Genomic DNA, 57,671 nt, shown 5'->3' on the forward strand with positions numbered 1-57,671 from the left:
TTGTTTTGGCCGGAAATTTCCGCCCCCCCCCCGCCCGGGGTGGGGGTGGTTCCCCCGGCTTTGGTTTATCCCACCCCACCCCCACTTGGGGGGGTCCCCCCGCTCCCACATGGGACCTGCGTCGATCAGATATCCCACACCACATTGATCGCGAAGTTGCGACCCGGCATGGTCAGGCGATCCAGGTTGGCCGGCGCGGTGGCGCCCGCTTCACCGATGCCGTCGTAGCCGCGCACGTCATCCCACTGCCAGTACTTCTTGTCGGTCAGGTTGTACAGGCCGGCATTGACCGTCACATCGTCGGTTACCTTGTAGAAACCGGTCAGGTCGAGCACGCCGTAGCCCGGTGTCTTGAACTGCTTGCTGGTGCCGTCCGGCGCGTAGAAGGTGGTGTCGTCGACGCGGTTCTTGCGCTTGACCAGGGTCCAGCTCAGCAGGCCGCCGTAGTTGTCCTGGTCGTAGCCCAGGCCGAGTACCGCGGTGAGCGGGTTGACGCTGTTGATCGGCGCCCCGGTGTCCTCGTTCTTGCCCCAGGCATAGGCCAGCGAGCCCTGGCTGTACAGCCCGGCCGGCGCGCCGAAGTGATCCAGGTTCAGGCGACCCTTGAACTCGGCACCCTTGATGGTGGCGTGCTTGATGTTGTTGGCCTCGAAGTTCTGGCCGATGTTGGTGCCTTGCACGGCGTCTTCGTTGATGAAGTCGCGGTACTTGTTATAGAACACCGCCACATCGAAGTTGCCGGCGTCGAAGTTGCCGCGCAGGCCGGTCTCGTAGCTCTTGCTGGTCTCCGGTTCCAGGTTCGGGTTGCCGGTGACGCTGTAGCCCACGCCCGGGTTTTCGAAGCGGCCGTACAGGGCCTTGGCGGTCGGGGTGCGGAAGCCTTCGGCGTACTGGCCGTACCAGGTGTAGTTGTCGTTGAAGGCATAGGTCACGCCGAACTTGGGCGAGACGCGGTGCCATTTCTTCTCGTCGAGGTTGATCGGGTCGGCGGTACCGCCGATCGCGCGCAGGAACTCGTCGGTCGCATGGGGTTCCAGGCGGGTCTGGTCGTAGCGCAGGCCCGGCAGGAAGGTCCACTGGTTCCAGCGGATCTCGTCCTGGGCGAAGACGCTGTAGGTCTTCACGGTCGGATCGGGGAAGTCACTGACTTCGCGCAGCGTGCCGGAGGCGTTGGGCTGGCCGGTGACGCAGCCGAAGCCGGTGGTCAGGCAGGTGGCGGTGCCGCTGCGCGAGCCGGTCACTTCGTTGCGCTTGAAGGTGGCGCCGTAGGTCAGCAGGTGCTCGGTGTCGCCGATGCTGAAGGCTTTGTCGGCCTGGGCGTCGAGGATCCACTGGCGGTCCTTGTAGGTGGTCTTGCGGGTGCGCTCGACGGTGTAGATCGGCCGGTAGATTTCCGCGACACGCTGGTCGGTCTTGCCGATCTGGTAGTTCAGGCTCCACTTCACGTGGTCGGCCAGGGCGCTGTCGAGAGCGAACTCGTGGTTGATGCCGAAGCGCTCGCGGGTGACCACGTCGCTGCCGGTACGGGCCTGGTACATGTTCAGCGGGCTAGGGGTGAACGGACCGCCCACGGAGCTTTTCTCGTTGAAGTCGCGATCGTCCTTGTAGTGCTCGTAGGTCAGCGCCAGGCGCGCGTCGTCGGCGTAGTTCCAGCCGAGCTTGGCGAGAACGTTGTCGGTTTGCGCATCCGTCGGGTTGGCCTCGGTACGGCTCAGTCCGGTACCGCCGTGCTCGCCGTAGGATTCGGTTTCATGGCCGTCGCGACGGCTCAGGTGCAGCAGGCCGTCGAACTCACCCTGGCGGCCGGCGACGGTGGCGGACTTCAGCCAGCTGTCGTCGGCCGAGCTGTAGCCGGTCTTCAGGCGCGCGCCGACGTCCTGGCCGGGCTTGATGATGTCGTCCGGGTCGAGGGTGAAGTAGCTCACCGCGCCGCCGATGGCGTTGCTGCCGTACAGCACCGAGGCCGGGCCGCGGAGGATTTCCACGCGCTTGACGATCTCCGGGTCGACGTAGTTGCGCTGGGTCTGCGCGTACGGGCCGAAGAAGTAGCTGTCGGGGATGGCGACGCCGTCGACCTGGGTCAGCACCCGCTCGCCGTCGATGCCGCGGATGTTGTAGCCGGTCAGGCCGCTGCGCAGGCCGGTGCCGCTGACCGACACGCCCGGCTCGTAACGCACCAGGTCCTTGATGTTCTTCACGTTCTGCCGGTCGAGCTGTTCGCGGGTCTGCACGCTGACGGTGCTCGGCACCTGGCTGACGTCCTGGGCGCTGCGGGTGGCGCTGACGGTCACCTGCTGCAGGGCGATGGCCTGGGTCTGGCTGCGCTCGATGGCGACGTTGTTGCTGCCCAGCTTGCGGTAGGTCAGCCCGGTGCCCAGCAGCAGGCGTTGCAGGGCCTGTTCCGGTGGCAGCGCGCCGCGCACGCCCGGCGACACCACGCCGTCGGCCAGCTCGGCGGACAGGCCGACCTGCCAGCCGGTCACTGCGGTGAAAGCGTTGAGGGCGGAGACCAGCGGTTGCTGGCTGATGGCGAACCGGTAGTCACCCATGCGCTGCGCCGGAGCCTGCGCAGGCTCGGCGGCCAGGGCAGGCAGGCTGACGGCGCCGCTGGCGAGCATGGCCAGGGTCAACAGGGAGAGCGTGCAACGTTGCAGGCCCGGTTTGCGTGCGGAGATGGTGGATCCGGTAGACATCGAAAGGCGCTCCCTGTCGCGCGTTGTTATAGGTTACGTCTGACTCAAAAATAAGAATCAGTTGCATTGGCTATAACGAGACGTATGGCGTCAGGGGATCGCGTAAAAAAACTTTCGACTCAGTTGAGAATCACCACCGCCGGGAACTCCTGGACCCGCGCCGAGGTGATGTGGGCGAGGGAACGCACCGCTTCCAGCGGCTGGTCGAGGCGGTAGTTGCCGGTCACCGCGACCTGGTCCAGCTTGTCGTTGGTGTTGATGATCCAGCCCGGGTAGTAGCGACGCAGCTCGGCAAGCACTTCGCTCATCGGGCAGTTTTCGAAGATCAGCCGACCCTCGACCCAGGCCAGGCCCTTCTGCAGGTCGGCGGGTTCGCGCTGGGGCACGCCGTTGCGGCCGACGCGGAGGCTGTCGCCGCTGCGCAGGCGAATGCGCTGGTCGCTGCTGGCGAGCACGTCGATGTCGCCGCGCTGCACGCGGACCTGGGCTTCGCCGTCGAGGTAGCGCACGGCGAAATCGCTGTCACGCACACTGGCGCGCAGCGGACCGGCCTGCAGTTCGAGGGGCTGCGTGCGCCCGCCGGGGACTTCGAAATAGGCCTCGCCCTGGTACAGGCGGGCGGCCCGCTGGCGGGTGTCGATATCGCTGGAGAACGCCGAATTGGTGTTGAGCAGGACCCGGGACCCGTCGTCCAGTTGCAGCCGCTGGCGTTCGCCGACCACGGTGAGGTGATCGGCCTGGAGGCGCACCGGCAGGTTGCCCAAGGTGAAGATCCCCACCAGCACCACGGCGGCGGCGCTCAGCGGTTTCCAGTGCGGGCGCAGGCGCTGCAGGCGCGAGGGTTTGCGTTGCTCGTGGAGGTCGCCAGCGGCTTGGCGCATGAGGTTGCCATTCCACAGCGCTTCGGCGTCGACGTAGGCCTGGGCATTGGCCGGGTCGGCCTCCAGCCACGCCTCGAAGGCGCGGGTGTCGTCCTCGCTGGGGCATTGCAGGCGGATCAGCCAGTCCAGCGCCGCGTCCATGGCCTGGTCGCGGGCAGACGGGTCCGGCGCGGGGCGATGAGGGGCGGGGTCGGTCACGGAAGGTCCTTGCGGTGCTGCGGCAGTCTTGTAATGGGGCGTCATGATCGGGGCAAACGGAGGATCAGGCAAGCCGCCATCAGATACCGTTGAGCCGATCGGCCACACCCATGCAGATCGCCATGATCAGTTTCAGTTCCTTCTGCACCGTGCTGGCGGAGACGTCCAGTTGCTCGGCGATTTCCAGGTAGCTGGCACCGTGCAGGCGGCTGAGGATGAAGATGCGCTGCTGGCGCGGGGTCAGTTGGGACAGGGACGTGCTCAGGCGCTTGAGCAGTTGCTCGGCATGGGCGGCGTCCTCGGCGCTGCTGGTGGGGGCGGCGACGTTGTGCACCACCTGCTCGGGAACATCGTCGAGCATCGTCCGCGCCTGCACCCGGCGCGCGCGCAGGTGGTCCAGGGCGAGGTTGCGCGCGGTCTGGAAGACGAAGGGTTCGAGGTGCTCGATGGGTCGCTCGCCGAGGGCGCGGGTGACCCGCAGGTAGGTTTCCTGGAGCAGGTCTTCGGCGGTGCTGGGGTTGTCCACCATGCGCTGCAGCGTGCGCAGCAGGGTGACCCGTTGGGCGAGGAAAACGGAGTTGAATTGGGAGTGGCTCACGACGGTGCTCGACCGGAATTTGTTAATGATAATGCTTATCATCAACCCTGTTGGTCAAGCGCACGTTCGTGAAGAAGGGCAGAACACCGTATCCGAAAACGGCGAAAAGCCTTGTGGGAGCTGGCTTGCCAGCGATTTGGCCGGACCTGGCGACAGGGTTGTCGGTACTGGCCTCATCGCTGGCAAGCCAGCTCCCACAGGGGCAGGATGCAGTCTTGATTTCCTAGGCGTGTCAGATAGTCCTTATCTCGCGCTCCACAGTGCCAGACAGTTATCCAGCATGCGGTTGGAGAACCCCCACTCGTTGTCGTACCAGGCCATGACTTTCAGCAATCTACCGCTGGCCTTGGTGTGATTGGCATCGAAGATCGACGACAGCGGGTTGTGGTTGAAATCGCAGGACACCAGCGGCAGGTCGTTGTAGCCGAGGACGTTCGAGCCACGGCTGGCCTCCTTGAACAGCGCATTGACCTCCTCGGGGGTGGTCTCCCGGGCGAGGGTGACAGTCAGGTCGACCAGCGACACGTTGATCACCGGCACCCGCACCGCCATGCCGGTCAGCCTGCCGGCCAGTTCCGGCAGCACCAGGCCAACCGCCTCGGCGGCGCCGGTCTTGCTGGGGATCATCGACTGGGTCGCGGCGCGGGCGCGATAGGGGTCGCTGTGATAGACATCGGTCAGCACCTGGTCGTTGGTGTAGGCGTGGATGGTGGTCATCAGCCCCTGCTCGATGCCGAACGCGCGGTGCAGCACCTGGGCCACCGGGGCCAGGCAGTTGGTGGTGCAGGAGGCATTGGAAATGACCTGGTGCGAAGCGCGCAGGATGTCGTGATTGACGCCATGGACTACAGTGGCATCCGCGCCCTTGGCCGGCGCCGAGATGATCACCTTGCGCGCACCGGCGGCAAGGTGGGCGGCGGCCTTGGCCCGGTCGGTGAACAACCCGGTGCATTCGAACACCACGTCGATGCCCTCGGCCTGCCATGGCAGGTCCGCCGGATTGCGAATCGCGCTGACCGCGATGCGGTCGCCATTGACCGTCAGGCTTTCATGATCGTGTTCGACCTGTGCTGCAAAATGGCCATGGACACTGTCGTACTGGAGCAGGTGTGCGTTGATTGCGCTGTCGCCGAGGTCGTTGATGGCGACGACCTGCAGGTCGCGGCGGTAGCCTTGGGTATAGAGTGCGCGCAGCAGGTTGCGGCCGATGCGGCCAAAGCCGTTGATTGCGATACGAATAGTCATGGGGCCACCTCTTGTGCTGTCCTGACTGTTTGTTGTTTTAATTACAAGATTAATCGGAAACAAATAGAAAACAAGCGAAGCTGCTGGCAGTATTTTGTTCGGATCACAACAAAACAAGTGAGTCGAACCTTTCCTTGCCCCCTACCCTTGAGCGTAGGCGCAATCGTTTGGAAGGGGAAATCGCCAGACCGCCGCCACCACCGTTTAGCCTGGAGTCCAGTTCATGCATCCGCGCATTCTTGAGGTCACCGAACGGTTGATCGCTCGCAGCCGTCCCACCCGCGAACGCTACTTGCAACTGATCCGCAGCGCCGCCAGCGAAGGGCCGATGCGCGCCCGCCTGCAATGCGCCAACTTCGCCCACGCGGTCGCCGGTTGCGGCAGCGACGACAAGCAAGCCCTGCGCCTGACCAACGCCGCCAACGTGGCCATCGTTTCCGCCTACAACGACCTGCTCTCCGCCCACCAGCCCTACGAGCACTTCCCCGAGCGCATCAAGCAGGCGCTGCGCGAGATCGGCTCGGTCGGCCAGTTCGCCGGTGGCGTGCCGGCCATGTGCGACGGCGTCACCCAGGGCGAGCCAGGCATGGAGCTGGGTATCGCCAGCCGCGAAGTGATCGCCATGTCCACGGCCATTGCCCTGTCGCACAACCTGTTCGACGCGGCGCTGATGCTCGGCATCTGCGACAAGATCGTCCCCGGCCTGCTGATGGGCGCGCTGCGCTTCGGCCACCTGCCGATCCTCTTCGTCCCCGGCGGGCCGATGCCGTCGGGCATTTCCAACAAGGAAAAGGCCGATGTGCGCCAGCGCTACGCCGAGGGCAAGGCCAGCCGCGAGGAACTGCTGGAATCGGAAATGAAGTCCTACCACAGCCCCGGCACCTGCACCTTCTACGGCACCGCCAACACCAACCAGTTGCTCATGGAAGTGATGGGACTGCACCTGCCAGGCGCGTCCTTCGTCAACCCGTACACGCCGCTGCGCGATGCCCTCACCGACGAGGCATCGCGCCAGGTCACCCGCCTGACCAAGGCCAATGGCGCGTTCATGCCCCTGGGCGAGATCGTCGACGAGAAGGTGCTGGTCAACTCGGTGGTGGCCCTGCACGCCACCGGCGGCTCGACCAACCACACCCTGCATATCCCGGCCATCGCCCAGGCGGCCGGGATCCAGCTGACCTGGCAGGACATGGCCGACCTCTCCGAGGTGGTGCCGACCCTTTGCCACGTCTATCCCAACGGCAAGGCCGACATCAACCACTTCCAGGCGGCGGGGGGCATGGCCTTCCTGATCCGCGAGCTGCTGGATGCCGGGCTGCTGCACGAGGACGTCAACACCATCGTCGGCCATGGCCTGCGCCGCTACACCCAGGAGCCGTTTCTCGATGGCGAGCAATTGGTCTGGCGCGACGGGCCGTTCGACAGCCTCGACGAATCGATCCTGCGTCCCGTGGCCCGGCCGTTCTCGCCGGAAGGCGGGCTGCGGGTGATGGAAGGCAACCTCGGGCGCGGGGTGATGAAGGTGTCCGCCGTGGCGCCCGAGCACCAGGTGGTCGAGGCTCCGGCGCGGGTCTTCCACGACCAGCAGGAACTGGCCGACGCCTTCAAGGCCGGTGAGCTGGAGCGCGACTTCGTCGCCGTGGTGCGCTTCCAGGGACCGCGCTGCAACGGCATGCCCGAGCTGCACAAGATGACCCCGTTCCTGGGCGTGCTGCAGGACCGCGGCTTCAAGGTCGCGCTGGTCACCGACGGGCGCATGTCCGGTGCCTCGGGCAAGATCCCCGCGGCTATCCACGTCTGTCCCGAAGCCTATGACGGCGGCCCGCTGGCGCGGGTACGCGACGGCGATATCGTGCGGGTCGACGGCACCGACGGCACGCTGCTGGTGCGGGTGCCCGCCGAAGAGCTGGCGGCCCGCGAGCTGCCTGCGGCGCCGCTCGGCAACGACCTCGGCTGCGGGCGTGAACTGTTCGGTTTCATGCGCCAGGCCCTGAGCCCGGCGGAGAAGGGCGCCAGCGCCTTTACCCAGGCGCTGGAGGGCTGCAAATGAAGGTCGCGCTGGTCGGTGACATCGGCGGTACCAACGCCCGCTTTGCCCTCTGGCGCGACGATGCCCTGCACGACGTGCAGGTGTTCGCCACCGCGGACTACAGCAGTCCGGAACAGGCGATCGGCGTCTACCTGCAAGCCCGGGGCATCGCCCGCGGCGAGCTGGAAGCGGTTTGCCTGGCGGTGGCGGGGCCGGTGTCCGGCGACGAATTCCGCTTCACCAACAGCCACTGGCGGATCAATCGCGCCACCTTCTGCGCGGCCTTGCAGATCGAGCACCTGCTGCTGGTCAACGACTTCTCCGCCATGGCCCTGGGCATGACCCGCCTGCGTCCGGAGGAACGGGTGAGCGTCTGCGCCGGCGAGGCCGACCCGAGCCGCCCGGCGCTGATCATCGGCCCCGGCACCGGGCTGGGCGTGGCCAGCCTGCTGCGCCTGGAAGAAGGCCGCTGGCTGGCGATGCCGGGGGAGGGCGGACATGTCGACCTGCCGGTTAACGACGCGCGGGAGTCGGCGATTCGCCAGGCCATCGCCGAGCACACCGGCCACGTCAGCGCCGAGACCGTGCTCAGTGGCGGCGGCCTGCTGCGCCTGTACCACGCCATTTGCGCGCTGGACGGGTATGCCCCAAGCCTGGACACGCCAGCGGCGATCACCGAGGCCGCGCTGTCCGGCGAGCCCGTGGCGCTGGCGGTGATCGAGCAGTTCTGCCGCTTCCTCGGCCGCGTCGCCGGCAACGACGTGTTGACCCTGGGCGGTCGTGGCGGCGTGTATATCGTCGGCGGCGTGGTGCCGCGCTTCAGCCGCCTGTTCCTGCGCAGCGGTTTCGCCGAGAGCTTTGCCGACAAGGGCTGCATGAGCGGCTATTTCGCCGGCATCCCGGTATGGTTGGTGACCGCCGAATTCTCCGGCCTGCTCGGCGCCGGCGTGGCACTGCAGCAGGCACTGGGCAGCACTGGCCGGGTATGAACGACAAGGAATGCGGTCATGAGCAAGTCGATCCTGCTGGTCGATGACGACCAGGAAATCCGTGAACTGTTGCAGGCCTTCCTCAGCCGCTGCGGCTTCGAGGTGCGTGCGGTGGCCGATGGCGCGGGCTTTCGCCAGGCGCTGGACGCCGAGGGCTGCGACCTGGCGATCCTCGACGTGATGCTCCCCGACGAGGACGGCTTCAGCCTGTGCCGCTGGGTGCGCCAGCATCCGCGTCAGGCCCGGGTGCCGATCATCATGCTTACCGCCAGCTCCGACGAGGTCGACCGGGTGATCGGCCTGGAGATGGGCGCCGACGACTACCTGGGCAAGCCCTTCAGCCCGCGCGAATTGCAGGCGCGGATCAAGGCCCTGCTGCGCCGCGCCGGCTTCCAGGCCCCGGGCGGCGAGGTGCTGGCCTTCGATGACTGGCGCCTGGACACGATCAGCCACCGCCTGTTCCACCGCGACGGCGAGGAAGTGATTCTCTCCGGCGCCGACTTCGCCCTGCTCAAGCTGTTCCTCGATCATCCGCAGCAGATCCTCGACCGCGACACCATCGGCAACGCCACCCGCGGGCGCGAGCCGATGCCGCTGGACCGCATCGTCGACATGGCGGTCAGTCGCCTGCGCCAGCGCCTGCGCGACACCGACAAACCCCCACGCCTGATCCGCACCGTGCGCGGCAGCGGCTACCTGCTGGCGGCCAGCGTTGCGCCCGCGTACTGAGCGCCGCCGGCGCCTGCCGCTGCCGCGCTCGCTGCTGGGGCGCATGCTGCTGCTGACCTTGCTGGTGGTGCTGGTGGCCCAGGGGTTGTCGAGCGTGATCTGGCTCTCGCAACTGCGCGCCAGCCAGCGCGAGGGCCTGGTGGCCAGCGCCCGCAGCCTGGCCCACTCGATGAGCGCCAGCGTCAGCTACTTCCGCTCGTTGCCCCTGGCCTATCGCCCGCTGGCCCTGGACCAGTTGCGCAGCATGGGCGGCACGCGCTTCTTCGTCTCGCTGAACGAGCGACCGCTGGACATGCGCGCGCTGCCGTCCACGCCGCGCAAGGACGCGGTGGTCGCCGCCGTGGACGAGGTGCTGCGCCAGCGCCTGGGCGAGCAGATGCTGATTTCCGTGGAGTTCGTCAGCCCGCAGGACCTGCGCATCTTCAACAGCGGCCTGAAGCTCGACGAGCTGCCGCGCTCCTGGGCGCACTACGCGCTGACCCTGGAGCCGGTGGAGCCGCCGGTGCTGGTGACGCAGATCCGCCTGGCCGAGGGTGAATGGCTGTACATCGCCTCGCTGTTGCCGGAGCCCTACACCACCCTGGAAGACGAAGGCCTGCCGCGCCAGCAGCTGTGGTTCATCGGCTTCACCAGTTTCTTCCTGCTGCTGTTCATCGGCCTGCTGGTGCACTGGCAGAGCCGCCCACTCAAGTGCCTGGCCCTGGCGGCGCGGGAGATGTCGCTGGGGGCCGAGGTGGAGCCGGTGGTGGAAGGCGGTGGCAGCGAAGTGGAAGAAGTGGCGCGGGCGTTCAATGCCATGCGCGAGCGGATCAGCCGCTACCTGACCGAGCGCAGCCAGTTGTTCAGCGCGATTTCCCATGACCTGCGCACGCCCATCACGCGCCTGCGGCTGCGGGTGGAGTTGCTGGAGGACGAGCAGGTGCAGGCCAAGTTCAACCGTGATCTCGACGAGCTGGAGATGCTGGTGAAGGGCGCGCTGCAATGCGTGAAGGACACCGATATCCACGAGAACATCGAGCCCATCGACCTCAACCAGGTGCTGGAATGCCTGGTCGAGCCCTATCTCGCCAGTGGCCAGGTCACCGTCACCGGGCGGGCCGAGGCGGCGTATCCGGGCAAGCCGCTGGCGCTGCGCCGGTGCATCGGGAACCTGATCGACAATGCGCTGAAGTATGGCGAGCGGGCGCACCTGCGGATGCTCGATGGCGAAGACGGGTTTGTCCTGCATGTCGACGATGAGGGGCCGGGGGTGCCGGCGCAGCGGCTGGAGCAGGTGTTCGAGCCGCATTTCCGCCTGGCGGGGACGCAGCAGGGGTACGGGTTGGGGCTGGGGATTGCGCGGAATATCGCGCATAGCCATGGGGGCGAGGTGAGTCTGAGGAACTTGCGGGAAGGTGGCTTGCGGGTGACCTTGAGTTTGCCCAGGTATCGCGGGTGAGGTGCGGCACATCGCACGGGCGGCCTGACACTGCGAATGTCACCACGGCGTGACATTCGAGCATCCCTTCGTTACTTCCCTGCCACGGTGTCTGGTTAGACTCCAATGCAAGCGCAAGCACCTGACTTGCCCGGCATAACAACAAGAAAGGCTCCTATCGATGAATGCGATCACCCGACTTGCCACCGTCGTTTCCCTTGCCTCGCTGTTTCCCCTGAGCGCCCTGGCCGATAACCCCGGCACCGTGGAAGTCCTGCACTGGTGGACCTCCGGCGGCGAAGCCCGTGCGGTGGAAACCCTCAAGCAGCAGGTGCAGAAAGACGGCTTCGTGTGGAAGGACAACGCCGTCGCCGGCGGTGGTGGCGCCGCCGCCATGACCGTGCTGAAGACCCGCGCCATCTCCGGCAACCCGCCTGCCGCCGCGCAGATCAAGGGCCCGGATATCCAGGAATGGGGTGCCCTGGGCCTGCTCACCGAACTGGACGAGGTGGCCGAGGCCAACCAGTGGGACAGCCTGCTGCCGGCCAAGGTCGCCGAGATCATGAAGTACGACGGCCACTACGTCGCCGTGCCGGTCAACATCCACCGGGTCAACTGGCTGTGGATCAACCCGCAGGTGTTCGACAAGGCCGGGGCCAAGGTGCCGACCACCCTCGACGAACTCTTCGCCGCCGCCGACAAGCTCAAGGCCGCCGGCTTCATCCCCCTGGCCCATGGCGGTCAGCCGTGGCAGGACAGCACGGTATTCGAGGACATCGCCCTGAGCATCCTCGGCCCGCAGGGCTACCACGCGGCCTTCGTCGATCTCGACGAGAAGACCCTGACCGGGGCGAAGATGGTCGAGGTGTTCACCACCCTCAAGCGCCTCGGCACCTACATGGACCCCAACCGCGCCGGCCGCGACTGGAACATCGCCGCTGCCGAGGTGATCAACGGCAAGGCCGGCATGCAGATCATGGGCGACTGGGCCAAGAGCGAATGGACCGCCGCCGGCAAGGTGGCGGGCAAGGACTACCAGTGCGTGCCGTTCCCCGGGACCCAGGGCAGCTTCGCCTACAACATCGATTCGCTGGCGATGTTCAAGCTGAAGAGCGCCAACGACATCAAGGCGCAGAACGACCTGGCCAAGGTCGCCCTGGAGCCGGAGTTCCAGACCGTGTTCAACCAGAACAAGGGCTCGCTGCCGGTGCGCCAGGACATGGACATGAGCCAGTTCGACGCCTGCACGCAGAAGTCGTCGGCGGACTTCAAGGAAGCGGCCAAGGGTGACGGGCTGCAGCCGAGCATGGCGCACAACATGGCCACGACCCTGGCGGTGCAGGGGGCGATCTTCGATGTGGTGACCAACTTCCTCAATGATCCGGGGGCGTCGCCGGAGACGGCGGTGAAGCAACTGGATTCGGCGATCAAGTCGGCCAAGTAGCAAGCGGCCTACGCGGTCCTTGTGGGAGCGGGTTCACCTGCGATGGCGTCAGTGAATTCACCACCGTAATCGCGGCGGTCCGGCGTCCCGGTAAACCCGCTCCCACACGGTCCTCGCCAGACCAAAGCATCATCTTCTGGCACACCGGAGATCCCCGATCATGACCACTGCAATCGCCCAACGGCGAGCCTCCCCCCTGGACGCTCTCCAGCGCTGGCTGCCGAAACTGGTCCTGGCCCCGAGCATGCTGATCGTGCTCGTCGGCTTCTACGGCTACATCCTCTGGACCTTCCTGCTGTCCTTCACCAACTCCAGCTTCATGCCCAGCTACAAGTGGGTGGGTCTGGCCCAGTACGCGCGGCTGATGGACAACGACCGCTGGTGGGTGGCGAGCAAGAACCTGCTGGTGTTCGGCGGCCTGTTCATCGCCATCAGCCTGGTCGTCGGCGTGATCCTGGCGGTGTTGCTGGACCAGCGCATCCGCCGCGAAGGCTTTATCCGCACGATCTACCTGTACCCCATGGCGCTGTCGATGATCGTCACCGGCACCGCCTGGAAATGGCTGCTCAACCCCGGCCTGGGCCTGGACAAGCTGCTGCGTGACTGGGGCTGGGAGGGCTTTCGCTTCGACTGGCTGGTGGACCCGGACCGGGTGGTCTATTGCCTGGTGATCGCCGCCGTGTGGCAGGCCTCGGGCTTCGTCATGGCGCTGTTCCTCGCCGGCCTGCGCGGGGTCGATTCGTCCATCGTGCGCGCCGCCCAGGTCGACGGCGCGAGCCTGCCGACCATCTACCTGCGCATCGTCCTGCCGAGCCTGCGCCCGGTGTTCTTCAGCGCACTGATGATCCTCGCCCATATCGCGATCAAGAGCTTCGACCTGGTCGCCGCCATGACCGCCGGCGGCCCTGGCTACGCGTCCGACCTGCCGGCGATGTTCATGTACTCCTTCACCTTCAGCCGTGGCCAGATGGGCATGGGCTCGGCCAGCGCGATCCTCATGCTCGGGGCGATCCTGGCGATCCTGGTGCCGTACCTGTACTCGGAATTGCGAGGCAAGCGCCATGACTAGAGTTTCCCGCGTTGCCATCTACGCGACGTTGCTGGCCGCCTGCGCGGTGTACCTGATCCCGTTGCTGGTGATGCTCCTGACCAGCTTCAAGACCCCGGACGACATCCGCACCGGCAACCTGCTGAGCTGGCCCGAGGTGGTGACCGGCATCGGCTGGATCAAGGCCTGGGACACGGTGGGCGGCTACTTCTGGAACTCGGTGAAGATCACCGTGCCGGCGGTGCTGATTTCCACCTTGCTCGGTGCACTCAACGGCTACGTGCTGTCGATGTGGCGCTTCCGTGGCTCGCAACTGTTCTTCGGCCTGCTGCTGTTCGGCTGCTTCCTGCCGTTCCAGACCGTGCTGCTGCCGGCCTCTTTCACCCTCGGCAAGCTCGGCCTGGCCAGCACCACCACCGGCCTGGTACTGGTGCACATCGTCTACGGCCTGGCCTTCACCACGCTGTTCTTCCGCAACTACTACTGCAGCGTGCCGGAGGCCCTGGTGCGGGCGGCGCGGCTGGACGGGGCGGGGTTCTTCACCATCTTCGGGCGGATCCTGCTGCCCATGTCGGTGCCGATCATCATGGTCTGCCTGATCTGGCAGTTCACCCAGATCTGGAACGACTTCCTGTTCGGCGTGGTGTTCGCCAGCGGCGACGCGCAACCGATCACCGTGGCCCTGAACAACCTGGTCAACACCAGCACCGGGGTCAAGGAATACAACGTCGACATGGCCGCGGCGATGATCGCCGGCCTGCCGACCCTGCTGGTCTATGTCCTCGCGGGCAAATACTTCCTGCGCGGGCTCACTGCCGGCGCGGTCAAGGGGTGAAGCATGGCAACGCTTGAACTGCGCAACGTCAAAAAGAGCTACGGCAGCGGCCTGCCGGATACCTTGAAGAACATCGAGCTGAAGATCGACTCCGGGGAATTCCTGATCCTGGTCGGCCCCTCCGGCTGCGGCAAATCCACCCTGATGAACTGCATCGCCGGGCTGGAGGACATCAGTGGCGGCGCGATCCTGGTGGACGACGCCGACATCAGCGGCATGAGCCCCAAGGACCGCGACATTGCCATGGTGTTCCAGTCCTACGCGCTGTACCCGACCATGAGCGTGCGCGACAACATCGCCTTCGGCCTGAAGATCCGCAAGATGCCGGCGGCGGCCATCGACGAGGAGGTGGCGCGGGTCGCGCGCCTGCTGCAGATCGAGCACCTGCTGGCGCGCAAGCCCGGCCAGCTTTCCGGTGGCCAGCAGCAGCGGGTGGCCATGGGCCGGGCGCTGGCGCGGCGGCCGAAGATCTACCTGTTCGACGAGCCGCTGTCGAACCTCGACGCCAAGCTGCGGGTGGAGATGCGCACCGAGATCAAGCTGATGCACCAGCGCCTGAAGACCACCACGGTGTACGTGACCCACGACCAGATCGAGGCCATGACCCTGGGCGACAAGGTGGCCGTGATGAAGGACGGGCTGATCCAGCAGTTCGGCACGCCGCAGCAGATCTACAACGACCCGGCCAACCTGTTCGTCGCCAGCTTCATCGGTTCGCCGCCGATGAACTTCATCCCCCTGCGCCTGCAACGTCGCGAAGGGCGCCTGGTGGCGTTGCTCGACAGCGGCCAGGCGCGCTGCGAGCTGCCACTGGGGCTCAGCGAGGCGGGTCTGGAGGATCGCGACGTGATCCTCGGCATCCGCCCGGAACAGATCGGCCTGGCGCCTGCCGAGGCCAACGGTCTGCCGAGCGTGCGTGCCGAGGTGCAGATCACCGAGCCCACCGGGCCGGACCTGCTGCTGTTCGTCACCCTCAACCAGACCAAGGTCTGCTGCCGCCTGCCGCCGGATGTCCCGGCGCGGGTCGGCGACAGCCTGACCCTGCAATTCGATCCGGCCCGGGTGCTGCTGTTCGACGCCGCCAGCGGCGAACGCCTTGGTCGGATCGGCAGTCCGCGGGCGGCGGGCAATGTGGCGCAGTTCAAGGGCCGCTGAACCTTTGCCGCCGTGCATGAATCACCATCGATAACAAGAAACGAGGAAATAACGGATGGAGTACTTCAAGCGCAGTCTGGGATTGAGTCCGCTGGCCTTGCTGGTGGCGGTGACGAGCAATTCGGCCCTGGGCGCCGGGGCCTTCGACCCCTCGTCGAAATGGATGAGCGGCGACTGGGGCGGCACACGCACCGAGCTGCTGGAAAAGGGCTACGACTTCACCCTCGACTATGTTGGCGAGGCGGCGACCAACCTGCATGGCGGCTACAACGACGACAGGACGGCGCGCTGGAGCGACCAGTTCGCCCTCGGCATGAAGCTCGACCTGCAGAAGATCCTTGGCTGGAACGACGCCGAGTTCAAGCTGGCGATCACCGAGCGCAGCGGGCGCAACCTGTCCAACGACCGCATCAGCGACCCGCGCGCCGGGCAGTTCAGCTCGGTGCAGGAAGTCTGGGGCCGCGGCCAGACCTGGCGGCTGACGCAGCTGTGGGTCAAGCAGAAGTACTTCGACGGTGCGCTGGACGTGAAGGTCGGGCGCTTCGGTGAAGGCGAGGACTTCAACAGCTTTCCCTGCGACTTCCAGAACCTGGCGTTCTGCGGCTCGCAGGTGGGCAACTGGGTGGGCGGCATCTGGTACAACTGGCCGGTGAGCCAGTGGGCCATGCGGGTGAAATACAACATCACGCCGGAGTTCTTCGCCCAGGTCGGGGTCTACGAGCAGAACCCTTCCAACCTGGAAACGGGCAACGGCTTCAAGCTCAGCGGCAGCGGCACCAAGGGCATGATCCTGCCGGTGGAGCTGGTGTGGGCGCCGCAGGTCAATGGCCTGCCGGGCGAGTACCGCCTGGGCTACTACTACAGCACGGCCAAGGCCGAGGACATCGAGGACCCGTCGCAGACCCATTCGAGCAAGCATGGTTGGTGGGTGGTGGCGCAGCAGCAAGTCACCGCGCACAACGGCGATGCCAACCGCGGGCTGAGCCTGTTCGCCAACTTCACCGTGCACGACAAGGCCACCAACGTGGTGGACAACTATCAGCAGGTCGGGCTGGTGTACAAGGGCGCGTTCGATGGGCGGCCAAAGGATGACATCGGCTTCGGCGTGGCGCGGATCCACGTCAATGACGATGTGAAGAAGCGTGCGGAGCTGCTCAATGCGGCAAGTGGCATCGACGACTACGACAACCCGGGTTTCGTGCCGATCCAGCGCACGGAGTACAACGCCGAGCTGTACTACGGCTTTCATGTCACCAACTGGCTGACGGTGCGGCCGAACCTGCAGTACATCAAGAGCCCGGGGGCGGTGGACGAGGTGGACAACGCGCTGGTCGCGGGGGTGAAGATTCAGACGTCGTTCTGAATCGTTCTTGTAGTAAGTTTACAAACCTGGAAAGGCTGACGCGGACTCTGTAGGAGCGGGTTCACCCGCGATTGCGATGTTGGATTCACTACTGCAATCGCGGCTGTCCGGCGTCCCGGTGAACCCGCTCCCACAAAGTCCATGCGCGTCGCTTAGCCCAACTCATCATCCAGCGGATACCGACTGGCATTCAGGCTTTCCTTGATCTTCCTCAGGTGCGGCTGGAAATCCGCGCCGCGGCGCAAGGTCATCCCGGTGGCCAGCACATCCAGCACCGTCAGCTGGATGATCCGCGACGTCATCGGCATATAGATGTCGGTATCTTCCGGCAACGGAATGTTCAGGCTCAGGCTGCTGGCAGTGGCCAGCGGCGAGTTGGCGGCGGTCAGGGCCAGCACCGAGGCGCCGTTGTCCCGCGCCAGGCGCGCCACCTCCACCAGCTCGCGGGTACGCCCGGTGTAGGAAATGATCACGAACAGGTCGCCGGTATGCGCCACCGACGCCAGCATGCGCTGCATCAGCACGTCGGCATGGGCCGACACCGCCAGGTTGAAGCGGAAGAACTTGTGCTGTGCATCCAGGGCCACCGGCGCCGAGGCGCCGAGGCCGAAGAAATGGATCTGGCGGGCCTGGATCAACAGGTCCACGGCGCGGCTGATCAGCGCCGGGTCGAGTTGCTGGCAGGCAGTGTCGAGGGAGGCGATGGTGCTGCCGAAGATCTTCTGCGTGTAGGCGGCCGGCGCGTCGTCGGCTTCCACCGCCCGGCTGACGTAGGCGGCGCCGCTGGCCAGGCTCTGCGCCAGTTGCAGCTTGAGTTCCGGATAGCCGCTGACCCCGAACGAGCGGCAGAAACGGTTGACCGTCGGTTCGCTGACCTTGGCCGCCTGGGCCAGCGCAGCGATGCTGAAGCGGGTCGATTGCTGGGGGTTGCGGAGGATGACTTCGGCGACTTTGCGCTCTGCCTTGTTCAGCTCGTCGAGACGGCCCTGGATCTGTTCCAGGAGGTTTCGCACGCGGTCCATGGGGGTTCCTTCGGTCGGGGAGTCGGCCGATTCGCGCGAGCGCGGGCCGTGGTCACAAGGTCGTATCCTACTGATGGCATGGTTACTGCACCACTTGTATCTGCCAGAGCCGCCAGATGTTGTGGTTTTTACTACATTTGTTCTTGATAACTACAGTCGAAAACGGTATTTCTACAACCACTTGGTAAAAGAACCTACATCATGTCTTCGATCCCGGTTGAGCCCTGCACCTTTGCCCTGTTCGGCGCCCTTGGCGACCTGGCGTTGCGCAAGCTGTTCCCGGCCCTCTATCAACTGGACCGCAGCGAGTTGCTTCACCCGCAGACTCGCTTGCTGGCCCTGGCCCGCGAGGCTGGCAGCGAGCAGCAGCACCTGGCGGCGATCGAGGCGCATCTGCATGAGTTCGTTGCCTCCGGTGATATCGAGGTCAGCGTCCTGCAGCGTTTTCTGGCGCGGCTTAGCTACCTGCACATGGATTTCCTCGATGCCCAGGCCTACCCGGCGCTGGCCGAGGCGGTTACCGCAGACGCACCGCTGATCGCCTATTTCGCCACGCCGGCGGCGGTCTACGGTGGCATCTGCGAGAACCTGGCCAGGGTCGGCCTGGCCGAGCGCACCCGGGTGGTGCTGGAGAAGCCCATCGGCCACGACCTGGAGTCGTCGCGGCGGGTCAACGACGCGGTGGCGCAGTTCTTCCCGGAAAACCGCATCTATCGCATCGACCATTACCTGGGCAAGGAAACGGTGCAGAACCTTATCGCGCTGCGATTCGCCAACAGCCTGTTCGAAACCCAGTGGAACCAGACCTCGATCTCCCATGTGGAAATCACCGTCGCCGAGAAGGTCGGCATCGAAGGGCGCTGGGGCTACTTCGACAAGGCCGGGCAATTGCGCGACATGATCCAGAACCACCTGCTGCAACTGCTCTGCCTGATCGCCATGGACCCGCCCAGCGACCTCTCCGCCGACAGCATCCGCGACGAGAAGGTCAAGGTGCTAAAGGCCCTGGCACCGATCAGCGGCGAGGGCCTGGGCACTCGTGTGGTGCGTGGCCAGTACATCGCGGGGCACAGCGACGGCCGGGCGCTGCCGGGTTACCTGGACGAAGACAACGCCAACACCCACAGCGACACCGAGACCTTCGTCGCCCTGCGCGCCGATATCCGCAACTGGCGCTGGGCCGGGGTGCCGTTCTACCTGCGCACGGGCAAGCGCATGCCGCAGAAGCTGTCGCAGATCGTCATCCATTTCAAGGAACCGCAGCACTACATCTTCGCGGCGGAACAGCGTTTGCAGATCGGCAACAAGCTGATCATCCGCCTGCAGCCCGACGAGGGCATTTCGCTGCGGGTGATGACCAAGGAGCAAGGGCTGGACAAGGGCATGCAGCTGCGCAGCAGCCCGCTGCAACTGAATTTCTCCGACAGCACCTTTCGCAGCGCGCGGATCCCCGACGCCTACGAGCGGTTGTTGCTGGAGGTGATGCGTGGCAACCAGAACCTGTTTGTACGCAAGGATGAAATCGAATACGCGTGGAAATGGTGCGACCAGCTGATCGCCGGCTGGAAGCAATCCGGCGAGGCGCCACGGCCGTACGCGGCGGGCACCTGGGGACCGGTGGCAGCGGTCGCACTGATAACCCGCGATGGGAGGTCTTGGTATGGCGATATCTGAATTGCAGTGGCCGGCGATGGTCACCGCGCTTGAACTGAAGAATGCCGAGCAGTTGGCCAGGCGCCTGGCCACGGACGTTGCCGAGCAACTGCGGGCAGCGATCGCGGCGAAGGGCGGGGCGGTGCTGGTGGTGTCCGGTGGGCGCAGTCCGGTGGCGTTCTTCCAGGCCCTGGCGCAGGAGGCGCTGGACTGGTCGAAGGTGACGGTCAGTCTTGCCGACGAACGCTGGGTGCCGGTGGAACATGCCGACAGCAACGAAGGCCTGCTGCGCCGCCATCTGCTTCAGGGCAAGGCGGCAAAGGCGCGGTTCTTCGGCCTCTACCGCAATGCGGCCAGCCTGGATGCCACCGCGCTGGCGACCGACCAGGCCCTGGCGGATCTGCCGCCGATCGATGTGCTGGTGCTGGGCATGGGTGACGACGGGCACACCGCTTCGCTGTTCCCCGGCAGTCCCAACCTGCAACAGGGCCTGCAGGCCGATGGCGAGCGTCGCTGCCTGCCGATGCTGGCGCCGAGCGTGCCGCATCAGCGCCTGAGCCTGACCCGGCGACTGTTGGCCGCGGCCGGATTCACCGCCTTGTCCGTGCAAGGTGCCGGCAAACTCGCTACCCTGCGCGCCGCGCTGGCCGGCGACGACCTGGCGCAGATGCCGATTCGCGCCTTTCTTCACGACCCTTTGCGCATCTACTGGTGCCCATGAGCCAAGGACCCCTGTCATGACCACCCTCGAACGCCAGAAGCCATTGCTGACCATGGCTGAAAAAATCACCCGGATCGATGCGATCTGCGGCCAGGCGCGCATCCTTCCCGTGATCACCATCGCCCGTGAGGCCGATATCCTGCCGCTGGCCGACGCCCTGGCCGCCGGCGGCATCCGCACCCTGGAAGTGACCCTGCGCTCCGAGCACGGCCTCAAGGCCATCAAGCTCCTGCGCGAGCAGCGGCCGGAGCTATGCGTCGGCGCGGGAACGGTGCTCGATCGCGCGCAGTTCGACGCGGTGGAGGCGGCGGGGGCGCAGTTCGTGGTCACGCCAGGGGTGACCCGGGAAATCCTCCAGGCCGGCGTCGACAGCGATATCCCGCTGCTGCCGGGGATCTGCACGCCCTCGGAAATCATGATGGGCTATGCCATGGGCTACCGGCGCTTCAAGCTGTTCCCGGCTGAGATCAGCGGTGGCGTGGCGGCGATCAAGGCCTTTGCCGGACCCTTCGCCGACGTGCGTTTCTGCCCCACCGGCGGGGTCAAGCCGAGCAACCTGCACAGCTACATGAGCCTGCCCAACGTCATGTGCGTCGGCGGCACCTGGATGCTCGACAGTGGCTGGATCAGGAATGGCGACTGGGCCGCGGTGGAAAAATGCAGCGCCGAGGCGATGGCGATGTTCGACGAATAACCATTACGTTGTGTGCTTCACGGCTGTTCGGGGCGCTTGGTCGGCGCCCCCTTTTTTTGCCCGTTGCATGGAGCCCGGACAGCACCCTCGCAGGCACAAAAAAGCCCGCATCTTGCGATGCGGGCTTTCTCGTTCAGCGGAAGGCGCTTAGGCCGCCTTCGCCGCCTGCTGGCTCAGCGAGCGGTTCAGCGCACTGAACAGCGCCTTGAAGCTGGCAGTGGTGATGTTTTCATCGATGCCCACGCCATGCACCGGACGACCACCGGCGACGCGCAGTTCGATGTACGCCGCCGCCTTGGCATTGGTGCCGGCGCCGATGGCGTGTTCGTTGTAGTCCATGATTTCCACGGCAACCGGCAAGCCGGCTACCAGGGCTTCCAGGGCGCCGTTGCCCTTGCCGCGCCAGTGCAGGGTGGTCTCGCCTTCGCCGGAAACTTCCACTTCCACGGCGCTGTGGCCGTTCTCTTCCTGCAGGCGATGGCTGACCAGCGCATACGGCGAGTTGGCTTGCAGGTACTCGCGCTGCAGCAACTTGTAGATCTGCTGGGCGGTCATTTCCAGGCCGAGGCGATCGGTTTCACCCTGCACAACCTGGCTGAACTCGATCTGCATGCGACGTGGCAGGCTGATGCCGTATTCCTGTTCCAGCAGGTAGGTGATACCGCCCTTGCCCGACTGGCTGTTGACGCGGATCACCGCCTCGTAGCTGCGGCCGATGTCGGCCGGGTCGATCGGCAGGTACGGCACTTCCCACAGGGTGCCTTCCTTCTGTTGGGCGAAGCCCTTGCGGATGGCGTCCTGGTGCGAGCCGGAGAACGCGGTGTGGACCAGGTCGCCGACGTACGGGTGGCGCGGGTGCACCGGCAGCTGGTTGCACTCTTCGACCACCTTGCGCACGCCGTCGATGTCGGAGAAGTCCAGCTCGGGGTCGATGCCCTGGGTGTAGAGGTTCAGGGCCAGGGTCACCAGGTCGACGTTGCCGGTACGCTCGCCGTTGCCGAACAGGCAGCCTTCGGCACGGTCGGCGCCGGCCATCAGGCCCAGTTCGGTGGCGGCGATGCCGGTGCCGCGATCGTTGTGGCAGTGCAGGCTGATGATCACGCTGTCACGACGGCTGACGTTGCGGCAGAACCATTCGATCTGGTCGGCGTAGACGTTCGGCGTCGAGACTTCGACGGTGGCCGGCAGGTTGAGGATGATCTTGTGCTCGGGCGTCGGGTTCCAGACCTCGATGACCGCGTCGCAGACTTCCTTGGCGAATTCCATTTCAGTGGCGCTGAAGGTTTCCGGCGAGTACTGGAAGGTCCACTGGGTTTCCGGTTGCTGGGCAGCGTACTTGACGAACAGCTTGGCCGCGTTCACCGCGATGTCCTTCACGCCTTGCTTGTCCTGGTTGAAGACGATGCGGCGGAACGACGGGCTGGTGGCGTTGTACAGATGGACGATGGCCTTCTTGGCGCCGCGCAGGGACTCGAAAGTGCGCGAGATCAGGTCTTCGCGGGCCTGGGTCAGGACCTGGATGGTGGTGTCGTCAGGGATGTGGCCGTCTTCGATCAGGGTGCGGACGAAGTCGAAGTCGGTCTGCGAGGCGGACGGGAACGAGGCTTCGATTTCCTTCACGCCCACGCTGACCAGGGTCTTCCAGAAGCGCAGTTTCTTTTCCGAGTCCATTGGCTCGATCAGCGACTGGTTGCCGTCGCGCAGGTCGGAGCTGCACCAGATCGGCGCCTGGGTGATGGTCTTCGACGGCCAGGTACGGTCAGGCAAGTCGATGGTCGGGAAAGCGCGGTACTTCTTCGAAGGGTCTTTGAGCATGGACATGAGAGCAATCCTTTAATGCGGCCTGGAACGGGCCTGCCGAAACTGGAAAAATTTGGAATGGGCGAGGCGACGCGATTCAGCTTGGTAGTCGTGCACTGACCAGGCAAAGGCTGCGGTGTTGGCGAAGGCGGATAAGCATTTCAAAGGTTTTCATGCCCTCAACCCTACCCAGTGGGGTGAAAGATGGCAAGCACCGCGAAATAATTGATAGAAATGTGCGTAAACGGCGATTTACCAGCATTTAATCTCGCTTCCAAACGAAAAAGACCGCGCCAGTTGCGCGGTCTTTTTGATTGGCGCAACCGCGCCGCCTGGCTTGTCGCTCAGGGCTGGAAGGCACCGATGAAAATCGCCGGGTCGACCCGCGCATCGTTGAGGCTGATGTTCCAGTGCATGTGCGGCCCGGTGGCACGCCCAGTGGAACCGACCTTGCCGACCACCGCGCCGCGGGTCAGGACCTGGCCCGGCTTCACGTCGATCTTCGACAGGTGGCAGAACATGCTGATGAAGCCCTGGCCGTGGTCGACGAACACCGTGTTGCCGTTGAAGAAATAGTTGCCGGTGAGGATCACCTTGCCGTTGGCCGGGGTCTTGATCGGCGTGCCGGCGGGCACGGCGAAGTCCAGTCCGGAATGCGGGTTGCGTTCCTCGCCGTTGAAGAAGCGGCGCACGCCGAAGCGGCTCGACAACGGGCCGTTGACCGGCTTGTCGAGGATCAGGTTGCTCGGCGTGCCCGGGCTGAAGCTGCGGTAGGCCTTGATCTGCTCGGCCAGCTCGGCGTCGATGCGCTTGAGATCGGCCGGGTTCGGGTTGACCTGGCGCTGGTTCTTCAGGGTGATGTGCTGTTCCTGGTACTTCTTGCTGCCCACCGTGAAGCTCAGGCTGCGACCGCCCTGGGTCAGGGTCGCGGTGCCGGGCTTCTGGGTCAGTGGCAGGCCGACGATGGCCAGCCAGTTGGCACCTTCCTTCACCACCAGCACCGGCTTGCCATCGAAGCGCGCGGTCAGCGGCAGGGCGGACGGGCCGAGGTCGACCACGGCGACGCCGCCCGGCACCGGCTTGTTCAGTTGGCGGGTGATGTAGCTGGCGTGGGCGCTGCCGGCGAAGGTCAGGCAGAGCAGGAACAAAGAAACGAGCAGTCGTGGCATGTGTCAGTCCAGGAGGGAAAGCGTGACCGGGGTCTGGTGGTTGTCCTCGACCCGCACCAGCAGTTCGCCTTCGCCGAGTCGGGCTTTCAGGCGCTGGCCGTTCTGCGTTTGCGCAGCGCTGCGAATCGCCTGGCCGCGTTCGTCGAGGAGGATGCTGTAGCCGCGGCCGAGGGTCGCCAGCGGGCTGACCACTTCGAGCATCTGCACCTGGGCCTGGAGGCGCTGGCGACGGTCCTTGAGGGTGTCGCGCATGGCTTTGGGCAGGCGTTCGGCGAGGTTGTCCAGACGCTGCTTGAGCAGGGCCAGGGTGCGCCCCGGATGCTGCGCGGCGAGGCGCGTGTCGAGGCGCGCCAGGCGCTCGCGGCGCTGGTTGAGGCGCTGCTCGAAGGCGCGGCGCAGGCGCATGTCGAGGTCGTCGAGACGCTGGGCCTGCTGGCGCAGGCGCTCGCCAGGGTGACGCAGGCGGCGGGCCAGGCCATCGAGGCGCAGGCGGTCGTGGGCCAGGCGGTTCTGCATGCGCAGCAGCAGGCGGCGCTGCAGGCTTTCCAGGCGCCGTTGCAGGTCGCTGCTGTCCGGCGCCAGCAACTCGGCGGCGGCGGACGGGGTAGGGGCACGGACGTCGGCGACGAAGTCACTGATGGACACGTCGGTCTCGTGGCCGACGGCGCTGACGATCGGCGTCACGCAGGCGGCAATGGCGCGGGCCACGGCTTCCTCGTTGAAGCACCAGAGGTCTTCCAGCGAACCGCCGCCACGGGCCAGGATCAGCGCGTCGAAGCCCTGGGCATCGGCCTTCTGGATGGCGCGGACGATCTGGCCGATGGCCTCGCGGCCCTGCACGGCGGTGGGCAGCAGGTTCAGCTCGACCTGCGGTGCGCGGCGGCGGAACACGCTGATGATGTCGCGGATCACCGCGCCGGTGGGCGAGCTGATGATACCGATGCGCTGCGGATGGGCGGGCAGTGCGCGCTTGCGCTCGGCGGCGAACAGGCCCTCCGCGCCGAGCTTTTCCTTCAGCGCCTCGAAGGCCAGGCGCAGGGCGCCGTCGCCGGCCGGCTCGACGGTGTCGAGGATCAGCTGGTAGTCGCCGCGTCCTTCGAACAGCGAGACCTTGCCACGCACCTTGACCGCCAACCCGTCGCGCAGGGCCTGGCGGACCCGTGCAGCGTTGTTGCGGAACAACGCGCAGCGCACCTGGGCACCGCTGTCCTTCAGGGTGAAATAGACATGGCCGGAGGCAGGACGGGCGAGGTTGGATATCTCGCCCTCGACCCAGATGCTGCTGAAGACATCTTCCAGCAGCACGCGGGCGCGGCCGTTGAGTTGGCTGACGGTGAGCACTTCACGGTCGAGGCCGAGGCGTTCGAAAGGGTCTCTGATCATGGGGCGGCACTATAAAGGATCGTGGATGGGGTGTCCTGTCTCTGCGGATCATCGATGCTCGCAGGTGCGGCTGCCGTTACGGCCCACCAGTGCGCCCTCGCGTATGCGCCGCACATTGTCGTTGAGCACCTTGTAGAAGAAGTTGCGATACAGCCAGCCTTTCACTCCGCTCAGGTTGGTCTTGTGCTCGCGGTAGAAATCGTCCGGTGAGGCATACAGGCCCAGTGTCCGGGCGATGCCTTCACGCTGGATATAGGTGTCGCGCCCGGTCCACTGCACCGCTGGTTCGGCCAGCGACGGGGTTGCCACGGCGTAGCCGAGGAACGCGTGCTGGCAGTTGCTGAACCTGTTTTGAACTGCCCGCAGGTATTGCTGGTCGAGGATCACGCCTTCCAGAACGACCCACTGCTCGTGCAGTTTCACTTCGACCCAGGTGTGGAGGATTTCCCGTTGCGCCATGAAATAGACGAACGCGGTCATCGCGCCTTTCTGCAGGCGCTTGTCGATGGTGAAGGCACGCAGCCGGCAGGGAATGCCGAGGGCGCGGAGCAGGGCCATCAACAGGCTCGACTTGGTGTTGCAGTGACCCAGGCCCTCGTCGAGGATCGCCGAGGCGGGCAGGCTGTCAGCGCCGGTGTTGTAACCGAAGAGGATCTCGTCGCGGCAGAACTCATAGACGGCTCGCGCCGCCTGCTCCACCGGAAGTTGGCGCCAGCCGCGGCTGTCGATGAGACGGGTAATGACCGGGGCGTCGAAATCCAATATCCCGGTGCGTTGCAAAAAGTCCTGATCCTGTTGCATGGCAAAGCCTCCGTGTTTTTGCCTAGGTTGGACCCTGTAGCTACTTCAGGGTCAAGGACGCTGCTCATGCATATGACCGAGGAATTGCCTGACCAACTGCCCGGCATCGCGCCGGTAGGCAATGGCAACCGTACTGATGCAGCCCTCATCGGCCAAGGGGACGAAGCGTAGCGACGTCGGGGCGATGTCCTGCATGCAACGGGGCAGCAGCGCGACGCCGAATCCCGCCTGGATCAGTTGCAACTGGGTGGTCTTGCGCGACACCACCCGCGCCGGGCGCGGGAAGAAGCCGGCGGCCATGCACAGCTCCGCCGAGAGGTAGCTGAGGCCGCCACGCTGGCGATGGGGGATGGAGATGAAGGCTTCTTCGCGCAGGTCGGCCAGGCGCACGCTTTCCCGTCCCGCCAATCGATGGCTGTCGGCAACGGCCAGCAACAGCGGTTCGGCCAGCAGCGGTTCGACGCATAGCCCCTCGTGCTGGCGCAGTACCGGCAAGCGCAGCAGGCCGATATCCAGGCGACCTTCGGCCAGCTCTTCGAGCTGGCCTTCCGAGGAAAGCTGGGCTATCTCCATGGACACGCCTTCGTTGTCATGCAGGTAGCCACTGACCCGCTGTAGCAGGGCGCCAGTCAGCGGCACCGTGCTGGAATGGCTCAGGCGCAGGCTGCCGCGCAGGCCCTGGCCGACGGCGCGGGCGAGGTCGCCGGCCTTTTCCAGGTCTTGCAGCAGATTGCGTGCCCGCAGCAGGAATGCGCTTCCGGCAGCGGTCAGGCGCGGCTGGCGGGCGGTGCGTTCGAACAGCGGGGTGTCGAGTTGCTGTTCCAGCTCGCGGATCTGCCGGCTCAGTGCCGACTGGGCGATATAGAGGCGCTCGGCGGCGGCACTGAAGCTGCCGCTCTCGGCGATTTCGACGAAGTAGCGCAATTGGCGGGTGGAGATCATGAGCTATGCCGTTTCGAGATGGCTGATGGCAAAATTGCATATTAGTCGGCATGGCTCCCCGCTGGCTAAGGTGCGTTGAAAACATTGAAGGTGCTGCCCGGATGCTCTCGAACCTGTTCGCCCAACTGCCGTTTTCATCCCTCGAATGGCTGCCCATCCTGCTGGGCATCGCCGCCGCCTACGTGGTCTTCGGCATCGCCGGCTTCGGTACCGCGCTGGTGGCCGGGCCGATCCTGATCAACTTCATGCCGCTGTCGCGGATCATCCCGCTGCTGGTGTTGCTGGACTTCGTCGCCGCCTTCGGCAACTGGCTGCCGGCGCGCAAGGCGGTGAGCAAGGGCGAACTGCTGCGCCTGCTGCCGTTCATGGCGCTGGGTTGCACGCTGGGCGTGGTGTTCCTTCTCAAACTGCATGCCGATGTGCTGATGCTGCTGATGGGCCTGTTCGTCAGCGCCTACGCGCTGTACAGCCTGGCGGTGAAGGTCAAGCCGGCGAACCTGGCACCCGCCTGGTCGGTGCCGGCGGGAACCGTGGGCGGGCTGTTCGGCGCCTTGTTCGGTAGCGGCGGCTTCCTTTATGCGCTGTACCTCAACGCCCGGCTGGACTCCACCGAGCAGGCGCGGGCTACCCAGAGTGCGCTGATCAGCTGCAGTACCGTGGTGCGCCTGAGCCTGTTCCTGATTGCCGGGGTCTATGCCGACCTGCCGCTGCTGCTGTTGGCGGTGTGCCTGCTGCCGATGATGTTCCTCGGCCTGCGCATCGGTCGCCGCCTGACCCTGAACATGTCCAGGGAAGCCTTCGTGCGCCTGGTCACCTGGCTGGTGCTGGCCAGCGGCGTGGCTTTGATCGGTCGTTACCTGAGTCAGGTAAACTGGTGACTTTTCACCGACCCGACCGCTGTCATGATCACCCAGAGCATCATCGTTCCCCGCATGTCCTCCATTCCCGTGCACGAAGCCCGTGCCCGGGCCATCCTGCGCTGGCTGGTGCGCGAGAAGATCGTCGAGGAAGCCCTCAGCACCTGCGGCGGCACCGGCAACCGCATGGGCCACGCCATCGCCGAGGGCGCGCGCAAGATCGTCGAACGGCCCGAACTGCTGCCGTTCGGCAAGCGCGTCAATGGCCTGGAGATCGTCACCAAGCGCTGTATCTACACGCCGAACGAAGGATTTCTAGAAGAAGCGGGCTGCCCCGAGTGCCGCCAGGAGATCGGCGAAGCGCTGTTCGACAGCCTGGAAACGTGGATGCCGGCGCAGACCGACAACTTCATCTGTCCCGAATGCGCCCACGAAGACGACATCAACGGCTTCCTTTTCCTGCAGCCATGTGCCTTTTCCAACCTGGGTTTCATCTTCAACGGGTGGGCCGACGCCGGTTTCAAGCCGGCCTTTCTCGACGCCTTCGCCGACTGGCTCGACCAGCCGGTGGCCGTGGTGCGGGTGAAGCTGTCGGGCAACTGACCGAAGGCCCATCTTTACATTGAGCGAATCGGCGCGCATGAGTATAATGGCGCGCTTCCATTTTTCCCGCCCGGGAGCCCCCGCGATGCTGCGTATCAGCCAAGAAGCCCTGACCTTCGACGACATTCTCCTTGTACCTGGCTACTCCGAGGTACTGCCCAACGAAGTCAGTCTCAAGACCCGTTTGACCCGTGGCATCGAGCTGAACATTCCGTTGGTCTCCGCCGCCATGGATACCGTGACCGAAGCCCGCCTGGCCATCGCCATGGCCCAGGAAGGCGGCATCGGCATCATCCACAAGAACATGACCGTCGAGCAGCAGGCCGGCGAAGTGCGCAAGGTCAAGAAGTTCGAGGCCGGCGTGGTCAAGGACCCGATCACCATCGACGCCGACGCCACCGTGCGCGACCTGTTCGAGCTGACCCGCCTGAACAACATCTCCGGCGTACCGGTGCTGCACAACGGCGACCTGGTCGGCATCGTCACCTCCCGCGACGTGCGTTTCGAATCCCGCCTGGACATCTCCGTCCGTGACGTGATGACCCCGAAAGAGCGCCTGGTCACCGTCCGCGAGGGCGCCGACAAGAACGAAGTCCGCGAGCTGCTGCACAAGCACCGCCTGGAAAAAGTCCTGATCGTCGATGCCGACTTCGCCCTGAAGGGCATGATGACCGTCAAGGACATCGAGAAGGCCAAGGCCTACCCGCTGGCGAGCAAGGACGACCAGGGTCGCCTGCGCGTCGGTGCTGCCGTCGGTACCGGCAAGGACACCGCCGAGCGCGTTGCCGCCCTGGTTGCCGCTGGCGTTGACGTCGTCGTCGTCGACACCGCCCACGGCCACTCCAAAGGCGTGATCGACCGCGTTCGCTGGGTGAAGGAGAACTTCCCGCAGGTCCAGGTGATCGGCGGCAACATCGCCACCGGCGCTGCCGCCAAGGCCCTGGCTGAAGCCGGCGCCGACGCGGTCAAGGTCGGCATCGGCCCTGGCTCGATCTGCACCACCCGCATCGTCGCCGGTGTCGGCGTACCGCAGATCAGTGCCATCGCCAACGTCGCCGCCGCCCTCGAAGGCACCGGCGTACCTCTGATCGCCGACGGCGGCATCCGTTTCTCCGGTGACCTGTCCAAGGCCATCGTCGCCGGTGCTTCCTGCGTCATGATGGGTTCGATGTTCGCCGGTACCGAAGAAGCGCCGGGTGAAGTCGAGCTGTTCCAGGGCCGTTCCTACAAGGCGTACCGCGGCATGGGTTCGCTGGGTGCCATGGCCCAGGCGCAAGGTTCCTCCGACCGTTACTTCCAGGACTCCTCGGCCGGCGCCGAGAAGCTGGTACCGGAAGGCATCGAAGGCCGCGTACCGTACAAGGGCGCCCTGGCCGCGATCATCCACCAGCTGATGGGTGGCCTGCGTTCCTCGATGGGCTACACCGGCAGCGCCAACATCGAAGAAATGCGCACCAAGCCCGAGTTCGTGCGCATCACCGGTGCCGGCATGGCCGAGTCCCACGTGCATGACGTACAGATCACCAAGGAAGCGCCAAACTACCGCGTAGGTTGATGCTCCTGGCAACACCTTGAAGCGGGGCTGTTATCGAACAGCCCCGCGTCGTTTCCGATTACCACTGACGAGATTGAGTCATGGCCCTCGACATTCACGCTCACCGCATCCTGATTCTCGACTTCGGTTCCCAGTACACCCAGCTGATCGCTCGCCGCGTGCGCGAAATCGGCGTGTACTGCGAGCTGCACCCGTTCGACATGGACGATGAAGCGATCCGTGCCTTCAACCCGCGCGGGATCATCCTCGCCGGCGGTCCTGAGTCGGTCCACGAGGCCAACAGCCCGCGCGCGCCGCAGGCGGTGTTCGACCTGAACGTACCGGTGCTGGGCATCTGCTACGGCATGCAGACCATGGCCGAGCAGATGGGCGGCAAGGTCGAAGGTTCCGAGCTGCGCGAATTCGGTTATGCCCGCGTCGACGTGGTCGGCAAGAGCCGCCTGCTCGACGGTATCGAAGACCACGTCGATGACGACGGTGTCCTTGGCCTCGACGTGTGGATGAGCCACGGCGACAAGGTCACCCGCATGCCGGAAGACTTCCATGTCCTGGCCAGCACCCCGAGCTGCCCGATCGCCGGCATGTTCAACGATGCCCGCGGCTACTACGGCGTGCAGTTCCACCCGGAAGTGACCCACACCAAGCAGGGCGGTCGCATCCTGTCCCGCTTCATCCTCGACATCTGCGGCTGCGAAGCCCTGTGGACCGCCTCGAACATCGTCGAGGACGCGATTGCCCAGGTGCGCGAGCAAGTGGGTTCGGCCAACGTCCTGCTGGGCCTGTCCGGCGGCGTCGACTCCTCGGTGGTTGCCGCGCTGCTGCACCGCGCCATCGGCGACCAGCTGACCTGCGTCTTCGTCGACAACGGCCTGCTGCGCCTGCATGAAGGCGACCAGGTGATGGCCATGTTCAAGGAGAACATGGGCGTCAAGGTCATCCGTGCCGACGCCGAAGCGCAGTTCCTCGGCAACCTGGAAGGCGAAGCCGACCCGGAGAAGAAGCGCAAGATCATCGGTCGCACCTTCATCGACGTGTTCGATGCCGAGGCCAGCAAGCTGGAGAACATCCAGTTCCTCGCCCAGGGCACCATCTACCCTGACGTGATCGAGTCGGCCGGCGCCAAGAGCGGCAAGGCCCACGTGATCAAGTCGCACCACAACGTCGGTGGCCTGCCGGAGGAAATGAACCTCAAGCTGGTCGAGCCGCTGCGTGAGCTGTTCAAGGACGAAGTACGCAAGATCGGCCTGGAGCTGGGCCTGCCGTACGACATGGTCTACCGCCACCCGTTCCCGGGCCCGGGCCTGGGCGTGCGCATCCTCGGCGAAGTGAAGAAGGAATACGCCGACCTGCTGCGTCGTGCCGACCACATCTTCATCGAAGAACTGCGCAAGGCCGACTGGTACCACAAGACCAGCCAGGCGTTCGTGGTGTTCCAGCCGGTGAAATCGGTGGGCGTGGTCGGTGATGGCCGTCGCTACGCCTGGGTCGTGGCCCTGCGTGCCGTCGAGACCGTGGACTTCATGACCGCGCGCTGGGCGCACCTGCCGTACGAGCTGCTGGAAACCGTCAGCGGCCGGATCATCAACGAGATCGAAGGTATCTCGCGGGTGACGTACGACGTGTCGAGCAAGCCGCCGGCGACGATCGAGTGGGAGTGATCCCGCGCGCTTAGCCTGCCCCATGAAAAAGCCCGCATCGATGCGGGCTTTTTCATGGCTGGCTGTCGCGAAGCCTGCGCACTCAGGCCTTATTCACCAAGGATCTTCTGCACTCTTGCCGCGTTACCGTAGACCACGGCGTTGGCGGGAACGTCCTTGGTGACGACGGCGCCGGCGCCAATCAGGGCATTCTCACCGATGGTGATGCCCGGCAGTATCACCGCTCCCCCGCCGATGGAGGCACCTTTCTTGATCAGGGTCTTGGGAAAAGCGTCGGGATAGACTTTCGAGCGCGGGCTCTTGTCGTTGGTGAAGGTCACGTTCGGGCCTACGAACACGTTATCTTCCAGGGTAATGCCGTCGAAGATATAGATGCCGTTCTTCACGGTCACGTTGTTGCCGATCACCACGTCGTTCTCGATGAAACAGTGGGAACAGACATTCACGTTGGCGCCGATGCGAGCGCCTTTCAGTACCACGCAGAACTGCCAGACCTTGCTCCCCTCCCCGATGGCGGTGCTTTGCACATCGGCCAATGGATGCACGAAATAGCGGGTGTCTTGAGGGGATGTTTCAGTGGTCATCTTCGTTCCTTGCGCACTGGGCCTGGCACGCTGCCATCAAGGACGTGGTCCTGAATAACACCGCGAAAAATAAGGGTCTGGATGTTATCAGTGTCGTTGGTGGATGGGAATGATGACGGCCTCGCGTTCTGGTCGCCCGCGGGAATTGCTAAGTCCACGGACCAAATTCTTATACGCACATAATTCGTAGTGCTAAGTTAGCCAGACGATCGAGCAGGGAACAGGACGGCCTCTCGAACCCCGCTGCGCTGCGGGACACGTGGATAACCGGACTGAAATCGTGCCATGCGATGTTCAGCGTCATTCCCAGACCACCACACACTGAAAGGAATCATCATGTCGCAACGTCCTCAATTCGGCTGTGCCTGCTGTACACCCAACATGCTCCCGCGCTTCGAGAACGGTCCGGAAGCCTGGCAGGCCTTGCTTGCCGAGGCCGAGTCACTGACGCCCCATGGCGGCCAGCAAGCGGTGATTTTCCATGGCGGGCATATCTACCCTGATCCCGAGCGGCCGGGGCAGAAGGTCGCGGCCATCGGCATCGCCCAGGGTGAGGTGAAGGCCAGCGGTTCGCTCGATGATGTGCGCAAGGCGATGCAGCAGTACCAGCCGGTCGATCGTCCGCTGGCAGCCGGGGAGACCCTGCTGCCAGGCTTGATCGATGCACATGCGCACCTGATGTCCAGTGCCTTGATCGCCGATTGGACCGACCTGTCGCCGATCAAGAAGGATCAGCGCCTGAATACGGAATACAACCTGGAGAAGATCAAGGAGCTGATTGCCGGGGCCGCCGAGAAGGTGAAAGACCAGCCCTTGAAGCAGCGCTGGGTCACGGGGTTCGGTGTCGACCCATCGCTGATGGCGGAATGGGAGGACATTACCGCCTCTACGCTGGACGACATCTGCGCGAAGGTCGGCCCCGATATCAAGGTCTTCCTGCTCAATGCGTCCGGTCATATCAGCTATGCGAACACGGCAGCCTTGAAGCTCGCCGGTCTCGATGAACAGTTCCCGGATGGCGTCCTGACTGAAACTCAGTCGGCACAGATGATCCCGAAACTTCCTCAACCGGGGGCGCTCCAGTTTTTCCACAATCTGAAGCAGATCTTCACGGAAGCGAACAAGCGCGGTATCACCACGGTATTCGATGCGAGCGTCGGGTTGGTCGGCAAGCAGTACGAAATAGGCCTGATGCGGCTGCTGGCAAAGACCCATGTACTGACGCTGCGGGTGGGCGGTGCGCTGTACGGCAGCAATGATGCCGACCTGAAGACCTGGCTGAGCTCCTACCACCCCGAGCTGGACAGTAAAGGCGACGAGCTGTTCACGCTGCGCGCGATGAAGCTGATCGCCGATGGTTCGAACCAAGGGCTTACCGGCCTGCAGAGCGAACCCTACAAGTGCTGCCACGAGCACCAGGTGCCGGGTGTCGGCGCCTATGGCCTGTTCAACTACGACCCGGTGCGCGAACTGGCCAATGTCATGGCCGATGTCTGCGCCAAGGGCTGGCCGATCCTGACCCATGCCAACGGCGACGAAGCCATCGACAACGTGCTCTCCGCCTACCAGCTGGCCCTGTGCACCGTGCCCACCGACAAGGAGCAACTGCCCGAGCCGCCGTTCAACAGTGTGCCGGCCTGGGCCAACCAGCGTCATCGCATCGAGCACTGCTCGCTGTTGCATGACGATGCCATCGCCCTGATGAAACGCATGGCGATCTCCCCCAGCTTCCTGATCGGCCACGTCGGTTACTGGGGGCGGGCGTTCCAGGAAACCATCCTTGGCGAAGCGCGCGCGAACATGCTCGATCGTTGCGCCTCGGCACTGAAGGGCGGCTTGCGCATCAGCCTGCACAGCGATCGTTTCGTCACCCCGTTCGGTCCGTTGCGCTACATGGAGCAGTCGATAGGCCGGGTGATGGAAGCGGTGGTGGATGAGACCCATGAGGATCAGCGCATCCTCAACAAGCACGAGCGCCTCGACGTGCACCAGGCCCTGCGCGCGGTGACCATCGATGCGGCCTGGCAATGCCACCTGGATCATCAGGTCGGTTCGCTGTTGCCGGGCAAGCAGGCCGACCTGGTAATCCTGGCCCAGGACCCGTTGCAATGGACGGCCACCGATGCCGCCGGCATGCGCGATATCCAGGTGCAGGAAACCTGGGTGAGTGGGCGCAAGGTGCATTCGGCGTAACGGCGCTTTGGAACCAGAGGCCCTGTGCGATCGGGGCTTCTGCTGCTTTCGCCGCTGCCTGGATGAGCTCAGGGGCTGACGGAAGGCCCTTGAGCGTGTATCGATTGAGAGACAAACTGGCGAAACCAGAACCTGGAGTCATCACAATGGCCGCTCAAACTTCCATGCTCCACATTCGCATCGACGACAAGTTGAAAGCCGAGGCGACGGAGACATTGGCCAACGTTGGTTTGTCCGTTTCGGATGCGGTGCGGATCTTCCTGACCCGGGTTACCAAAGAGGGCGGGTTGCCGGCAGGGTTGGCCAGCGATCCCGAGGTTCATGACCAATGGTTTCGGGCCAAGGTTCGGGAGGCGCTGGAGGACACTCGTCCGTCGGTACCGCATCAGCAGGTCATGGATGAGGTGCAGGCATTGATCGACAGGAAGCGTCGTGCTCGGGCTTGAGTGGACCCAAGCTACATCGTCATTTACATGGAAGGTGCATCCACGTTGCGGATCCTGCGAGTGTTGCATGCTGCGCAGTGCTGGCCGGTACCGCAGGATCGCTGAGTGTCCTTGATGCCGAATTGATCCTTCCAGCTCAGAAACGCCCACTCAACGTCAGCACATAACGCCGCGGCTCACCGTAGAAGTTGGCGTAGTCCGAATACCCCACGGTCGAGTAGTAACGCTTGTCGAACAGGTTTTCGGCGTTCAGTGCCAGGCTCCAGTGCTCGTCCACGTCGTAATGGGCGAAGGCGTTCCACAGGCTGTAGCCGGCCTGGCTGAAGCTGTAGCTCTGGCTCTGCCCGGTCAGGTTGCCGTTGCTGTCGCGTAGCAGGGCACTGCCGCTGACGAAACTGGCACTTTGCGCGGTCACTCCGCCGCCGAGCTTGAACGCCGACCAGGCCCCCGGCAGTTGATAGGTGGCGAACAGCTTGGCCAGGTGCCTGGGCGTGAGCGAGGTGTAGTCGAGCGAGCTGGCGTTCTTTTCGATGTGGTTGTAGGTGTAGCCGAAGGTGGCCTGCAGGCGCTCCAGCACCTCACCGCTGATTTCCAGGTCGATGCCCTTGCTGGTGACTTCGCCCTCGCGCAGGAAGCAGCAACTGGCACCGGTCTGCGGGTTGCTCGATGAGCCGCTGTTCGGGTCGCGCACCGCCTCGCCCTCGCGCTTGATGTAGTAAAGCGCCACGTAGGTGTTGACCCGGCCATCCCACAGCGAGCCCTTCACACCCAGTTCATGGTTGCGCCCGGTGATCGGATCGAGCGAGCTGCCGCCCGGCAGCGGGCCGGCAAGGCGATCGGCCTGGGACTTGTAGATTTCGCTGATGCTGCCGTAGGCGGTCCATTGCGGCGTCAGGGCGTAGGTCAGGCCGGTGTAGGGCACGAACACATTGCTGTCCTCGTAGCGAGATGGCGAGACGACGCCAGTGACGGTATCGGTGTAGTCGTAGGCGTAGCGGTAGTTGGTCAGGCTGCCACCGATGAACCAGTGCAGCGGCTCGGCCAGTTGCAGGCGCAGGTTGGTGTAGAGGCCGTCGGTACGTCTTTTCGTCTGGTTGCTGCCGTTCTGCACGGCTTGTGCCTTGCGGCTCGGGTAGTCCTTGGGGTCGAAGGCGAAGATGTTCGGCACGCTGACGAATCCGCCGGTGTACAAGGGCGTGCGGGTGTCGAAGTCGTGCCACATCCAGCCGGCCACCAGGCTGTGTTCCAGGCCGAAGCTGGTGAAATTGCCGCGCAGCGACAGGTCGACCGAGCGTTCGTGGGCCCTGGCGTCCTGGTAACCCCATTCCGCGCCGCTGCCGCTACCGGTGGCGGGGTCTATCGCGCCGTTGAAGTTGTAGTAGTCGCGCTGCGTGAGCAGGCGGGTGTAGAGGGTGTCGAGGTTCAGGCTCCAGTCTTCGCCCAGTTGTTGCTTGAGGGTGGCGAAATAGCTGTTCTCGCGCTGTGTGAAGTAGTCGTCGGCACCCGCCAGGAACAGGCTGCGCGAGAGTTTCAGGTCTTCGCCGGTGCTGTAGCGGGGTAGTCCGTAGGTCTGGTCGCTGTCGCGGTAACGGCCTCGGCTCAGGCCGACGAACAGGTTGGTGCTGTCGGTCAGGTCGGCTTCCAGCACGCCGTAGAACAGGTCGTGATTGGCACTGGCGTCGTCCATGAAGGACTGCTTGTTCTGGCTGACCATGACCGCTCGGCCGCGCAGTTTGCCGTCGGCTGCCAGAGGACCGCTGATGTCCAGTTCGCTGCGATAGTCGTCCCAGCTGCCTGCCGAAGTGGTGATGCTGGCCTGGGGCTCGAAGGTCGGGCGTTTGCGCACGAAATTGACCGTTCCCCCCGGCTCGCCAGCGCCGGCGAACAGGCCGTCGGCGCCGCGCAGCACTTCAATGTGATCGAAGATCGCTGTGTCGGAATTCTTCCACACGCCATCGGCCATGGACGCCCCGCCGTCCACGCGGAAGTTGGTGATTTCAAAGCCACGGGACAGGTAGCGCGTGGACGTCAGGCTACCCTCGAACAGGCTGATGCCGGTGGTTTGCGTCATCGCCTGGGCAACAGTAGTGAGTTTCTGGTCCTCCAGGCGCTGGCGACTGATGACGCTCACGGTCTGCGGTGTGTCCTTGATCGCCTGCGGGGTCTTGCCGACGGAGACCGAGCCCGTGGTATAGGACCCGGTCGTTTCGGTGACCTCACCCAGCCCCTGGGCGTTGATGGTGCTGGGGGCCAGTACCATGGCGCTGTCTTCCGGCAGTTTCACCAGGCTGTAGCGGCCATCCGCTTCGCGCACGGCCTGCAGACCGGTACCACGCAGCAGCAATGCCAGCGCTTCTTCCACCGAGTACTGCCCGCGCAGACCCGGGGTATGCATGCCGACGGTCAGGCGGGTATCGAAGGACAACACCACCCCGGCCTGTGCGGCAAAGCCGGTCAATGCTTCGCCCAGGTCGCCTTGTCTCAGCACGTAGTCGTGGGCTGGCGCAGCCAGTGCAGCGGCAGGCCCTGCAAGCAGCAGAGACAGCGCGACGCTGGTGCGCAGATTGGGCGAGCGGCGGGGGGAGCGGGTCGATGTCATGGGGCTCTCTCAAGGAAATTCAGCCAGCAAGTGCCGGGATCACCTATGAGTCGGACAAGCGCGCGGAAAGTGTTCAGGCGTGGCGCTTTTTATGCGCTGACCACGGTCACCCAGTAGCGTGTACGCCGTTCAAGGCGCACGGGCAGGGCACTGGCGATGGCGCGCAGGACCTGCTCGGTATCGTCAAGCCTGAAGGTGCCGCTCAAGCTCAAGTCCGCCACTTCGGGGGCGCAGCGCAGCCAGCCCGGCCGATAGCGCGACAGCTCGGCGATGAAGTGCCCCAGGGGTTGGCCATTGGCAATGATCAGGCCTTTGTCCCAGGCGCCGGAGCTGCTGGCAAGCGCCTCGATCGGTCCGAAGCGCTGGCCGTCGAGCTGGCAGCCCTGAGCTTGGCCTAGCGTCAATGACTGGCCGGAGGGCAGGGTAGCGCGGGCTTGCTGCGCATGGACGTCGAGACGGCTGCCGGTAGCGAACAGGCGCACCGAGAAACGACAGCGTTGCGCGTCGACAAGCCCGTGGCGGGTCTGCACCTGGCACTGCTGCTGCGCGGGGACGTCCACCATGATTTCGCCCTGGCGCAGGTACAACCGGGGTTGTCCACCCGTCTCGTCGACATCCAGCGCAGTGTCGGTGTTGAGGTGGACAGTGGTGCCGTTTTGCAGGCGTAACCTGCGCTGCTCGCCGACACCGCTGCGGTAATCCGCCAGCCAGCTCAAGCGCGAGGTTTGCGGGTAGCTGGCTGCACCCAAGGCGGTGACGCCCAGCAGGACCACGCCCGCCTTGATCACCCGTCGCCGGCTGGTTCGGCGGTTTTCGGCAGTCAGCTGCAGCACGCGCGCGGTGGAGGGATGGGCCGTGCTGGCCACGCGGTTTTGCAGGCGCTCGGCCTGCAGCCAGGCCCAGGCGTTGTCTGGCGCGGCATCGTACCAGCGTTGCCAGGCGGCATGGTCGCTCGGCTGTGCCTCACCGCTGTTCAGCTGGCACAACCACTCGGCCGCCTGGCGCAGCGCGGCGAGCTGGCTGCTGTTCAAGGCGCCGCTCAAAGACCGTGGCTCAGGCTGTAGATCATGCAGTGCTCGGCGGCCTTGGTGATGTAGCGGCGCACGCTCATTTCAGAGATGCCCAGTTCCGTGGCGATGCTCTTGTAGGGCATGCCGTCGACCTGCGACAGGAGGAACGCCTTGCGGACCATGTCACCCAACGCCGCGAGCATGGCGTCGAGTTCGTAGAGGGTTTCCAGCAGCGCCAGGTGATGTTCGGGAGAGGCGTGAAAGGCTTCAGGCTGCTCGGCCAGTGCTTGCAACCAGGCCTTTTCCAGATTGGCGCGACGCATGCGGTCGATCATCAGGCGCCGCGCAATGGTTGCCAGGTAGCCCTTGGGCTCGCGCACGAAGGTCAGCTTGGCTGCCCCGTCCACGGTGGTCAGCACCCGGATGAACACGTCCTGCACCAGGTCGGCGGCCAGATGCTGGCAGTTGACGCGCGACCTCAGCCAGCCGTGCAGCCAGCGGCTTTGCGACTGGTAAAGGTGAGTGACCTGGGTGTTCAGGGAGGCATCCGGCGTGCTCATGGCGATGGGGCTACTGGCATAGGTTGTAAATGGGAATTGTTCGTATATTAGGCGCGACTTTTCCGTATTTGCAACACAAGTGCCAGTGTCGTGATGGCCACCGCTCTCAGGTGAACAGCGGATTTCCCCGTAACCGCTCCACCGCCATATCCACGAACGCCCGCACCTTCGCCGGCGCCTGCCGGCCCTCGGGATACACCAGATGGATCGGCAGCGGCGGCTCTTCGAACGCTTCCAGTACCACCTGCAAGGTGCCTTCCTGCAAGGCCGCTCCCACCTGGTACTGCAGGACCCGGGTCACGCCCCAACCCGAGCGCGCCGCATCGATCACCGCCTGGTTGGTGTTGCACATCAGTACCGGGTCTATGCTGATCCGCTGCCCGCCGGTGAAGCGCCATTCCGGCGAGGCCCATGAGCTGTTGGAGGCGACGATACGGTGATCCTTGAGGTCTGCTGGCGTACGCGGGGTACCACGTTTTTCCAGGTAATCCGGCGCCGCGCAGATCACATGCCGCACCGAGCCGACGCGTACCGCGGTCAGCCCGGAATCTGCCAGGTGGCCGATGCGCAAGGCGATATCGAGACCTTCCTCGACGATATTGACCTGGCGGTCGATGAACAGGGTACGGGCATGCATGCCGGGGTAGGTGTCGAGGTAGTCGGTGACGATCGGAAGTATGTACAACTGGCCGAACAGGATCGGTGCGGTGATCGCCAGGGTTCCTGAGGGCTCGCTGTAGTGCCCGGCTGCAGCCGCCTCGGCTTCGGCGATATCACCGAGGATGCGCCGGCAGTCGGCGAGGTAGCGGGCGCCGGCTTCGGTGGTCTTGACCGAGCGGGTGGTACGCACCAGCAGGCGGGCGCCGACCAGGTCCTCCAGCGCAGCGATGATCCGCGTCACCGCCGGCGCGCTCATGTGCACCGCGCGGGCGGTCTTGGCGAAGCTCTCGGTTTCCGCGACCTTGACGAAAACCCGCATTGCCAGCCAACGGTCCATTGCGCTGTGTTTCCTTCGTTTCTGGGTGTCTTGGGTGTCTCCGGTGAGGCCCGGGACACGGTCGGGGTGCCCGGGATTATGTGCCATTTTCAGGTTCCTTCCAGTGCCGGTTTCAGAAACCGAAGTGGCTCAGGCCCGGATGGTCGTCGGGACGACGGCCCAGCGGCCAGCGGAACTGGCGCTGTGCCTCGCTGATCGGGTGTTCGTTGATGCTGGCGTGGCGTGCACGCATCAGGCCGTCCTCGGCGAACTCCCAGTTTTCATTGCCATAGGCGCGGAACCACTGGCCGCTGTCGTCGCGGTATTCGTAGGCGTAGCGCACGGCGATGCGGTTGCCGGTGAAGGCCCAGAGTTCCTTGATCAGGCGGTACTCCAGCTCACGATGCCATTTGCGGGTGAGGAAGGCCTCGGCCTCGGCACGGTTGGTGACGAACTCGGCACGGTTTCTCCAGCGGGTGTCGAGGGTGTAGGCGAGGGCGACTTTCGCTGGGTCGCGGCTGTTCCAGCCATCTTCGGCAAGACGGACTTTCTCGATGGCGCTTTGTTCGGTGAACGGGGGCAGGGGTGGACGGGACATGGCTGTTCTCCTGGGTGAGTGGGTAAATCAAAGGGCAAGCTGGATCGGGTCCGTGCCGGCCGGAACCGCGCAGCAGACCAGGACTTCGTCGGCGCCAACCTTGGCGGCGGGTTCCTTGATATAGGTGACCGCGCCCTTGAGCAGGCGGGTCTTGCAGGTGCCGCAATGGCCTTCGCGGCAGCTGAACTCGGGGGCCAGGCCACGGGCTTCGGCCAGTTCCAGCAGGGTGCCGCTGCCGGGTTCCCAGCGCGCTTCCTTCAGCGAGTCGATGAAGGTCACCGGGATCGAGTTGGTGGCAGGTGGCAGGCGAGCGGGAGCGTTTTTCGGGTGATCGCTGGAGCGCTTCAAGGAGGCCGGGCCGAAAGCCTCGGCGTGGATTCTGTCGTCGCTGACGCCGTAGCCGCGCAACCCGTCGTAGAGCGACTGGCTGAATGACGGCGAACCGCACAGGTAGAACTCGTAGTCGCCGAACGGCAGATAGCGGCTGAGCAGCGGCATGTCGATCCGGCCCGCCGCGTCATAGTCGCGACCTTCCCGGGCATCGCGGGTATCGCTGAGCACCCGCACCACGCCGATATCCAGCTCCTTCAGCTCTTGGAGGAAGGCCTGCTCGTCCTTCGAGCGAGCAGCATGGAACAGCACCACCGGGCGCATCCGCTGGGTCCGCCGCCCTTCGAAGGCCAGGTGGCGTGCCATCGCCAGCATCGGGGTGATGCCGACGCCACCGGCCAGCAGGACCAGCGGGCGGGTACTGCTGTCGTCGAGGGTGAAGTCACCCCCGGGTGCCCGGGCTTCCAGAGTATCCCCCGGGTGCAGGTGCTCGTGCAGCCAGGTCGAGACCACGCCGTCGCGCTTGACGCTGATGCGGTAGCGGCCATCGGAAGGCGCGGTCGACAGGGTATAGGTGCGGATCAGCGGCTTGTCCGTGCCCGGAATCCGTACGCGAATCGGCAGGTATTGCCCGGCAAGGTGCGGCAGCACGCCCGCGCCATCTTCCGGCTCCAGGTGGAAGGACTGGATGGAGGCGCTTTCCCGCACCACCCGCGCCACCTTGAAACGGCGCCAGCTGCTGGCCAGTTCGCTGGCACGCAGGCGCTCCTCGGTGGCTTTCCAGTCACCGGTCATCAGCGAGCTTTCCGCTTCGCCGTCTTCCTGGAAGGCCCAGCGCAGGGCGAGCCCGCCGGGGCGGCGGACGATGCGCCGGGCGCGGAAGGTCCAGAGCCGCTCGGCCCCCTGGAAAGCTGCGATTTCCGGCGATTCGTAAATCACCTCGGCGTCGCCACTCATCTGCAGCACGTCGCCGCTCTCGAAGTCGACGAACAGCAGCCCGGCCTTGCCGTTGAGATGGATGTTGCCCAGGGTCGAAAAGAACAGGTTGCCGTTGAAATCCGGGATGGTCAGGGTGCCGTCCTCGCCGACGCGGACGAATCCAGGCTTGCCGCCACGGTGGGAGACGTCGACCTGACGGCTCTGCTCGCGATCGGCGTAGGTGGCGACGAAAAAGGCATCGGCGTTTTCGATCAGTTCACGTGCGTTGCTGTCGATCGTCGTCAGGGTTTCACGCTGGCCCGGGGAGGTGGTCTGCGGATCCCGGGCAAAGGCAAAGTCGCGCAACTGGATATAGCGTGGGCAGTTGCCGAAGCTCTGGTCCACCTCGACGCGAAAACCCTGGTCGAGGTTCGCCAGCACGCCGTTCATGCGGTTGCGCCGGCGAGTGTGCATCTCGATGCCCAGCAGGCCGACGGGAGCGCCGTCGAACATGCCCTGGCCTGCCGGGTCCAGCGGGTCCGGGCGGGCGCTGATATCCAGCGCGGTGGGCGAGGGCGAACTCATGAAGCCGGGTTGACCTTCGATAAAGGTCGCCCAGGCATCCCCTTCGCCGTCCACGCTGCCCAGCACCATGAACGGCAACTGGGCGTAGAACTCGCGGTGCTGGTCGGGCATGAAGTCGCGTATCACCCGCTGGCCGACACCTTCCATGCGCTCGGCGACGCCGAGTTTTTCCTGGATGAACTTCTCGCCTTCATGCCAGATGGACTGCTGTTTCAGGTGTTCGGCCATGTTCATCGCTCCCGTGGGATGCAGCAGGGATATCAGGCCCGCAGGCCGGCGCGGCTCTGGGTGAAGGGGACGAAGCCCGGCAGTGCCTCGATGCGGCGCAGCAAGGCGTTCACCGCCGGGTAGCCGGAGATGTAGACATTGCCTTCCGGTGCCTGGGCGATGTAGCTGTAGATCGCTACGTCGGCGATGGTCGGATGGTCGGCGGCCAGCCATTCGCGGTCGGCCAGGTGCTGCTCCAGGCGGCCCAGCAGGACGTGGGCGCGGGCAATCACTTCATCGGCGTTGAAGCTGGCGTTGAACACCGTGACCAGGCGCGCTGCTGCCGGGCCGTAGGCCAGCTCGCCGGCGGCCACCGACAGCCAGCGCTGTACACGCGCCGCGCCCAGGGCATCTTCAGGCAGCCAGTCGCTGCGACCGGCTTTCTTCGCCAGGTAGACGAGGATGGCGTTGGAGTCGGCGAGCACGATCTCGCCATCTTCCAGCACCGGGATCTGGCCGAACGGGTTGAGGGCGAGGAAGGCCGGCGACTTGTGCGCCCCTGCGGCCAGATCGACCTTGACCAGCTCGTGGGGCACGCCCAGCAGCGATGCGAACAGAACGACACGATGGGCGTGGCCCGACAGCGGGTGGTAATGGATTTTCATGGTCCGGCTCCTGGTGGGTTGGCGGGGCGGGTGTTTCCCGATCCGTGAACACAGTGTGGAACTGGATTGATTTCGGCGGAATACGCTTTCTTCGCAGTTCTTTATTGCTTCAGGTGGAATAATGCAGCCGGTCGCCTGACCAGCGTCATTGCCCAGGTACGTCGTGAAATGGGATGATTCGCAATTGCAATCACTCCCCTATGCCGAGCCCGCCCGTGTCCCCCCGACTCCTCCTTGCCGAAGACGACCTCAACCTGCGCCAGGATCTCCAGCAGCATTTCCAGCGGCGTGGCTTCCACGTGCGCGCTTGCGAGAGCGGCAGCGAGGCCGGGCAGGTGCTGGAACAGGGCGGATTCGACCTGATCCTGCTGGACATCATGCTGCCCGGCATCGATGGCCTGAGCCTGCTTGACCGCCTGCGCCGCGACCAGGCGGTGCCGGTGATGCTGATGTCTGCCCTTGGCGCCGAACAGGACCGCATCAGCGGCTTCACCCGTGGCGCCGACGACTACCTGCCCAAGCCGTTCAGCCTGGCCGAGCTGGATGCCCGGGTCGATGCGCTGCTGCGGCGGGTGGCGCTGGATCGGCGGCGCGACCCGGGCACGCTCACCCTCGACCAGGAGCTCCAGGATGTCGTGCATGACGGCCGCAACGCCGGCCTCACCGGCTCCGAGTACCGTCTGCTGGCGACTTTGCGCGCCCACCCCGGCGAGGCCCTGAGCAAGGCGTTCCTCTACCAGAGCGTGCTGCACCGCGCCTACACCCGGCTCGATCGCGGCCTCGACGTGCACGTGTGCAACCTGCGACGCAAGCTGGCGGCCATCGGCGCTACTCACCTGCAGATCCAGTCGGTGCGCAGCCAGGGCTACATCCTGGTGGAGACGGAGCCGTCCTGATGCGCCGCCATCCCTTGTTGTGGAAGCTGGCCCTGTGGCTGGTCAGCTTCTGCCTGCTGCTGACCTGGCTGATCTGGACCTGGGGCCTGTCGGTGGAGCGCAGTACCTATTTCCTCAGCGCGGCGGACCAGGCCTACCTGGCCCGCTACGCCGAACAGGCCGAGCAGGCCTGGCGCGACGGCGGTGCCGAGGGCGCCGAAGCCTACCGACGCCAGCTGGCGCGGGAGGAAGACACCTGGGTGGCGCTGGTCGGTCCTTTGCTGCAAAGCCTCGGCACCACGCCGCTGAGCGCCGAGGACGCCAGTCACCTGACCTTCATGCGCAAGCTCGACTGGCCCATGAGCAAGCGCCTGCAGGACGAGCTGCCCTATGTCAGCATCGAGTTCCCCCGGCACCCGGAGGACGGGCGCCTGGTCATCCAGCTGCCGGAACGCCTGCTGCCCACCGGCCTGACCCCCTGGACCCACGTGGTCACCCATGGCGTCGCCCCGGCGCTCCTCGCCTTGCTCCTGGGCCTGCTGCTCTACCGTCATCTGGTGGTCCCGCTCAACCGCCTGCGCGACCGCGCCGACGCCTTGCGTGCGGACGACCTCGACAGCCCCGGCCTGCCGTTGCAGAAGCGCCGCGACGAACTCGGCGAACTGGCCCAGGCCTTCGAGCACATGGCCGGGCGCCTGCGCCGCAGCCTGGAGCAGCAGCGCCTGTTGCTGCGCACCCTGTCCCACGAGCTGCGCACGCCCCTGGCACGCCTGCGCATCGCCCATGACAGCGACCTGCCGGCGGAGCAACTGCGCCAGCGTCTTGATCGGGAAGTGGATGACATGCAGCGCCTGCTGGAAGACACCCTGGACCTGGCCTGGATGGACACCGAGAAACCGCAGTTGCCCAGCGCACCGGTGCAGATGCTCTCTGTGTGGGAAGCGCTGTGCGAGGACAGTTGCTTCGAAAGCGCCTGGGCGCGCTCGCGGCTGCCCAGCGACCTGGGCGCGGACTGCTGGGTGTCCGGACATCTGGACAGCATTGCCCAGGCGGTGGAGAACCTCTTGCGCAATGCCATCCGCCATTCGCCCGAGGGCGGCGTGGTGCGCTTCGACGGCCAGCGCGTGGGCGAGTACTGGCATTTCCAGCTGCGTGACCAAGGCCCGGGCGTCCCCGTCGCCGACTTGCAGCGCATCTTCGAGCCCTACCAGCGCCTGGCCGGCAGCGGCGCGGGCTTCGGCCTGGGCCTGGCCATCGCCCGTCGCGCCATCGAGTTGCAGGGGGGACGCCTGTGGGCGAGCAACGGCAATCCGGGGCTGATCCTCCACTTGGTCCTGCCCGCAGCGGAGTGTTTAGAAAGTTAATGAGCTTTACTCTCAATTAGCAGTCATTATCATTCGTGATCTCTCGCATTCAGCGCCCGTCCCGGAGATCGATGATGTTGCCCCGTCCTGTTTCTCGCATTCCCTTCCTGCTGCTCTCCAGTTGCCTGTTGTCGACCGCCGTGCAGGCGGCCAGCGAGTCCGAGGCTGTCGAGCTGGCGCCGCAGAACGTGGTCGCCACCGCACTGGAAGAGACCAAGCAGGCGCCGGGCGTGTCGGTGATCACCGCCGAGGACATCAAGAAACGACCGCCGGCCACCGACCTGTCGCAGATCATCCGCACCATGCCTGGGGTGAACCTCACCGGTAACTCCACCAGCGGCCAGCGCGGCAACAACCGGCAGATCGATATCCGCGGCATGGGCCCGGAAAACACCCTGATCCTGGTCGATGGCAAGCCGGTGGCCAGCCGCAGTTCGGTGCGCTATGGCTGGCGTGGCGAGCGGGATTCCCGCGGCGATACCAACTGGGTGCCGGCCGACCAGGTCGAGCGCATCGAAGTCATCCGTGGCCCGGCCGCCGCGCGCTACGGTTCCGGGGCCATGGGCGGGGTGGTGAACATCATCACCAAGCAGCCGGGCCAGGAAACCCACGGCAACGTCACCGTCTACCAGAACTTCCCGACCCACGGCGACGAAGGCGCCAGCAAGCGCATGACCTTCGGCCTCAACGGCCCGCTGACCGACACCCTCAGCTACCGCCTCTACGGCAACGTGGCCAAGACCGATGCCGATGACTGGGACATCAACTCGGGCCATGAGTCCGCCCGCACCGGCAACCAGGTCGGCACCTTGCCGGCGGGCCGCGAAGGCGTACGCAACAAGGACGTCAACGGCCAGCTGAGCTGGCACCTGACCCCGGAGCAGACCCTTGAACTGGAGGGCGGCTTCAGCCGCCAGGGCAACATCTATTCCGGCGATACCCAGAACACCAACTCCAACGCCAACGTGAAGAGCATGCTTGGCCACGAGACCAACATCCTCTACCGCGAGAACTATGCGCTGACCCACCGTGGCGACTGGGACTTCGGCAGCACCATGGCCTACCTGCAATACGAGAAGACCCGCAACCAGCGGATCAACGAAGGCCTGGCCGGCGGCACCGAGGGTATCTTCAGCAACACCGATTTCTACACCTCGACCCTGCGCAACCTCACCGCCCACGGCGAGGTCAACCTGCCGCTGCACGCCTGGCGTGACCAGACCCTGACCCTGGGCAGCGAGTGGAGCCAACAGAAGCTCGACGACCCGAGCGCCAACACCCAGACCACCAGCGAGGGCGGCGCGGTCAGCGGCCTGACCAGCACCGGTCGCGACGGCAGCTCGCAGGCGCAGATCTTCTCGCTGTTCACCGAGGACAACATCGAACTGCTGCCAGGCACCATGCTGACTCCGGCGCTGCGCTTCGATCACCACAGCGTGGTCGGCGACAACTGGAGCCCGTCGCTGAACCTGTCCCATGCCCTTACCGACAGCGTCACCCTGAAGGCCGGTATCGCCCGGGCCTACAAGGCGCCGAACCTGTACCAGCTGAGCAGCGACTACCTGCTGTACAGCCGTGGCCAGGGTTGCTACGGCCAGACCACCAGTTGCTACCTGCAGGGCAATGACGACCTCAAGGCCGAAACCAGCGTCAACAAGGAACTGGGTATCGAGTTCCAGCAAGACGGCTGGGTCGTCGGTCTGACCTACTTCCGCAACGACTACAAGAACAAGATCGAGTCCGGCCTGAGCCCGATCGGTCGTGCCACCGGCGGTACCGGCAGCTATGCCAACGCCGCCGTATACCAGTGGGAAAACGTGCCGAAGGCGCTGGTCGAAGGCCTGGAAGGCACCCTGACCATCCCGCTGAGCGAACAGCTGAAGTGGAACAACAACTTCACCTACATGCTGCAATCGAAGAACAAGCAGACCGGCGAGGCCCTGTCGGTAACGCCGAAGTACACCCTCAACTCGATGCTCGACTGGCAGGCCACCGACGACCTGTCGCTGCAGGCCAGCGTCGCCTGGTATGGCAAGCAGACGCCGAAGAAGTATGACTACCACGGTGTCCGGGTCACCGGTAATTCCAACAACCAGCTGTCGCCGTATGCGCTGGTGGGCCTGAGTGGCACCTACGCCTTCACCAAGAACCTGAGCCTTACCGCTGGCGTCGACAACCTGTTCGACAAACGCCTGTTCCGCGAAGGCAACGCCCAGGGCGTGACCAATATCGATGGCGCTGGCGCCGCGACCTACAACGAGCCGGGTCGCACGCTGTACACCAGCCTCACCGCGTCCTTCTGATCGAGCACCGCCGCCGTCGCCTCCCTTGTGGAGGCGATGGCGTTCTTGCCGAAGCCATAACGAGAATTGCCTGATGAAACTCACCCCCTTGTTCCTTGGCCTGGCGCTGGTCGCGGGTAGCGTGCTGGCGCAACCGGAGCCGGAGCAGAAGATGGAAGCCGCCGTGCTGCAACAGGACAGTGCCTATCGCTTCACCACCCTCACGCTGGATTCCGCGGATGGTCGACGGCATTACCAGCTGTGGGTGGGCAAGCCGGATCGCCCGGCGCCTGCCGCAGGCTACCCGGTGCTGTGGATGCTCGACGGCAATGCCGCGCTGAGCGCGCTGGAGCCGGCCGAGCTGAAGCGGCTGGCTGCCGGGCAGGCGCCGTTGCTGGTAGCGGTGGGGTATCGGACCGAGCAGCGCATCGACCGCAACTCCCGGACCTATGACTACACACCGGTGGTACCGGGGCTTGCGGCGCAGGTCGATCCGTTGACCGGGCAGCCCAGCGGCGGGGTGGATGTGTTTCTCGATCTGCTGAGCCAGCGGATGCGGCCGATGGTGGCGGCGGTGGCACCTGTCGATGCGTCACGGCAGACGCTGTGGGGGCATTCTTATGGCGGGCTGGCGGTGTTGCATGCGTTGTTCAGCCGGCCGGGGGAGTTCAGCGACTATGCGGCGGCGAGTCCGTCGTTGTGGTGGCGGGACGGGGCGATCGTGAAGGAAGCGCAGGGTTTGCAGGGGCGCTTGGGTGAAAGCCGGCCACGTCTGTTGCTGATGCGTGGCACGGCCGAACCTTCCCAGCCGCGCGGGCCGAGCGTTGGCGATGTGGAGGCACCGGCGCGGGCGCTGGTGGCCGATCTTGAGAAGATTCCCGGATTGCAGGTCAGCTACCAGCGTTTCGAGGGATTGAATCACGGGCCGATGTTACCGGCTTCGTTGCATCGGGTGATCGAGGGGATGTCTCGCTGATCTGACGGCCTCATCGCTGCGGTGCGGCGGTCCGACAAGCCAGCTCCCACAGGGTCAGCACAGGCTTTGAGACTTGTGCAGTACCTGTGGGAGCTGGCTTGCCAGCGATGAGGCCATCAAGACCGGTACACACCTGCCTGCGACAAGTCTTCACTTAATCTTTCACAAATGCGGGTGTATCGTATTCGCCCTTCCGCACTGGCCTTCTAATGGCTAGTTGTTGTTTTCGCGAAGCCGAGGTGCCTGTCCCGATGTCCTTTACCCGTCGACAAATGCTCATGGGCCTCAGCGGCCTGGTGGTGGTTGGTCTTGGTGCCGGTGGTGCGGCCCGTTACTGGCTGGGCAAGGTCGAGGACGAGAACGCCGGGCACGACTACGAACTGATCGCCGCGCCGCTGGACGTGGAGCTGGTCCCCGGCTTCAAGACCGAGGCCTGGGCCTTCGGCCCGTCGGCGCCGGGCACCGAGCTGCGGGTGCGCCAGGGTACCTGGCTGCGGGTCCGCTTCATCAACCACCTGCCGGTGGAAACCACCATTCACTGGCATGGCATCCGCCTGCCCCTGGAAATGGACGGCGTGCCCTACGTCTCGCAACTGCCGGTCAAGCCCGGCGAGTTCTTCGACTACAAGTTCCGCGTCCCGGACGCCGGCAGCTACTGGTACCACCCTCACGTCAGCAGCAGCGAGGAACTGGGCCGCGGCCTGGTCGGCCCGCTGATCGTCGAGGAACGCGAGCCCACCGGATTCAAGCACGAACGCACCCTTAGCCTGAAGACCTGGCACGTGGACGAGCAGGGCGCCTTCCTGCCGTTCAGCATCCCCCGCGAGGCCGCGCGCAACGGCACCGCCGGGCGCCTGATCACCATCAACGGCCAGGCCAACCAGGTCACCGAGCTGCCGGCCGGCCAGGTGGTGCGGGTGCGCCTGCTCAACCTGGACAACACCTGGACCTACCGCCTCAACCTCAAGGGCAACTGCGAGGCGATGATCTACGCCCTCGACGGCAACCCCATCACCCCGCGCCCGCTGGAAGAGGACTACTGGCTCGGCCCGGGCATGCGCATCTGCCTGGCCATCCGTATTCCCGAGGCCGGCGAGGAAATCTCCCTGCGCGACGGCTTCGTCCGCCTCGGCACCCTGCGCTCGGTGGCCAGCAGCGACAAGCCGGGCGACTGGCCACCGGCGCTGCCGGCCAACCCGATCGCCGAGCCGGACCTGGAGAATGCCGAGAAGCTCAACTTCAATTTTGAATGGGCCGGCAATGTTTCGGTGAACACCGACAACGGCCGTCCGCCAAGCCTGTGGCAGATCAACGGGCAGGCCTGGGACATCACCGACAAGACCTGCGCCGACCGGCCGATCGCCACCTTGCAGAAGGGCAAGAGCTACATCTTCGAGCTGAAGAACATGACCCAGTACCAGCACCCCGTGCACCTGCACGGCATGAGTTTCAAGGTCATCGCCTCGAACCGCCGGCAGATCGTCGAGCCGTGGTTCACCGACACCTACCTGCTGGGCAAGAACGAGCGCGCCCAGGTGGCGCTGGTGGCAGATAACCCTGGCACCTGGATGTTCCACTGCCACGTCATCGACCACATGGAAACCGGCCTGATGGCCGCGATCGCGGTGGTCTGATGCGTCCGCAGATCATCGATCGCAGCCGCGACCAGGAATTCATGCGCCTGGCCCTGGAACTGGCGGCGCAAGGCGCGGCCTTGGGCGAAGTGCCGGTGGGCGCGGTGCTGGTGCAGCATGGCCAGGTACTCGGCCAGGGCTTCAACCGCCCGATCACCGACAGCGACCCCAGCGCCCATGCGGAAATGGTTGCCATTCGCGCTGCGGCGCAGGCGGCAAGCAACTATCGACTGCCGGGCAGCACCCTGTACGTCACCCTCGAACCTTGCAGCATGTGTGCCGGGCTGATCGTTCATTCCCGGGTCAACCGCGTGGTCTACGGCGCGCTGGAGCCGAAGGCGGGGATCGTGCAGAGCCAGGGGCAGTTCTTCACCCAGGGCTTTCTCAACCATCGGGTGATCTACGAGGGCGGGGTGCTGGCGCAGGAGTGCGGGGCGATCCTGAGCGAGTTCTTCAAGGCACGCCGGGCAAAGAGTTAGAGCTGCGGGCTCTGTTCCGCCGGCTTGTCCTTGTTGACGCCCGGGACATGCAGGTTGCCTTCGGCGACCTGGCTGCCTTCCAGTTGCGGCTGGGTCACCCAGGTGAGGATGTCGTAGTAGCGGCGGATGTTGGCGACGAAGTGCACCGGCTCGCCGCCGCGGGCGTAACCGTACTTGGTCTTGCTGTAGTACTTCTTCTGCGACAGGCGCGGCAGCATCTTCTTCACGTCCAGCCACTTGTTCGGGTTCAGGCCCTCGCGCTCGGCCATCTTGCGTGCGTCATCCAGGTGGCCGCCGCCGACGTTATAGGCGGCAAGGGCGAACCAGGTGCGGTCCGGCTCCTTGATCGAGTCGTCCAGCTCTTCCTTCACGTGCATGAAGTACTTGGCGCCGCCGCGGATGCTCTGCACCGGGTCGAGGCGGTTGGACACGCCCATGGCCTGGGCGGTGCGCTGGGTCAGCATCATCAGACCGCGCACGCCGGTCTTGGAGGTGACTTCCGCCTGCCACATGGATTCCTGATAGCCGATGGCCGCCAGCAGGCGCCAGTCCACCTGTTCCTGCTTGGCCGAATTGCGGAAATGCTTCTCGAAGCGCGGCAGACGTTCCTGCAGGTGCTGGGCGAAGGTGTAGGCGCCGACGTAGCCGAGCACGTCGACGTGCCCGTAGTAGCGGTCCTTCAGGCGTTGCAGGGTGCCGTTCTTCTGGACCTTGTCGAGGAAGGCGTTGATCTCGTTGAGCAGGCTGTTGTCTTCGCCGGCGGCCACGGCCCAACGCTGGTCGCGGGCATCGCCGAGGTCGAAGGCGACGCGCACGTTGGGGAAGTAGACCTGGTTCATCGCCAGTTCGTTGGAGTCCACCAGGGTCAGGTCGATCTGGCCTTCGTCAACCATGCGCAGCAGGTCGACCACTTCCACCTGGTCGGATTCCTCGTACTCCAGGCCCGGGTACTGCTTCTTCAGTTCCGCCAGCTGCTCGGCGTGGCTGCTGCCCTTGAGCACCAGGATGCGCTTGCCCACCAGGCCGGCCGCGTTGGTCGGGCGGGTCTTGCCGTTGCGGTAGATGACCTGCGGGGTGACGTCGAGATAGGCATGGGAGAAGCGCGCCTGGTTCTTGCGCTGCTCGCTGCTGACCAGGCCGGCCGCGGCGAGGACCGGGCCGTTGGGCTGGCCGAGCTGGCTGAACAGGTCGTCGAGGTTGTCGGCGGTCTCGATCTGCAGCTTGACGCCGAGATCGTCGGCGAAACGCTTGACCAGTTCGTATTCGAAGCCGGTTTCGCCGTTGCGGTCCTGGAAGTAGGTGGCCGGGCTGTTGCGCGTTATCACCCGCAATACGCCATCCTCCTTGATGCGTTCCAGGGTGCTGGGTTTTTCAACGCAGGCACCGAGCATCAGGAAGAGTCCGAGTGCGATGAGCCATTGGGCGCACCGCTGGCGCAGAGCTATGTGGGCAGACATAAGGTGCAGTATACGCAAAGGGCTTGCCGCGCCATATCTCGACAACCGATAGCTTGTCTGCTATCGCCGCCCCGTGATTGCGACTTTTCACCGCAGTTTGCCCCCTGCGGGAAAGCTCCGACACGTCTGGAATCGCCTTGCCGACATTCGGATGGCCGGCAATGCTGCGTTTCGGGTGCCTGACGCCTCGCTTTAGGCTAGAATGCACGGCCTCCAAGCACACCCCCTTCTGAGGCTGTCCCGACGATGTTGATCCTGCGCGGCGCTCCTGCCCTTTCTGCCTTTCGCCACGGTAAATTACTCGAGCAACTGAGCCAGAAAGTCCCCGCTGTTAGTGGTTTGTACGCTGAATTCGCTCATTTCGCCGAGGTTGACGGCGATCTGACCGCCGACCAACAGCAGGTGCTCGCGCGCCTGCTCAAGTACGGCCCGAGCGTCCCGGTGCAGGAGCCAGCCGGTCGCCTGTTCCTGGTCATGCCGCGTTTCGGCACCATCTCGCCCTGGTCGAGCAAGGCCAGCGACATCGCCCACAACTGCGGCCTGGAAGTCGTTCGTCGCCTGGAGCGCGGCATCGCCTACTACGTCGCCGGTGAACTGAGCGACGCCGACGCCGCCAGCGTCGCCGAGCTGCTGCACGACCGCATGACTCAGATCGTGCTGGGCAAGCTGGAAGAGGCCGCCGGCCTGTTCAGCCACGCCGAGCCCAAGCCGCTGACCGCCGTGGACATCCTCGGTGGCGGCCGCGCCGCGCTGGAAAAGGCCAACGTCGAGCTGGGCCTGGCCCTGGCCGAAGACGAGATCGACTACCTGGTCAACGCCTTCCAGGGCCTCAAGCGCAACCCGCACGACATCGAACTGATGATGTTCGCCCAGGCCAACTCCGAGCACTGCCGTCACAAGATCTTCAACGCCAGTTGGGACATCGACGGCGAGAGCCAGGAAAAAAGCCTGTTCGGCATGATCAAGAACACCTACCAGATGCACAGCGAAGGCGTCCTGTCCGCGTACAAGGACAACGCCTCGGTGATCGTGGGTTCCGTGGCCGGCCGCTTCTTCCCGAACCCTGAAACCCGCCAGTACGGCGCGGTGCAGGAGCCGGTGCACATCCTGATGAAGGTCGAGACCCACAACCACCCGACCGCCATCGCCCCGTTCCCGGGTGCCTCCACCGGCTCCGGCGGCGAGATCCGCGACGAAGGCGCCACCGGTCGCGGCGCCAAGCCGAAGGCCGGCCTGACGGGCTTCACCGTATCCAACCTGCGCATCCCGGGCTTCGAACAGCCGTGGGAGCAGCCGTACGGCAAGCCCGAGCGTATCGTCGACGCCCTCGACATCATGATCGAAGGCCCGCTGGGCGGCGCCGCGTTCAACAACGAGTTCGGCCGTCCGGCCCTGACCGGCTACTTCCGTACCTTCGAGCAATCCATCAGCACCCCTCACGGCGACGAAGTGCGCGGCTACCACAAGCCGATCATGCTCGCCGGCGGCATGGGCAACATCCGCGAAGAGCATGTGCAGAAGGGTGAAATCACCGTCGGCGCCAAGCTGATCGTCCTCGGCGGCCCGGCCATGCTGATCGGCCTGGGCGGCGGCGCAGCCTCGTCCATGGCCACCGGCGCCAGCTCCGCCGACCTGGACTTCGCCTCCGTGCAGCGTGAGAACCCGGAAATGGAGCGCCGTTGCCAGGAGGTCATCGACCGTTGCTGGCAACTGGGCGACAAGAACCCGATCGCCTTCATCCACGACGTCGGCGCCGGCGGCATCTCCAACGCCTTCCCCGAACTGGTCAACGACGGCGGCCGTGGCGGTCGCTTCGAGCTGCGCAACGTGCCGAACGACGAGCCGGGCATGGCCCCGCACGAAATCTGGAGCAACGAGTCCCAGGAACGTTACGTGCTGGCGGTCAGCGCCGTTGACTTCGAGCGCTTCCAGGCCATCTGCGAACGCGAGCGCTGCCCGTTCGCGGTAGTCGGCGAAGCCACCGCAGAGCCGCAACTGACCGTTACCGACAGCCACTTCGGCAACACCCCGGTGGACATGCCGCTGGAAGTGCTGCTGGGCAAGCCGCCGCGCATGCATCGCTCGGTCACCCGCGAAGCGGAGCAGGGCGATGACTTCGACCCGTCCACGCTGGAACTGGGCGACTCCATCGAACGCGTCCTGCGTCACCCGGCCGTCGCGAGCAAGAGCTTCCTGATCACCATCGGCGACCGTACCATCACCGGCCTGGTCGCCCGTGACCAGATGGTCGGCCCGTGGCAGGTCCCCGTAGCCGACGTAGCCGTCACTGCCACCAGCTTCGACGTCTACACCGGCGAATCCATGGCGATGGGCGAGCGCACCCCGCTGGCCCTGCTGGACGCTCCGGCGTCCGGCCGCATGGCCATCGGCGAGACCCTGACCAACATGGCCGCCTCGCGCATCGAGAAGCTGTCCGACATCAAGCTGTCGGCCAACTGGATGTCTGCCGCCGGTCACCCGGGCGAAGACGCCCGCCTGTACGACACCGTCAAGGCCGTGGGCATGGAACTGTGCCCCGAGTTGGGCCTGACCATCCCGGTGGGCAAGGACTCGATGTCCATGAAGACCCGCTGGAGCGACGAAGGTACCGAGAAGACCGTTACCTCGCCGCTGTCGCTGATCGTCACCGGCTTCGCCCCGGTAGTGGACGTACGCAAGACCCTGACCCCGCAACTGCGCATGGACAAGGGTGAGACCGACCTGATCCTGATCGACCTGGGCCGCGGCAAGAACCGCATGGGCGCCTCGATCCTGGCCCAGACCCACGGCCAGCTGGGTGCCCAGGCGCCGGACGTCGACGACGCCGAAGACCTGAAGGCCTTCTTCGCCGTGATCCAGGGCCTCAACGCCGACGGCCACCTGCTGGCCTACCACGACCGTTCCGACGGCGGCCTGCTGACCACTGCGCTGGAAATGGCCTTCGCCGGCCACTGCGGTCTGGACCTGGAGTTGGACACCCTCACCAGCAAGCGCGAGAAAGTCGCTGCCATCCTCTTCAACGAAGAGCTGGGCGCGGTGATCCAGGTGCGCCAGGACGCCACTCCGGACGTGCTGGCACAGTTCAGCGCTGCCGGCCTGGGCGAAGATTGCGTCGCGGTGATCGGCCAGCCGATCAACAACGGCGAAGTGGTCATCAAGCTGGCGGGCGAGGAGCTGTTCAAGGGTGACCGTCGTCTGCTGCAACGCCAGTGGGCCGAGACCAGCTACCAGATCCAGCGCCTGCGCGACAACGCCGAGTGCGCCGACCAGGAATTCGACCTCCTGCTGGAAGAAGAAAACCCGGGCCTGAGCGTCAAGCTGGGCTTCGACGTCAACCAGGACATCGCCGCGCCGTACATCAAGAAAGGCGTGCGTCCACAGGTGGCGGTACTGCGCGAGCAGGGCGTCAACGGCCAGGTGGAGATGGCTGCGGCGTTCGACCGCGCAGGCTTCAATGCCATCGACGTGCACATGAGCGATATCCTCGCCGGCCGCGTCGACCTGAACGAATTCAAGGGCCTGGTGGCCTGCGGTGGTTTCTCCTACGGTGACGTCCTCGGCGCCGGTGAGGGCTGGGCCAAGTCGGCGCTGTTCAACGCCCGTGCCCGCGATGCCTTCCAGGGCTTCTTCACGCGCACCGACAGCTTCGCCCTCGGCGTGTGCAACGGTTGCCAGATGATGTCCAACCTGCACGAGCTGATCCCGGGCACCGAGTACTGGCCGCACTTCGTGCGCAACCGCTCCGAGCAGTTCGAGGCGCGTGTGGCGATGGTCCAGGTCCAGGAGTCCAACTCGATCTTCCTGCAGGGTATGGCCGGTTCGCGCATGCCGATCGCCATCGCCCACGGCGAAGGCCATGCCGAGTTCGCCAGCGAGGAAGCCCTGCTCGAAGCCGACCTGTCCGGCTGCGTGGCGCTGCGCTTCGTCGACAACCACGGCAAGGTCACCGAGCGCTACCCGGCCAACCCGAACGGTTCGCCGCGCGGGATCACCGGCCTGACCAGCCGCGACGGTCGCGTCACCATCATGATGCCGCACCCTGAGCGTGTGTTCCGTGCCGTGCAGAACTCCTGGCGTCCTGACGACTGGAACGAAGATGCAGGCTGGATGCGCATGTTCCGCAACGCGCGGGCCTGGGTGAACTGAGTTTGTACAAACTCGCGTTCTTCGTCCCGCCAAGCCACGTCGACACGGTCAAGCAGGCCGTGTTCGCCGCGGGGGGCGGGCGGATCGGCGACTATGACAGTTGTGCCTGGCAGGTGCTGGGTCACGGCCAGTTCCGCCCGCTGGACGGCGCAACGCCGTTCATCGGGCAGACCGGTGTCGTCGAGTCGGTGGAGGAGTGGCGGGTGGAACTGGTGGTGGCGGACGAGCTGATTCACCAGGTCGTCGCGGCGCTGAAGCAGAGCCATCCCTATGAAACCCCGGCCTACGAGGCCTGGAAGCTCGCTGATATCTAAAAGCTGTATGCCGACCCTGTGGGAGCTGGCAAGCCAGCTCCCACAGGGTTTTTTGTTGTTTGTAAGGGGGTTATGGCCGGATCTCGATCATCGTCCCGTCCTTCACCAGCCGCCACACTTCCCGCATATCCTGGTTGCGCATGGCGATGCAGCCTTCGGTCCAGTCCAGGGTGTGAAACACCTCTTCCGGGTATTCGTCGCCCAGCGGCGTGCCATGCACCATGATCATCCCGCCCGGATTCACGCCATCTCGCCGCGCCTTTGCCGCGTCGCTGACATTCGGATACGAGACATGGATCGCCAGGTTGTAGCGGTCCGAGACCTTGCGCCAGTCCAGCCAGTAGAAGCCTTCCGGGGTGCGCTTGTCGCCTTCGCGCTCCTTGGCGCCCAGCGGTTTCTTGCCCAGCGAGATGCGGTAGGTCTTCATCGGCTCGCCGGCGCTGATCAGTTCCAGACGGCGCTGTGACTTGATCACCAGTACCTTGTCGATGCGGTCGAGGGAAGGGCTGAGGTCGGCCGGCGAGGCGGCCGGGGCATCCTGGGCGACGGGCTTCCTGATGATGGTTTCGGTAAAGGCCGCCTGGGACACCGAAGCCACACCGAGGCAGAAAAGAGCAAGCAACCAGCGCATGTGAACGGTATCCCCGAAAAGCGGTTTCACGAATCGATAGTAGGTGGCGGGGCGAAAGAGGGCGGCAGGCAGTCGTTGCGCACCGGGTAGTGCTGCTTTTCGCGGTCCCGATAGTAGCATTCTAGTGTGACGCGCACGGTGCGGAAAGCCAGCTCGTCCCACGGGATCTCATGTTCCTCGAACAAGCGCACCTCCAGGCTCTCGACGCCGACGTCGAAGTCCAGGTCGGCCAGCTCGCCGCGGAAGAATACGTGGACCTGGTTGATATGGGGCAGGTCGTAGAGATGGTAAAGCGTCAGATCGTGCAGGCGCGCACAGGCTTCTTCCACGGTTTCCCGACGCGCGGCCTGTTCCATGGTC

47 protein-coding genes (1 of these 47 running past the window's edge) are annotated in these 57,671 nt (G+C 65.0%); 26 read left to right on the top strand and 21 right to left on the bottom strand.

Translation table 11 applies throughout. The annotated features are described in order from the left end of the window. Positions 1-125: 125 nt before the first annotated feature. From V0R59_RS08435 to gap, 4 genes are all read right to left on the bottom strand, one after another. Complete coding sequence (locus tag V0R59_RS08435) at positions 126-2,693, bottom strand: TonB-dependent receptor (protein ID WP_330075110.1); 2,568 nt, start codon at positions 2,691-2,693, stop codon at positions 126-128. A gap of 119 nt (positions 2,694-2,812) precedes the next feature. Continuing rightward, positions 2,813-3,772 carry a FecR family protein gene (locus V0R59_RS08440; protein WP_330075109.1) on the bottom strand — a complete coding sequence of 320 codons (960 nt, stop codon included), beginning with the start codon at positions 3,770-3,772 and terminating at the stop codon, positions 2,813-2,815. Positions 3,773-3,851: 79 nt separating this feature from the next. Continuing rightward, positions 3,852-4,370 carry an RNA polymerase sigma factor gene (locus V0R59_RS08445; RefSeq protein ID WP_330075108.1) on the bottom strand — a complete coding sequence of 173 codons (519 nt, stop codon included), beginning with the start codon at positions 4,368-4,370 and terminating at the stop codon, positions 3,852-3,854. A 243-nt stretch (positions 4,371-4,613) separates the two neighbouring features. Beyond that, entirely contained in the window at positions 4,614-5,615 is a 1,002-nt protein-coding gene (gap, locus tag V0R59_RS08450) for a type I glyceraldehyde-3-phosphate dehydrogenase (RefSeq protein WP_330075107.1), read from the bottom strand. A gap of 223 nt (positions 5,616-5,838) precedes the next feature. On the opposite strand from gap, the gene edd reads away from it, so the two are divergent. The 9 genes from edd to V0R59_RS08495 all read left to right on the top strand — a co-directional run bounded on the left by edd (position 5,839) and on the right by V0R59_RS08495 (position 16,624). Further along, positions 5,839-7,665, top strand: a complete 1,827-nt coding sequence (gene edd / locus V0R59_RS08455) for a phosphogluconate dehydratase (protein ID WP_330075106.1) — start codon at positions 5,839-5,841, stop codon at positions 7,663-7,665. Further along, positions 7,662-8,633, top strand: a complete 972-nt coding sequence (locus V0R59_RS08460; RefSeq protein ID WP_330075105.1) for a glucokinase — start codon at positions 7,662-7,664, stop codon at positions 8,631-8,633. Before edd ends, V0R59_RS08460 begins: the two co-directional genes overlap by 4 nt. Positions 8,634-8,651: 18 nt before the next feature. Further along, a complete protein-coding gene (locus V0R59_RS08465; RefSeq protein ID WP_330075104.1) occupies positions 8,652-9,362 on the top strand; it encodes a response regulator in 711 nt (236 codons plus the stop codon). Positions 9,363-9,405: 43 nt separating this feature from the next. Further along, complete coding sequence (locus V0R59_RS08470; RefSeq protein WP_330075116.1) at positions 9,406-10,800, top strand: ATP-binding protein; 1,395 nt, start codon at positions 9,406-9,408, stop codon at positions 10,798-10,800. Between the two features lie 160 nt (positions 10,801-10,960). Continuing rightward, entirely contained in the window at positions 10,961-12,223 is a 1,263-nt protein-coding gene (locus tag V0R59_RS08475) for an ABC transporter substrate-binding protein (protein WP_330075103.1), read from the top strand. A 160-nt stretch (positions 12,224-12,383) separates the two neighbouring features. Further along, positions 12,384-13,292: a carbohydrate ABC transporter permease gene (locus tag V0R59_RS08480; RefSeq protein ID WP_330075102.1), complete on the top strand. Its 909-nt coding sequence runs from the start codon at positions 12,384-12,386 to the stop codon at positions 13,290-13,292. Beyond that, positions 13,285-14,106, top strand: coding sequence for a carbohydrate ABC transporter permease (locus tag V0R59_RS08485; protein ID WP_330075101.1), 822 nt, complete (start codon positions 13,285-13,287; stop codon positions 14,104-14,106). Before V0R59_RS08480 ends, V0R59_RS08485 begins: the two co-directional genes overlap by 8 nt. A 3-nt stretch (positions 14,107-14,109) precedes the next feature. Beyond that, on the top strand, positions 14,110-15,261 hold the full coding sequence (locus tag V0R59_RS08490; protein WP_330075100.1) for an ABC transporter ATP-binding protein: 1,152 nt from the start codon (positions 14,110-14,112) through the stop codon (positions 15,259-15,261). Positions 15,262-15,316: 55 nt separating this feature from the next. Then, entirely contained in the window at positions 15,317-16,624 is a 1,308-nt protein-coding gene (locus V0R59_RS08495) for a carbohydrate porin (protein WP_330075099.1), read from the top strand. A gap of 152 nt (positions 16,625-16,776) precedes the next feature. Here V0R59_RS08495 and V0R59_RS08500 read toward each other — a convergent pair whose 3' ends face one another. Next, on the bottom strand, positions 16,777-17,637 hold the full coding sequence (locus V0R59_RS08500) for a MurR/RpiR family transcriptional regulator (protein ID WP_330075115.1): 861 nt from the start codon (positions 17,635-17,637) through the stop codon (positions 16,777-16,779). A 210-nt stretch (positions 17,638-17,847) separates the two neighbouring features. On the opposite strand from V0R59_RS08500, the gene zwf reads away from it, so the two are divergent. From zwf to V0R59_RS08515, 3 genes are read left to right on the top strand one after another with little or no spacing between them, the layout of a single operon-like run. Beyond that, positions 17,848-19,320 (top strand): glucose-6-phosphate dehydrogenase, encoded by a 1,473-nt coding sequence (gene zwf / locus V0R59_RS08505; RefSeq protein ID WP_330075098.1) that lies wholly within the window; start codon positions 17,848-17,850, stop codon positions 19,318-19,320. Next, entirely contained in the window at positions 19,307-20,020 is a 714-nt protein-coding gene (pgl, locus tag V0R59_RS08510; protein ID WP_330075097.1) for a 6-phosphogluconolactonase, read from the top strand. Before zwf ends, pgl begins: the two co-directional genes overlap by 14 nt. Positions 20,021-20,036: 16 nt before the next feature. Further along, positions 20,037-20,714, top strand: a complete 678-nt coding sequence (locus V0R59_RS08515; protein ID WP_330075096.1) for a bifunctional 4-hydroxy-2-oxoglutarate aldolase/2-dehydro-3-deoxy-phosphogluconate aldolase — start codon at positions 20,037-20,039, stop codon at positions 20,712-20,714. A 147-nt stretch (positions 20,715-20,861) separates the two neighbouring features. On the opposite strand, the gene leuA is transcribed toward V0R59_RS08515, so the two are convergent. The 5 genes from leuA to V0R59_RS08540 form a co-directional block, all read right to left on the bottom strand. Then, complete coding sequence (leuA, locus tag V0R59_RS08520) at positions 20,862-22,535, bottom strand: 2-isopropylmalate synthase (protein ID WP_330075095.1); 1,674 nt, start codon at positions 22,533-22,535, stop codon at positions 20,862-20,864. 323 nt (positions 22,536-22,858) lie between these two features. Next, positions 22,859-23,683 (bottom strand): peptidoglycan DD-metalloendopeptidase family protein, encoded by an 825-nt coding sequence (locus V0R59_RS08525; protein ID WP_330075094.1) that lies wholly within the window; start codon positions 23,681-23,683, stop codon positions 22,859-22,861. 3 nt (positions 23,684-23,686) lie between these two features. Beyond that, positions 23,687-25,066, bottom strand: coding sequence for an exodeoxyribonuclease VII large subunit (gene xseA / locus V0R59_RS08530; protein WP_330075093.1), 1,380 nt, complete (start codon positions 25,064-25,066; stop codon positions 23,687-23,689). A gap of 48 nt (positions 25,067-25,114) precedes the next feature. Beyond that, positions 25,115-25,867, bottom strand: coding sequence for a transglutaminase-like domain-containing protein (locus V0R59_RS08535; protein ID WP_330075092.1), 753 nt, complete (start codon positions 25,865-25,867; stop codon positions 25,115-25,117). Positions 25,868-25,918: 51 nt separating this feature from the next. Next, positions 25,919-26,809 (bottom strand): LysR family transcriptional regulator, encoded by an 891-nt coding sequence (locus tag V0R59_RS08540; protein ID WP_330075091.1) that lies wholly within the window; start codon positions 26,807-26,809, stop codon positions 25,919-25,921. A 113-nt stretch (positions 26,810-26,922) separates the two neighbouring features. Here V0R59_RS08540 and V0R59_RS08545 point away from each other — a divergent pair, with 113 nt between their 5' ends. The 4 genes from V0R59_RS08545 (at position 26,923) to guaA (ending at position 31,482) form a co-directional block, all read left to right on the top strand. Continuing rightward, entirely contained in the window at positions 26,923-27,687 is a 765-nt protein-coding gene (locus tag V0R59_RS08545) for a sulfite exporter TauE/SafE family protein (RefSeq protein WP_330075114.1), read from the top strand. Positions 27,688-27,711: 24 nt separating this feature from the next. Next, positions 27,712-28,269, top strand: coding sequence for a sugar ABC transporter ATPase (locus V0R59_RS08550; RefSeq protein WP_330075090.1), 558 nt, complete (start codon positions 27,712-27,714; stop codon positions 28,267-28,269). Positions 28,270-28,354: 85 nt separating this feature from the next. Further along, a complete protein-coding gene (gene guaB / locus V0R59_RS08555; protein ID WP_330075089.1) occupies positions 28,355-29,824 on the top strand; it encodes an IMP dehydrogenase in 1,470 nt (489 codons plus the stop codon). A gap of 80 nt (positions 29,825-29,904) precedes the next feature. Next, positions 29,905-31,482 (top strand): glutamine-hydrolyzing GMP synthase, encoded by a 1,578-nt coding sequence (gene guaA, locus V0R59_RS08560; protein ID WP_316919148.1) that lies wholly within the window; start codon positions 29,905-29,907, stop codon positions 31,480-31,482. A gap of 89 nt (positions 31,483-31,571) precedes the next feature. Here guaA and V0R59_RS08565 read toward each other — a convergent pair whose 3' ends face one another. Continuing rightward, a complete protein-coding gene (locus V0R59_RS08565; protein ID WP_330075088.1) occupies positions 31,572-32,066 on the bottom strand; it encodes an acyltransferase in 495 nt (164 codons plus the stop codon). A gap of 336 nt (positions 32,067-32,402) precedes the next feature. On the opposite strand from V0R59_RS08565, the gene V0R59_RS08570 reads away from it, so the two are divergent. Together V0R59_RS08570 and V0R59_RS08575 are read left to right on the top strand one after the other, a co-directional pair. Continuing rightward, entirely contained in the window at positions 32,403-34,259 is a 1,857-nt protein-coding gene (locus tag V0R59_RS08570; protein WP_330075087.1) for an amidohydrolase, read from the top strand. 146 nt (positions 34,260-34,405) lie between these two features. Further along, the gene (locus tag V0R59_RS08575; RefSeq protein ID WP_330075086.1) at positions 34,406-34,705 is read left to right on the top strand and encodes a type II toxin-antitoxin system RelB/DinJ family antitoxin; all 300 of its coding nucleotides are present in this window, start codon (positions 34,406-34,408) and stop codon (positions 34,703-34,705) included. A 136-nt stretch (positions 34,706-34,841) separates the two neighbouring features. Here V0R59_RS08575 and V0R59_RS08580 read toward each other — a convergent pair whose 3' ends face one another. The 7 genes from V0R59_RS08580 to V0R59_RS08610 form a co-directional block, all read right to left on the bottom strand. Next, on the bottom strand, positions 34,842-37,304 hold the full coding sequence (locus V0R59_RS08580) for a TonB-dependent siderophore receptor (RefSeq protein ID WP_330075085.1): 2,463 nt from the start codon (positions 37,302-37,304) through the stop codon (positions 34,842-34,844). Between the two features lie 89 nt (positions 37,305-37,393). Continuing rightward, complete coding sequence (locus V0R59_RS08585) at positions 37,394-38,335, bottom strand: FecR domain-containing protein (RefSeq protein ID WP_330075084.1); 942 nt, start codon at positions 38,333-38,335, stop codon at positions 37,394-37,396. A gap of 8 nt (positions 38,336-38,343) precedes the next feature. Beyond that, positions 38,344-38,874: a sigma-70 family RNA polymerase sigma factor gene (locus tag V0R59_RS08590; protein WP_330075083.1), complete on the bottom strand. Its 531-nt coding sequence runs from the start codon at positions 38,872-38,874 to the stop codon at positions 38,344-38,346. A gap of 106 nt (positions 38,875-38,980) precedes the next feature. After that, positions 38,981-39,871, bottom strand: coding sequence for a LysR family transcriptional regulator (locus V0R59_RS08595; RefSeq protein WP_330075082.1), 891 nt, complete (start codon positions 39,869-39,871; stop codon positions 38,981-38,983). Positions 39,872-39,983: 112 nt separating this feature from the next. Further along, positions 39,984-40,448: a nuclear transport factor 2 family protein gene (locus tag V0R59_RS08600; protein ID WP_330075081.1), complete on the bottom strand. Its 465-nt coding sequence runs from the start codon at positions 40,446-40,448 to the stop codon at positions 39,984-39,986. A gap of 27 nt (positions 40,449-40,475) precedes the next feature. Further along, positions 40,476-42,509 (bottom strand): 2Fe-2S iron-sulfur cluster-binding protein, encoded by a 2,034-nt coding sequence (locus tag V0R59_RS08605; RefSeq protein WP_330075080.1) that lies wholly within the window; start codon positions 42,507-42,509, stop codon positions 40,476-40,478. A gap of 32 nt (positions 42,510-42,541) precedes the next feature. Continuing rightward, on the bottom strand, positions 42,542-43,153 hold the full coding sequence (locus V0R59_RS08610) for a glutathione S-transferase family protein (RefSeq protein WP_330075079.1): 612 nt from the start codon (positions 43,151-43,153) through the stop codon (positions 42,542-42,544). 215 nt (positions 43,154-43,368) lie between these two features. On the opposite strand from V0R59_RS08610, the gene V0R59_RS08615 reads away from it, so the two are divergent. From V0R59_RS08615 to tadA, 6 genes are all read left to right on the top strand, one after another. After that, complete coding sequence (locus tag V0R59_RS08615; RefSeq protein WP_330075078.1) at positions 43,369-44,049, top strand: response regulator transcription factor; 681 nt, start codon at positions 43,369-43,371, stop codon at positions 44,047-44,049. Then, positions 44,049-45,392, top strand: coding sequence for a HAMP domain-containing sensor histidine kinase (locus tag V0R59_RS08620; protein WP_330075077.1), 1,344 nt, complete (start codon positions 44,049-44,051; stop codon positions 45,390-45,392). Before V0R59_RS08615 ends, V0R59_RS08620 begins: the two co-directional genes overlap by 1 nt. Positions 45,393-45,466: 74 nt before the next feature. After that, positions 45,467-47,695 (top strand): TonB-dependent siderophore receptor, encoded by a 2,229-nt coding sequence (locus tag V0R59_RS08625; RefSeq protein WP_330075076.1) that lies wholly within the window; start codon positions 45,467-45,469, stop codon positions 47,693-47,695. 73 nt (positions 47,696-47,768) lie between these two features. Further along, positions 47,769-48,650 (top strand): alpha/beta hydrolase, encoded by an 882-nt coding sequence (locus V0R59_RS08630; protein WP_330075075.1) that lies wholly within the window; start codon positions 47,769-47,771, stop codon positions 48,648-48,650. Positions 48,651-48,901: 251 nt separating this feature from the next. Continuing rightward, on the top strand, positions 48,902-50,284 hold the full coding sequence (locus tag V0R59_RS08635) for a multicopper oxidase family protein (protein WP_330075074.1): 1,383 nt from the start codon (positions 48,902-48,904) through the stop codon (positions 50,282-50,284). Continuing rightward, entirely contained in the window at positions 50,284-50,763 is a 480-nt protein-coding gene (gene tadA / locus V0R59_RS08640; RefSeq protein WP_330075073.1) for a tRNA adenosine(34) deaminase TadA, read from the top strand. The genes V0R59_RS08635 and tadA overlap by 1 nt, the downstream gene beginning before the upstream one ends. Here the strand turns inward: tadA and mltF are convergent. After that, positions 50,760-52,220: a membrane-bound lytic murein transglycosylase MltF gene (gene mltF / locus V0R59_RS08645; RefSeq protein WP_330075072.1), complete on the bottom strand. Its 1,461-nt coding sequence runs from the start codon at positions 52,218-52,220 to the stop codon at positions 50,760-50,762. The genes tadA and mltF overlap by 4 nt on opposite strands. Before the next feature lie 246 nt (positions 52,221-52,466). Between mltF and purL the strand changes: the two genes are divergently transcribed. Continuing rightward, a complete protein-coding gene (gene purL / locus V0R59_RS08650) occupies positions 52,467-56,366 on the top strand; it encodes a phosphoribosylformylglycinamidine synthase (RefSeq protein WP_330075071.1) in 3,900 nt (1,299 codons plus the stop codon). A 2-nt stretch (positions 56,367-56,368) separates the two neighbouring features. Next, positions 56,369-56,680 carry a YqfO family protein gene (locus V0R59_RS08655; protein ID WP_330075070.1) on the top strand — a complete coding sequence of 104 codons (312 nt, stop codon included), beginning with the start codon at positions 56,369-56,371 and terminating at the stop codon, positions 56,678-56,680. A 70-nt stretch (positions 56,681-56,750) separates the two neighbouring features. On the opposite strand, the gene V0R59_RS08660 is transcribed toward V0R59_RS08655, so the two are convergent. Next, a complete protein-coding gene (locus tag V0R59_RS08660; protein ID WP_330075069.1) occupies positions 56,751-57,311 on the bottom strand; it encodes a L,D-transpeptidase family protein in 561 nt (186 codons plus the stop codon). A 26-nt stretch (positions 57,312-57,337) separates the two neighbouring features. Beyond that, positions 57,338-57,671, bottom strand: partial view of an NUDIX hydrolase gene (locus V0R59_RS08665; protein ID WP_330075068.1) — the 3' portion only. Its footprint extends 227 nt past the window's final position; only the last 334 of its 561 coding nucleotides appear in the window; its start codon lies off the right edge, out of view; the stop codon is at positions 57,338-57,340.

It is taken from the genome of Pseudomonas ulcerans, assembly GCF_036324125.1.
GTDB lineage: Bacteria > Pseudomonadota > Gammaproteobacteria > Pseudomonadales > Pseudomonadaceae > Aquipseudomonas > Aquipseudomonas ulcerans.

What these genes read in the sequence shown, in the direction of transcription:
- V0R59_RS08595 (WP_330075082.1), bottom strand. Translation starts at nt 39,871, where the DNA reads ATGGACCGTTGGCTGGCAATGCGGGTTTTCGTCAAGGTCGCGGAAACC.
- V0R59_RS08600 (WP_330075081.1), bottom strand. Translation starts at nt 40,448, where the DNA reads ATGTCCCGTCCACCCCTGCCCCCGTTCACCGAACAAAGCGCCATCGAG.
- V0R59_RS08620 (WP_330075077.1), top strand. Translation starts at nt 44,049, where the DNA reads ATGCGCCGCCATCCCTTGTTGTGGAAGCTGGCCCTGTGGCTGGTCAGC.
- V0R59_RS08515 (WP_330075096.1), top strand. Translation starts at nt 20,037, where the DNA reads ATGACCACCCTCGAACGCCAGAAGCCATTGCTGACCATGGCTGAAAAA.
- V0R59_RS08460 (WP_330075105.1), top strand. Translation starts at nt 7,662, where the DNA reads ATGAAGGTCGCGCTGGTCGGTGACATCGGCGGTACCAACGCCCGCTTT.
- V0R59_RS08465 (WP_330075104.1), top strand. Translation starts at nt 8,652, where the DNA reads ATGAGCAAGTCGATCCTGCTGGTCGATGACGACCAGGAAATCCGTGAA.
- V0R59_RS08525 (WP_330075094.1), bottom strand. Translation starts at nt 23,683, where the DNA reads ATGCCACGACTGCTCGTTTCTTTGTTCCTGCTCTGCCTGACCTTCGCC.
- leuA (WP_330075095.1), bottom strand. Translation starts at nt 22,535, where the DNA reads ATGTCCATGCTCAAAGACCCTTCGAAGAAGTACCGCGCTTTCCCGACC.
- guaB (WP_330075089.1), top strand. Translation starts at nt 28,355, where the DNA reads ATGCTGCGTATCAGCCAAGAAGCCCTGACCTTCGACGACATTCTCCTT.
- V0R59_RS08480 (WP_330075102.1), top strand. Translation starts at nt 12,384, where the DNA reads ATGACCACTGCAATCGCCCAACGGCGAGCCTCCCCCCTGGACGCTCTC.
- V0R59_RS08630 (WP_330075075.1), top strand. Translation starts at nt 47,769, where the DNA reads ATGAAACTCACCCCCTTGTTCCTTGGCCTGGCGCTGGTCGCGGGTAGC.
- V0R59_RS08610 (WP_330075079.1), bottom strand. Translation starts at nt 43,153, where the DNA reads ATGAAAATCCATTACCACCCGCTGTCGGGCCACGCCCATCGTGTCGTT.
- V0R59_RS08570 (WP_330075087.1), top strand. Translation starts at nt 32,403, where the DNA reads ATGTCGCAACGTCCTCAATTCGGCTGTGCCTGCTGTACACCCAACATG.
- zwf (WP_330075098.1), top strand. Translation starts at nt 17,848, where the DNA reads ATGTCTTCGATCCCGGTTGAGCCCTGCACCTTTGCCCTGTTCGGCGCC.
- V0R59_RS08470 (WP_330075116.1), top strand. Translation starts at nt 9,406, where the DNA reads ATGCTGCTGCTGACCTTGCTGGTGGTGCTGGTGGCCCAGGGGTTGTCG.
- V0R59_RS08495 (WP_330075099.1), top strand. Translation starts at nt 15,317, where the DNA reads ATGGAGTACTTCAAGCGCAGTCTGGGATTGAGTCCGCTGGCCTTGCTG.
- V0R59_RS08490 (WP_330075100.1), top strand. Translation starts at nt 14,110, where the DNA reads ATGGCAACGCTTGAACTGCGCAACGTCAAAAAGAGCTACGGCAGCGGC.
- V0R59_RS08635 (WP_330075074.1), top strand. Translation starts at nt 48,902, where the DNA reads ATGTCCTTTACCCGTCGACAAATGCTCATGGGCCTCAGCGGCCTGGTG.
- pgl (WP_330075097.1), top strand. Translation starts at nt 19,307, where the DNA reads ATGGCGATATCTGAATTGCAGTGGCCGGCGATGGTCACCGCGCTTGAA.
- guaA (WP_316919148.1), top strand. Translation starts at nt 29,905, where the DNA reads ATGGCCCTCGACATTCACGCTCACCGCATCCTGATTCTCGACTTCGGT.
- xseA (WP_330075093.1), bottom strand. Translation starts at nt 25,066, where the DNA reads ATGATCAGAGACCCTTTCGAACGCCTCGGCCTCGACCGTGAAGTGCTC.
- V0R59_RS08540 (WP_330075091.1), bottom strand. Translation starts at nt 26,809, where the DNA reads ATGATCTCCACCCGCCAATTGCGCTACTTCGTCGAAATCGCCGAGAGC.
- edd (WP_330075106.1), top strand. Translation starts at nt 5,839, where the DNA reads ATGCATCCGCGCATTCTTGAGGTCACCGAACGGTTGATCGCTCGCAGC.
- gap (WP_330075107.1), bottom strand. Translation starts at nt 5,615, where the DNA reads ATGACTATTCGTATCGCAATCAACGGCTTTGGCCGCATCGGCCGCAAC.
- V0R59_RS08535 (WP_330075092.1), bottom strand. Translation starts at nt 25,867, where the DNA reads ATGCAACAGGATCAGGACTTTTTGCAACGCACCGGGATATTGGATTTC.
- tadA (WP_330075073.1), top strand. Translation starts at nt 50,284, where the DNA reads ATGCGTCCGCAGATCATCGATCGCAGCCGCGACCAGGAATTCATGCGC.
- V0R59_RS08580 (WP_330075085.1), bottom strand. Translation starts at nt 37,304, where the DNA reads ATGACATCGACCCGCTCCCCCCGCCGCTCGCCCAATCTGCGCACCAGC.
- purL (WP_330075071.1), top strand. Translation starts at nt 52,467, where the DNA reads ATGTTGATCCTGCGCGGCGCTCCTGCCCTTTCTGCCTTTCGCCACGGT.
- V0R59_RS08475 (WP_330075103.1), top strand. Translation starts at nt 10,961, where the DNA reads ATGAATGCGATCACCCGACTTGCCACCGTCGTTTCCCTTGCCTCGCTG.
- V0R59_RS08485 (WP_330075101.1), top strand. Translation starts at nt 13,285, where the DNA reads ATGACTAGAGTTTCCCGCGTTGCCATCTACGCGACGTTGCTGGCCGCC.
- V0R59_RS08660 (WP_330075069.1), bottom strand. Translation starts at nt 57,311, where the DNA reads ATGCGCTGGTTGCTTGCTCTTTTCTGCCTCGGTGTGGCTTCGGTGTCC.
- V0R59_RS08550 (WP_330075090.1), top strand. Translation starts at nt 27,712, where the DNA reads ATGATCACCCAGAGCATCATCGTTCCCCGCATGTCCTCCATTCCCGTG.
- V0R59_RS08575 (WP_330075086.1), top strand. Translation starts at nt 34,406, where the DNA reads ATGGCCGCTCAAACTTCCATGCTCCACATTCGCATCGACGACAAGTTG.
- V0R59_RS08565 (WP_330075088.1), bottom strand. Translation starts at nt 32,066, where the DNA reads ATGACCACTGAAACATCCCCTCAAGACACCCGCTATTTCGTGCATCCA.
- V0R59_RS08435 (WP_330075110.1), bottom strand. Translation starts at nt 2,693, where the DNA reads ATGTCTACCGGATCCACCATCTCCGCACGCAAACCGGGCCTGCAACGT.
- V0R59_RS08605 (WP_330075080.1), bottom strand. Translation starts at nt 42,509, where the DNA reads ATGGCCGAACACCTGAAACAGCAGTCCATCTGGCATGAAGGCGAGAAG.
- mltF (WP_330075072.1), bottom strand. Translation starts at nt 52,220, where the DNA reads ATGTCTGCCCACATAGCTCTGCGCCAGCGGTGCGCCCAATGGCTCATC.
- V0R59_RS08590 (WP_330075083.1), bottom strand. Translation starts at nt 38,874, where the DNA reads ATGAGCACGCCGGATGCCTCCCTGAACACCCAGGTCACTCACCTTTAC.
- V0R59_RS08625 (WP_330075076.1), top strand. Translation starts at nt 45,467, where the DNA reads ATGTTGCCCCGTCCTGTTTCTCGCATTCCCTTCCTGCTGCTCTCCAGT.